Below are 57,671 nucleotides of genomic sequence, written 5' to 3' on the forward strand. Positions count from 1 at the left end.
ATCTGAAGAGGACGCGCCAGCATCTGCCGACCTGTTACAGACCGTGTTTGAAAATGGTGAAGTAACGCTTAGTTACACCTTTGATGAAGTGAAAAAAACCGCAGCACTATAAATTATTCTTATTTCTTCCAACCGTGTTTACCTCAGGAGGGTGTATCAGATCTACGATACACCCTCTGTTATTTTTGCATCATGCGCATACAAAAAATCATCGCATTCCTTAACTTCATGGCATGTATTTACTCATACCCGGCCGGCATCACCTGCTAACAGATTTTCAGTTCAAATACCTGAACCGCCTGATCAAATGTAAACTGGAAGGCGAAAAAGACGTGTATGGCCAACCGTTAGCCACACAGGAAATAGAAGGCGTGATCTTCGCGGTTACCTCCGCCAATCATTTAGGCACCAAACGAAACCCGGTACCCTTCTATCTCCGTGCCATGATCATCCAGGAATTTTCCAACTCCCTGGATGTGCCGGTATATGTATACGGTATCGACGATGTAGGTGTAATCAATGATTTCACAGAATATACGGTAAAAACTATACGTCATTCCAGTGAAGGGATCCATTCCCTCACCCCGGCCAATACCCTCGTTATTTGCTCCACAGCGGTTAAGGATATGTACATTAAACATGGCTTTACCATACTGCCGGCAGAGTGGGACCCGGTAAGCAACCAGTTCACACAACCCATGCCCTGGGACATTGTAAAATTGGTTGCGCAAACCGGCGACTGGCGAAAAAATAAAACCATTCTCGACCAGATGCACCCGGCATCTTTCAAAATATGGTCGCTCTACAACGTAGGGGACAAGGTGCAGCATATCCTGAAAGATCCTATCATTGGCGCAGACGGCGATCTTACTGCCACCCGCGACTACAACGTATACGTGAAACAAATGGACGACATCGCCGCCCAGAAATACCGTGAAACGGCCCCCTACATCCAACCCGGCAACATCGGCGATATCGGCTGTGCCGTTGGTTCGTGGATAAAAATGGCCTGCGAAGACGATCGCCTGCATGAGTGCGACTTCTACGGTATCGAGGTATCCCGTCATTTGTATGATATCTGTCTTCAAAGAAAACATAACGGGGAATTCGCCAACCCCTCCGTATTCTTCTCACAAAAAAATGCGGTAACCAGCCTCGTATTTGAAGCCGGCAGCATGAATACTATTCATACGTCCTCGCTTACCCATGAAATAGAATCGTACGGCAGCCGGGAAGATCTGATCGCGTTTATACGTAACCGTTATAATGAACTGGTTCCCGGCGGTGTATGGATCAACCGGGATGTAGTAGGTCCTGAAAATAAAGAAGAAATCATTTTGCTCTGGCTCAATGACACCGACGGGGAAAATGATACCGCATTACCGGAAAATGCCGGCACGCAGGAACTGGCAACCTGGCTGGGAAAGCTGTCTACCAAAGCGCTGTTCAGTCAGTTCGCCAAAGACTTCCGGCATCATGAAGGGTTTCAGTTACCCTACGAATGGGTAACTATAGAAGGGCAAACCTATGCACAGCTATCGATGCAAAATGCGTGTGAATTCCTGTTCAAAAAAGATTACCACGATAACTGGCTCAGTGAAATGCATGAAACGTTTTGCTTCTGGAACTACGAAGACTGGAAAGCAGCCCTTGAAGAAGCGGGACTGCGGCTGGATAACTTATCTACCACCTGGCGCAACGAGTGGATTGTGAATAACAGGTTGGAAGGTAAGGTACAGTTGATGCGCCCGTGCAAAAATGGTGTACCTCTACCTATCCCTTTCCCTGTTTCGCATATGCTGCTTTTAGCAAGAAAATAATCTGTCACCGGGAAGTGGCTGTAAATCACTTTCCGGTACATCTCATAATCCATAGTCTTTCAGTGGAATTATTTATCCAGCAATGTTTGTTGCCTTTGCCAGGGCATGAATAAAAAAAGTGTCAATAATAATGTTAAGATGGGGACATACCTTCATTAAGAGTATTTGCTGCAAAAATAACCCATGGAGAGATAAACGGGGTTGTGAAAAGGAAAGAATTTATTGTTAATATCAAAGAAATAAGAAAGCCGGAGTATGAGTACTCCGGCTATTACCTAAACCTACAACTGTTACACTGTTAGTAACATATCTTTAATTCGAATGAATTTCATTTAAAGGCACTTCTTCATAAGAGGCCACCATACGCTGCCTGATGTAACGTTTGGTAGATAACCTGCCCATTCCCAGCTTCGCCATACCCATATCTACAATCATATACACCACCGGCACCACGATCAGGGTGAGGAACATGGAGCTCATCAAACCTCCGATGATAGCCCACGCCAAACCATTTTTAATGGAGCCCACACCGCCTGTTGCCAATGCAATAGGCAGCATACCGATTACCATCGCAATGGTGGTCATCAGGATAGGACGCAAACGTGCGTGGTTGGCATGGATCAGCGCCTGGTAAGTGCTTTGGCCCTGCTCTTTCATCTGGTTGGTAAAATCCACCAGGATGATCGCATTCTTCGCCACCAGACCGATCAGCATAATGATACCCATGATGGTAAAGATGTTCAGCGTATTATTGGTGAGTGCCAGTGCCAGTAACGCACCGATGATCGCCAGCGGAATAGAGAACAATACCACAAAAGGATAGATGTAGTTGTCGTACAATGCCACCATGATGAGGTACACCAGTACAATGGAAATCAGCAATGCCGCGCCCATCGTACCAAAGGAGTCGCCCTGGTTTTCCGCATCACCGCCAAAAATATAACTGATGCCGGTTGGCTTGTCCATTTTTGCCAGCTTGTCGGAAAACTCCTGCGTAACGGTACCGGAAGGACGACCCATTACCTGCGCCTGCACAGATACAGAAGTGTTTTTATCCCTTCTTTCCAGGTGGCTTGGTCCGGAGCCTTCTGTTATCACTGCAAACTGCGACAGCTTGATCAGCTGACCTTTATCGTTAATGAACTGTATATTGGATACGTCTTCCAGGTTCTTACGGTTGAAATCATCAAAACGGATGTTGATATCGTACTCATAATCACCCTGACGGAACTTTACTTTAGAGTCATCAGCTGTACCACTGAAAGCGGTTTGCATGGTACCACCCACGGCATCAAGCGTGAGGCCCAGGGCGGCCATCTTATCCCTGTCTACCTGCACATTAATTTCCGGGTTACCATCTTCTACCGACAGCTTCACTTCTGTAGCACCGCTGATAGTTTTGAGTGTATCCATCGCTCTTTTGGCATAATTCATTACGCTGTCGAGCTCTGTACCCATTACCACCAGCTCTACCGGCGCCCGCTCTGCAGTACCCAGGATACTTACGTCCGTGGTTTTTACTTTCACACCAGGTAAGATACCTTTCAGTTCTTTTTTGATCTTGGCGGCGTAGATATCGGAAGCATCCACGCGGTGTTCCGGATCTACCAGCATGACGGTGATCTCTGCTTTATAAGCGGTCGACTGCGCGTTACCAAAACCATCTTCACTGGTTTGACCAACGGTAGTGATCAAACGGGTAACTTCCTGTTTTTTATTGAGATATTTTTCTGCGGTGCGGGTAGCCAGGTTGGTTTGTTCTACAGACGCATCCTTTGGCATTTCCAGCATTACGATGAACTGTCCGCGGTCGCCTTTAGGAATAAACTCTCCACCGATGTAGCCTTTACCTACCAGCATGAAAGAGGCAATCAATAAACCGACAGCAACAGCTATGGTAATCCTTTTATGACCCAGTGCCCATTTCAGGATGCTGGTCATCCAGTTGGTAAACTTCTGCAGCTGCGCTTCAAACCAGAGAATGAATTTCTCAAAAATATTCTTACCGGTAATATGTTCCAGCTTACCAAAGCGGGAGGATAACAGCGGCACAATCATAAAGGACGACAACAAACTAAGCATCGTGGAAATCATTACCACCACGCAAAACTCACGCAGGATCTTTGATACCAGCTCATTCGTTAAAGAGATGGGCAGGAACACCACCACAATTACCAACGTAATGGAGGTAACGGTGAAGCCTATCTCTTTTACACCGTCGAACGCCGCACGGACACGGTTCTTACCCATTTCCATATGCCGGTAAATATTTTCCAGCACCACAATCGCATCATCCACAAGGATACCTACCACCAGCGACAAGCCCAACAGCGACATGAGGTTGAGCGAGAAGCCCATCAATTTCATACCGATGAATGTAGCGATGAGGGAAGCCGGGATGGAGATCATTACAAACAACGCACTGCGGATACTGTGCAGGAACAACAGCATTACAACCGCCACCAGCACTACGGCCAGGATAAGGTCATGTATTACTGAGTCGGCAGATTCCAGCGTAAAGTCGGAGGAATCATTTGCTACCAGCATCTTCAGATCGTTCGCAGCATAATCTTTTTCAATTTTGCTGATCGCCTTCTTCATCTCTTCACTCACAGTTACCGCGTTGGCATCCGTTTGTTTCTGCACCTGCAGGGCAATCGCGCTAACACCGTCTACACGGGCAATACGATCCACATCTTTCTGCGCATCCTGCACATCAGCAACATCTATCAACCGCACCTGTGTACCATCTTCGGTTGTTTTCAGCACCAGGTTACGCAGCTGGTCAACGTTTTTATATTTACCTGCCAAACGGATCAGGATCTGTTCATTGGCCGTTTTTACCTTACCGGTTGGGAAGTCCAGGTTGGCGTTGGTAATCAGCTGGCGCAGTTGCAGAATAGATAAGTTGAAAGCCTGTAATTTCTTTGGATCTACATTTACCTGTATTTCGCGCTCCTGGCCACCAATCAGTGATACCTGGGCCACACCCGGTAACCGGGATAATAAAGGCTGCAGTTTTTTATCTACCAGGTCATAAAACTGTTTGTCGTCCATTTTAGCGGTGGCAGACAATGTCATGATCGGAAGGTCTTCCAGGGAGAATTTGTTGAGAGATGGCGGCTTGGCATCTCCCGGCAGATCTGACAGGATAGCGTTTACTTTGCGCTGTGCATCCTGCAGGGCAATATCCACATCGGCATCGTTGTTCAGCTCAACGGTAATAACAGAAAGACTTTCAGAAGATTTGGAAATAATCTTTTTGATCTTTTCCATAGATGCTACCGCATCTTCTATCTTCTTGGTGATGGTACTTTCCACCTCGTTAGGGGAGGCGCCGGGATACACCGTAGAAATAGTCACGATCGGGGAGCTGAACTTTGGCAGCAGCTCGTAGTTCAGCGATTTATAACTCATCACGCCCAGGAGGGTGAGGATGGTAAACACCACCACTACTATCGTAGGTCGCTTAATTGATACTTCAGTAATCTTCATGTTGCAAAAATTTGGTCAAACACCAGATACATTTTCCTCGCTTACTTTTTGCCGTTCTGAGCCACTACAACAGCGCCTTCAGTCAGGTTGATCTGGCCGCTGGTAATCACGGTATCGCCTTCGTTTAGCCCTTCCCGTATTTCCACCTGGTCGCCAACGATGCGGCCGGCAACTACTTTGCGTTTCCTTGCCACATTACCATCCATTATATAAACAGTGTTGCTGTTTACGCCGCCTACAAATGCGGTGCGTGCAATGAAAATTGTTTTAGCCGCATTGGGGTCCACGAAATGCGCAGTACCATACATTCCTGCTTTCAGGTCCTTTCCGTCGATATTGCGCACTTCCATTTCTACCGGGTAGTTGAGGGAGTTATCGCCTTTTGCAGCTATAAAGGTGATGGTGCCTTCATACTGGGTTTCAGGGAACACGTTGGAAGTAACCTGTACTTTCTGACCGGTTTTAAGTGTTACCACTTGTCCTTCCGGCACAGATACCGCCAGTTTCAGCCTGGATACATCCACGATATCGAACATCTTATTGCCTACAGAGAGGTAAGCGCCCTGTTCTATATATTTTTTATTGATAATTCCGGAGATAGGTGCTTTCACATACGTATCGCTTACACGGCGGCTGGCCGCTTCATAGCGCGTTTTTGCGATGTCGTACTGCAGGCGGGCATCATCCATTTGTTTCTGGGTAACGCCACCTGTCTGGAACGCACTTTCGTATCTTTCCTTATCTACTTTCAGCTGGTTGAGGTTAGCTTTTGCAGATTCGAGGTCGGTGTTTAAAAGCTGACCATCAATGTAAGCAATGGGTTGTCCCTGTCTTACCACGCTGCCTTCATCAACCAGCAGTTTGGTGATACGGCCGGCAGTTTCAGCGAGGTACGACAGTTCGCGTACCGGCTCAAAGTTACCATTGGCCAGGAAGCCCTGGGAGAAATCATTGCGGGATACTTTCTGTACCAGCACCGGGATGTCGCCGATATTGCTTTGTTTTACGAATTCTGTTTTAGCCTCGTTCGCTTTTTTGTTAGCGCCAAGTTTCCACATGATCAGTACTACTGCACCTATTGTCACCAAGCCCCAGATTATAAACTTTTTCATCTGCAAAATAGTTTGTGTGTTCTATCGTTATTTTCGTTTATACGTTTAGTTTAGGAGGTCTTTTAAACTTCCTTTACTTTTTATGATCTCCAGCTCTGCCAGCTTGTATTGCAGCAGGGCTTCGTTATAACTGTTTTGTGCATCTGCCAGGGAGGTTTCTGCGTTCAGCAGATCCGTTAAACCAGCCAGGCCGAGTTTGTAGTTATTCTGTGTGGAATAATACACTTCATTGGCGAGGTCCATGTTTTCCTTTTGCGTGGTGATGGTAGATAAGTTGCTACGCACCATCAGCTTGGCATTTTCGTAATCTGTGTTGAGGGTGAGCTCTGTATCTTCCAGTTGTTTGCCCAGCTGACGCAGGGTTACGTTAGCCTGACTAACTTTGGAGCGGCGGCCGAAACCATCGAAGATGGGCACTTTCAGCGTTAAGCCGATAGCTGCTGCACCAAACCAGCTGGTAGAATTGGAAGGGTCTTTTGAGAAAGCGAATTGCTGGCTCATCCCGTTATAAGAATATCTTCCGAACAACGACAGCGACGGATAATTCTCTGCCTGGTAAGCTTTTTTCTGGAACAACTGCAGCTCTTCCTGTTTCTTCAGTAATTTATATTCCGTTCTGTTGGCAAGATTGATATCATCATATTGTAACACGCCTGCAGCTTTGTTTTCAATGTCTTTCAGGGAAGCCGGCGGCAACAGGAAAGTAGATTGCAGCGGCATACCCATTACCCGTTTCAGGTTGTTGGTTTGCGTTGCATATTGATTCAGCAGCTGGGTGCGTTGCGTCATGTTGTTAATGAGGTTCACTTTGATACGGTCCAGGTCAATTTTCTTTGCCAGGCCGTTATCGAATTGTGATTTAGTGGCGCTTACCAGCTGTGTGAGCTTTTCAATATTACTGTTGATGGTAATAATTTTCTCTTGTGTTACCAGCAACTGGTAATAGAGTTGTGATACATTATAGATCACATTCTCCTCGGATTGTTGGGTTTGCAGCACGTAATACTGTTCGCCGGCCTTGGAGGCTTTCAAACCGGTAAACACTGCCTGATTAAAGATCTGCTGGCTCAGTTCTGCGCCTACAGTAGCATTGTACTTCACCCCAAAAGCCACCAGTATGGAGCTATCCGGTTTACCAAATACAGCACCGGGGATGAGCGATTTCTGCAACATCAGGTTGTCTGTATAAGAGGCGTTACCATTCAGTTGTGGTAAAGCCTGGGAGCGGACTTCCTGGGTTTTGTATTTGCCCATTTCTTCGTCCATTTTGGTTTTGGCCAATTGTTTATTATTGTTCAATGCAAACTTCAGCGCTTCCTGTAAGGTCAGCTGCGTTTGGGCATAGCCGTTATATACCCCTATCCCCATGAGGAGGACAAGCGTTAACTTTAATCGCTTCATAAAATAAATCTTAGCGTAGTAGTTTTATTCTTCTTCTTTTATTTGCAGGTACTGGTTTACCAGTTTATGTCCCCGGATGGTGGCGATTCCCAATATAAAGTGGGCGGTTACCTGTTCCATTACCTCATGCATTTCAAACTGATCTGCGGGGTATTGCTCCGGGTCAAAAGCTGCCTCCAGCTGCAGCTGGCGCATGCGTGCTACAATATCTATATGAAGGTTCTGGCGGTATAGGCCCTCCGCCATTCCTCTTTTTAAATTCTTCTTGATGTTACAGAGCATGCTGTCCGACTTAAAACTCTCGATACTGCGCCAGGTATCCGGATGGTATTTCTGGATTTCATGCAGCATCACCGGGTTCAGGGTTTTAGCCATATTGGTGATGTACTTCATGTTGCGCACCAGTTCTTCGATGGCGTTGTCTGTGGTTTGCAGACATTCACGGAAGTAGTTAATATGGTTCGTCAGCAGTTGCTGCATCCCTTCGTCTATCAGCGCCTGTTTGTCTACGAAATGCTCGTATACTGTTTTTTTGGAGATCCCGCAGTCGCGGGCAATATCAAACATAGTAACCCCTTTCACACCGTACGTTCTGAACATCTTCAGTGCTGTTTCCAGTATCCTTTCTCTCACCACCATGATTTCCGTTTAAGCTTTTATTCCGTTTATGAAAATTTCGAGTAGTTGTTTTTGTTTCTCTATCACCTCGTCCATCATTTCTTCATTCAGATCCATATCTTCCCGGATATGATCCGGTACGGAAAAGCGCAGTCCCATAGTGGCCAGTACCAGCAGTTCTGCGGTTTGTGCAGGATCTTTTACTTTAAATTCTCCTGAAGCAATACCTGCTTTAATGATGGCTGTATGGATATTGAATTCCCGTTGTTTTGCCTTCTTCTTTTCTTCGAGAAAGAGTGCAGAGTTATCTTGTAGTATCTTAAATATTTCCAGCCGGCAAAATTTGCTGATAAAATCTTTCCGGAGATCTATGATATTATATAATGCTTTGGCTGCCGATTTTACGTGTACCGCTTCCTTTTCCATCTGCTGGAAATAGGCTTCCGCAATTCTTTCCAGCACAGCAACGTGCATAGCTTTTTTGTCGGGGTAATAATAATACAGCGATGCTTTAGAGCAGTGAAGATCATCTGCTATTTCGTTCATCGTTGTTTTAGAAGCGCCATAGTGAGTAAAACGCTTCAGAGCCGCCTCCAGGATCTTATCCCTCATTTCATCTTTAGCTTCTGTGTGCATTAACTTTTTGACTTTTTTAGTTTCAAGGTCAAAATTAGGAAGTTTTTCTGAAATAGTAACCGAAGTTGTCCTTTTAACATCCATTTAACTTTTCGAAGAGAAAAGTCAGAAAGTCAGAAACGAGGGTGGTTAGTTGCGGGAAATGCAGTAGGGTGGCTCGTATAGGGATATTGACCACACGAAACTATGCTGGTTTTTTGTGATTTTTTCAGGGAGATGTAAAAGAAAAGGGAGATGATAACGGTTCATCCGTTACCATCTCCCTTCTTATTAAGATAAAGACTATGCTTATTTCAATTTTTCGAGCGCGGCCTGCAGCTTCTCAAACATCGCAGGGATCTCTTCTTTCACGCAGGTACCTACGCTGAGGCGGTACCATGGAGAGTTTTTAGCAGATCCGAAAGCATAGAACGGCACCAGGGCTATTTTAGCTTCATTAAGAATGTAGGAGGTTACAGCAGCCTGATCTGCGAGCGCAGTGCCATCTGCCGTTTGTTTGCCTACCAGGTCAAATTTAACGGTAAGATAGATCGCCGCCTGCGGAGCAATGGCTTCCACTTTATGACCGGCAGTTTTCAGTTTATCGAAGCCTTCGTAGATTTTCACCAGTCTTTCTTCGATTTCACCTTTAAAGTGCTGCAGGTATTTATCCACATTTTCTTTCTGTACCAGGTAGCGGGCAGCAGCTTTCTGTTCTGCCATCGGGCTCCAGGCGCCAACATGGGAAAGAATGGATTTCATTTTACCGATAACATGTGCGGGTCCTAACGCCCAGCCAACTCTAACGCCGGTAGCAGCAAAGGCTTTACTCATACCGTCGATGAAGATGGTATAATCCTTCATTTCCGGACGGAGGGTAACCGGGTTGTGGTGGTGTGTTTCACCAAAGGTGAGCACCCAGTACATCTGGTCAAACATTACATAGAGGGGCTTTTCATCGGCGCCTCTGCTTTTGTTTTCGGCCAGTACCAGGTCGCAGATTTCTTCCAGCTGTTGTTTACCGAAAGCGGTACCGGTTGGGTTCTGCGGGGAGCAGAGGGCCAGGAGGGTAGCGCCTTTCAGGAGCGGCTTCAGTTCTGCAGCCGTAGGCATGAAAAAGTTCTCTGGTTTGGTTTCCAGCACTACGTGTTCCGCTTCCAGGAAGTGGGTATAGTGGTTGTTATTCCATGATGGAGTGGCGTAAACTATTTTTTCGCCACGGTCAACAATGGTTCTGAAAGTAGCATAAATGATAGGACGACCGCCACAGGAAATAACGATTTCCTTTGCAGGATCGTAGGAAAGCCCCTCACGCTCAGCTATAAAACCACCTACTGCCTGTCTTAACTCCGCGATACCATCTGCAGGAGGATAATTGGTCAGGTGCTCCTTATAGGCTGTTATGATTTCCTGTTCAAATTCAACCGGGATAGGAAATACCTTCGGGTCAAAATCGCCAATCGTGAAGTTGTATATCTTCTCACCCTTGGCCTGCTTCTCCTTTATTTCAGCTGCTAACTTAATGATTTCGGATCCAATCAACGTTTCGGCTAAATGAGACAGTTTCATAACCTGCTTTTTTTTGTTGGTTTGTAATAATTTTTCAGCGCGGCAAAAGTAACCGATTTGAAGATAATTTAAAAGAATAGGGAAATTCTTTTCACTTCCGTTAATAAATAGCACTTGTTATTGCATCTCATCTAACCAAGAGGGGCTTTTTTATTCTTTCCGTTTAGTATTATACTAAAAAGAAATATATGAATGACTGCAAATCGTTGTGTAAAACCACGTTATCTTAGTGTATAAGATGTGATGAAATTAGGGAGAACGACAAAACTTTCTATCTTTGTTTACAGTACATTTGACCTTTTATGTGAGGTGCCGGGAGAAAATCAGGGCAGCATGCCCCTAAGGTTACCCTTCAACAAAAAATGATAAGCAAACTTATATAAACCATGAAATTTATTGTTTCTTCCTCTACTTTATTAAAACAATTACAACAGATCAGCGGGGTTATCAATTCAAACACAGTATTGCCGATACTGGAGGATTTTATGTTCCTGATTGACAAAAACGAACTGACTGTAGTTGCAACTGACCTGGAAACTGTTATGCGGGTGAAGCTGGAGGTGGAAGCCAAGGAAAGCGGTCGGATCTGTATCCCGGCGAAGATCCTGATGGATTCCCTCAAAAATCTGCCCGACCAGCCGCTGACTTTCCACATTGACCTGAACTCCTACGCAGTGGAAATCACTTCAGACAATGGTAAATATAAAGTGATGGGGGAAAACCCGGAAAACTTCCCGAAAGAACCGGCTGCAGATGATACCACCTCCTTCACAATGGCTGCTACCGGCCTGGTTACCGCCATCAATAAAACCCTGTTTGCCGTGAGCAACGATGACCTGCGCCCTGCCATGACAGGCGTGTTCTTCGAACTGGCTCCGGACAGCCTTACCTTTGTTGCCACCGATGCACATCGACTGGTGAAATATGTAAGAACAGACGTAAAATGCCCGCAGGCAGACAGCTTCATCGTACCTAAAAAACCGCTGAACCTGCTGAAATCAGCCCTGCCTGATAACGAAACTGAAATTAAAGTAGCTTATAGCCAAAACCACTTCTTCGTGCAGCACGAAGGCGCACAAATGATCTGCCGCCTTATTGATGCCCGTTTCCCTGACTATAAGGTAGTAATACCAAAAGATAATCCTTACCGCCTCACCGTGGTAAAAAGCGATTTCCAGAACGCCTTAAAACGCGTAGGTGTATTCGCCAATAAAAGCACTAACCAGGTAGCTTTAAGCATCACCGGCAGCGAACTCCAGTTATCTGCACAGGATGTGGATTTCTCCTTTGAAGGTAACGAACGCATGAACTGCCAGTATACCGGCGATGATATGCAGATTGCTTTTAATGCGAAATTCCTCATTGAAATGCTGAATGCTGCTGAAGGAGATGAAATTTCCATCGACCTCGCTACTGCCACCAAAGCAGGTATTCTCAGACCTTCTGAAAAAGAAGAAAATGAAGACCTCCTCATGCTGGTAATGCCGCTCATGCTGAACAACTAACCGCAGTTGTTAGCTAAATGCTAAAAAGATAAATACTTATAGCTAAAAACTTATACATAAAGCAATCTCTGACAAAGAGGTTGCTTTTTTCTTTGCCTGTGGCCCAAAAGACACCTTTTTATATTCCCCAAATAGTTGTAATTTTTATCCGGAATCAGTGGTTGGAACACACCCGAAGGTTCAGGACAGTAACGCAAGGGTAATAACAGTAACGCATATATGTTTACTGTGTATTACAGTTAAGATCACATCCCCATATCATATCCACTGCAGAGATTTTGTTGGCCTGGTTAAGGAGAACCACACAGCACAGCATAAGAGACCGTTATATATATTTTACCATCATATGGTAAGTTTTTTTGAAAATATTCCGTCAGTATACCGTACTGCTATCCTGGTCAGCGGACTATTGCTGTTATGGATCATTGAGGGCATGGCGCCCCGGTTCCGTTTTGGCAGCAACCGCTACCGGCATGCCGGTACCAATCTCTTTTTTACATTAACCACGGTGATTGTAAATACAGGGCTGGCATTCCTTATTGTGAAGGCTTCCCGGTGGACCAGCACCCAGCAGTTCGGCATCCTGTACCTGAAGCAGTTGCCGCTGTGGCTCCATACTATACTGGCACTATTACTGCTGGATTTTATAGGGGCCTGGCTCATACATTGGGTACAGCACAAAACCGCCTGGATGTGGCAATTCCATAAAATTCATCACATAGATACACAGATAGACGCCACCACTGCCCTGAGACACCACCCGGTGGAAAGCCTGCTGAGAGTAATAGCCCTCTTTACTGCTATTATGATTCTCGGAGTGCCCTTCTGGATGATCATGTTATACCAGAGCCTATCGGCATTTATGTCGCAGTTCAATCACGCCAACATCCATCTGCCCAAATGGTTGGATAATGCGCTTAGCTGGGTCATTGTATCGCCGGATATGCATAAGGTGCATCATAGTCATTACCAGCCTGAAACAGACGCTAATTATGCCAATATATTTTCTATATGGGATCGCCTCTTCGGCACTTTTGTAAAAGTACCGGATACACTGGCGATCAGATACGGACTGGATGAATACCAGGACGCCCGCTACCAGGAAATAGGATCCCTGTTAAAAGTGCCCTGGGAACACGATAGGGTGATGAAGGAAAAAATCAGTAGTCAACATAAATAAATACCTATTTGCAAATAATTATTCCTTCACCTGTTTTTTAAATTCGAATATATATGCAACACTCAACAGCATTAACAAAAACAGCCTGTATATCAGCGCTCATCATTGGTGTACTGTCGGCAGCTTTCGCTTTCAGTACCCACACACCTTCCTATGCAGTTACCGCCGGCTCAGTAGCCATAGTAATAGGTCTTGTTTCCCTGTATATAGGAAGAAAAAATATTGACGATATGCAGCTCGCTGCTGCCGGCGTATTTATGGCGGTAGTAGCCTGCCTGGTAGGACTCTGGCAGCTATATAATTAATTGCTTCTATGGTATTTTTCCACGTAGCCTTCGGCGGCTTTTACCGGAAACAATACAAGCGAAGTATCTGACAGCTCTTTTATAATTGTTGTATCCACAATAGTGGAGGTATCTTTTACGCCTTCGGAGTGATTCCACAACAGCAAGGTGTCATGTGTCAGTAACCATTTTTCGTATACCAGTGTGTACATGTTAATGGATCTGGCAGTTCCGTTCTTTCTTAGCTGGAAACCCTGTGTTTCCTTGTCCAGGCCCGCTACGGGCTGTATCCACTTTCCTATGAGCTTAGCTGCATCAATATGCAGCGTATCCGCAACAGCAGCAATGCTGTCAGTAATGCCGGCATTACTGCTGTCTGCGATAATACTAACCAGGCTGCTATCATCCTGTAATTCTTCCTTCTCCACCTCCTTCTTACTCTCCTTACAGGCAACCGCCAGTATCAATAAACACATTAAACTGAATCGTACCATAATTTAAAAATACACAATTCATCATTTGTAATGTAATTTTTAAATATTTCCATTACTTTTACATCTACACTTTAGGGGTGTTTATCCAATTAACTTAAAAGGATAAACTGAGATGATACCCTCAGTACCTGAAGCAGTTCATACTGCCGTAGGGAAAAGTAACTGAACCTTTCTCATCTTTCCACATCCTTAAAGTTTATTGTTTCACTTAAATTCCAATTAACATGGAAGTGCATGTAAACAATAAACTTTATGCGGTGCAGCCGGGAACTACCATCGCTGCACTCTTACAGTTTATTCAGATCTCTGCTCAAAAAGGCATTGCAGTGGCCGTCAACAACCAGGTGATACCAAAAAACTCCTGGGAAAACCAACCACTATCTGCAGCCGATAATATTACTATTATCCGGGCTACCCAGGGCGGCTAAACCCTGTATTTCATTTTTCGTATAGTCTTTTCCGTGATCATCATTACGGAACCGGCATTTCTATCTCTAAAAAAACCAGATATCATGCATAATCAGCCCGTGGCACTCAGCCGCACACCCTTTCCTGCCTCAGAGAAAATATATGTGGACGGAACCATCCACCCCGTGAAAGTAGCCATGCGCAAAATAACGCTCACGGATACACGTATTCATGGAAAAAACGGCGATGCCGTTCCCAATGCACCGGTAGTAGTATACGATACCAGCGGCGCCTTTTCAGATCCGAACATTCATATTGATGTAGCTACCGGCATTCCGCGCATCCGTGAAACATGGATCAACGACCGGAAAGACGTGGAACAACTCCCGGAATACACCAGCCCGTTTGTAAGAGAACTGCTGATGAAAGAAGGCGGGAAGATGCCGCTCATGAGCCACACACATAAACCCCTGCGTGCGAAACCCGGGCAAAATGTAACCCAGTTGTACTACGCACAACAGGGCATCATTACACCCGAAATGGAATACATCGCCATCCGGGAAAATCAATGTGCTGATCAGCTGTTTGAACAAAACAACGCCCTCTGGCACCAACATAAAGGTCAGAGCTTTGGCGCCAATACACCCGTGAAATTCATTACACCTGAATTTGTACGCCAGGAAATTGCCGCCGGCAGAGCCATCATCCCCGCAAACATTAATCACCCGGAAAGCGAACCCATGATCATTGGCCGCAACTTCCTCGTGAAAATAAATGCCAACATCGGCAACTCTGCAGTTACCTCCAGTATAGAAGAAGAAGTGGAAAAAGCAGTGTGGTCCTGCCGTTGGGGCGCAGATACCATTATGGACCTGAGCACCGGCAAAAATATCCACGAAACCAGGGAATGGATTATCCGCAATTCGCCGGTGCCCATCGGTACCGTACCCATTTACCAGGCACTGGAAAAAGTAAATGGAAAAGCAGAAGCCCTTACGTGGGAAATTTTCCGTGATACGCTCATAGAACAGGCAGAGCAAGGTGTTGACTACTTCACTATCCACGCAGGCGTACTGTTGAGATATATACCGTTAACGGCTAAACGCGTAACCGGTATCGTTTCCCGCGGAGGCTCCATCATGGCTAAATGGTGCCTGGCACACCACAAGGAAAATTTCCTGTACACGCATTTCGAAGAAATCTGTGAAATCATGAAAGCCTATGATGTTTCCTTTTCCCTGGGAGATGGATTACGCCCAGGCAGTATTGCCGATGCTAACGATGCCGCACAGTTTGCGGAACTCGAAACCCTCGGCGAACTCACCAAAATAGCATGGAAACATTCCGTACAGGTGATGATTGAAGGACCCGGCCACGTACCGATGCACCTCATCAAAACCAATATGGATAAGCAATTGGAACACTGCCATGAAGCGCCCTTCTATACACTGGGACCTTTAACTACCGACATTGCACCAGGCTATGATCATATCACTTCCGGGATAGGCGCCGCTATGATAGGCTGGTTTGGTTGTGCCATGCTGTGTTATGTAACACCTAAAGAACATCTTGGATTACCAAATAAAGAAGATGTACGGCAGGGTGTAATCACCTACAAGATCGCCGCTCATGCCGCCGACCTGGCAAAAGGCCACCCGGGCGCGCAACACAGAGACAATGCACTTAGCAAGGCTCGCTTTGAATTCCGCTGGGAAGATCAGTTCAATCTTGCGCTTGATCCGGAAACCGCCCGTTCTTATCACGACGAAACATTGCCTGCAGACGGCGCCAAAGTAGCGCACTTCTGCTCTATGTGCGGACCCAATTTCTGCTCCATGAAAATCACACAGGAAGTACGTGATTTTGCCGCGCAAAAAGGGTTGGAAGAAGAGGACGCCATGACCGCCGGCATGAGGGAAAAAGCCGCCGCCTTTGCTGAACAGGGAGGAGAAATCTACCTGTAAGTATCGCCGCATTAAAAACTAAATGCTAAAATAGTTGATCTGGATTATCACATCACCTGAACGGATACACGAAGAAGTGGATATCATTGCGGCCTTATTGGCAGCAGGGGTGGAGCGTGTGCTGTTAAGAAAGCCCGGATGGTCAACAGCGCAGTACACTGCGTTGCTGGATAAGCTTCCGCCGGAATGCTACAGCCGTATTCTTATCCGCGATCATGGCGCGCTGGCGGCACGGCATGGCCTTGCAGGCGTGCACTGGAGCGGTGAAGGGATGCACCGGTTATTATCGGGTGCTGTTGCCGGTAACGGAAAAACGGCGCCGGTTACCGGTAAAACGGAACAGCCAACCCGTTATCTATCTCCGGAAAATTTCAAAGAAAACAGCACAGGTATTCATTCAACAGATGGTATAACGTTAACGGACAAACGCTTTCAGGCATTGTTATTAAGCCCGGTCTTTAACAGTATCTCCAAACCTGGCTATCATGGCCGGCTGGAAGGAAGGCTTCCTGATAAAAACAACCGGCAGGTACTCGCTTTGGGTGGTGTAGATCATACCAATATACATTTATTAAGAAACTGGCATTTTGATGGCGCAGCTTTGCTGGGAGCCATCTGGAAAACACCGGCGCAGGCCGTGGAAAATTACTACCGTATACAGCAGCTATGGAACAAGAGCGACCTTACGTGATGAGCTTTGCCGGTCTGGATCCCAGTGGGGGCGCAGGTTTGCTGGCAGATATCAAAACATTTGAACAACACAGGGTAAACGGCATGGGCGTTTGCACGGCGATTACCGTGCAAACACCGGAACAGTTTGTATCAGTGGAGTGGATACCGGTAACGCATATACTGGCGCAAGCGAAGCCATTGCTATGCAATATGCGTTTGCAATATTGTAAAATCGGTATCATGCCGGATATACAATCCTTGCTTGAACTGGTAAGACAGGCAAAACAATTATCGCCCGGTATACGCATTGTCGTGGACCCGGTATTGAAAGCATCGGCAGGCTTTTCTTTTCACGGCAGCATTCACCAGCAGGCGTGGAAGGAGCTGCTGTCGGAGATTTACCTGTTAACGCCCAACTACGATGAGGCATTGCTGTTAACGGGACTTACCGATGGCGAAGCTGCGGCCCGGCAATTATCTGCGGGTTGTGCTGTGCTGTTGAAGGGAGGTCATCATAAAAATAAGCCGGGATATGATATGCTGTATACCGGCGATGTAATCCATACTTTCCCCCCGGTACTGAAAGAAGTATTTCCCAAACACGGTTCGGGCTGTGTGCTGTCCGCCGCCATCACCGCGGGTTTGGCACGGGGTTTTTCACTACAGGAAGCATGCGCTAACGGTAAAGTATATACGGAAAAATTATTAGCCAGTCATTCATCATTAACAGGATACCATCACATATGATCAGCAACTTACATTACATATCGCAATCATCACATACCGATAATATACTCGCCGCCTGCGATGCCGGCTGCAAATGGATCCAGCTTCGTATCAAAAATGAATCACCAGCCACGGTGTTGCCGGTGGCGGAAGCAGTGAAAAAGATCTGCGATCGCTACCAGGCATCTCTTATCATCAACGACTATCCACAGATTGCAGTAGCAGTAGCAGCAGCGGGCGTACACGTAGGCAAACTGGATATGACAGTGGCCGCCGCCCGCTCTATTACCGGCGATAAGATGATTGTTGGCGGCACCGCGAATACGCTTGCAGATATCCTGCAACACGTACAGGATGGCGCCAGTTACGTAGGTGTAGGCCCATACCGGTTTACTACCACCAAGCAAAATCTCAGCCCCATACTGGGGTTGAGTGGCTATCAATCTATCCTGCAATCTTTAAAAGAAAAAAATATAGGCATTCCCGTTATTGCCATTGGCGGTATACTGCCGGAAGATATCCCCGCATTGATGGAAACCGGTATTCACGGTATTGCAGTGAGCGGACTGATTACCCATGCAACAGATAAACAGGCCGTTGTGAGCCAGATTCATCACCAGTTAAAACAATTATCTACATGGAGCCATTAATTATTGCCGGCAGGGAGTTTTACTCCCGCCTGTTTACCGGTACCGGGAAATTTTCTTCTCCCGAAGTGATGGAAAGTGCGCTGCTGGCCTCTGGCAGTGAACTGGTTACCGTAGCGCTGAAACGGGTGGAGATGGATAATAAAGCAGATGATATGCTGCGGCACCTGTCGCATTCAAGAATGCACCTGCTTCCCAATACCTCCGGGGTACGTACCGCCAAAGAAGCCGTATATGCGGCACAGTTAGCCCGCGAAGCACTGGAAACAAACTGGATAAAATTAGAAATCCACCCTGATCCCCGCTACCTGATGCCCGACCCCGTGGAAACATTGCTGGCGGCGGAAGAGCTGGTGAAACTGGGATTCGTGGTACTCCCGTATGTACATGCGGATCCCGTATTATGTAAGCGATTGGAAGACGTGGGCACTGCTGCAGTAATGCCTCTTGGCGCTCCTATTGGCAGCAATAAGGGATTGAAAACCTTCGATTTCCTGGAAATCATCATTGCGCAAAGCAACATACCGGTGATTGTGGATGCAGGTATTGGCAGTCCTTCCCATGCTGCGCAGGCGATGGAAATGGGCGCCAGTGCGGTGCTGGTGAACACGGCGATTGCCGTGGCCCGCAACCCGGTGCAAATGGCCGCCGCCTTCAAAGCAGGCGTGGAGGCCGGGCGCATGGCCTATGAAGCTGGCTTACCTGTCAGCAGTCAGCACGCAGTGGCCTCCAGCCCGTTGATCGCATTTCTCGATGAAGCATAATTATTTTATCATCTTATTAATCCTTCCGTATGTTTAAAAGCATATTTGATCAGTATGAATGGAATGAGGTAAAAGCCGGTATCTATGCTAAAACAGCCAGGGATGTGGAACAGGCCCTGCATAACCAGCGCCGTTCACTGGAAGATTTTGCTGCACTTATTTCTCCGGCAGCAGCGCCCTACCTTGCCGAAATGGCGGCAATGAGCCAGGCGCTTACCCGGCAACGGTTTGGTAACACCATGCAGTTGTATATCCCGATGTATTTATCGAACGAATGCCAGAATATCTGCACCTATTGCGGCTTCAGTCTCGACAATAAGATCAGGCGGAAAACACTGAGCCCGGCGGAAATGCTGCTGGAAACAGCTGCCATCAAGGAAATGGGGTTTGAGCACGTTTTGCTGGTAACGGGAGAAGCAAACCAGCTGGTAAGCACAGACTATTTTAAGAAGACATTACAACTGCTCCGGCCGCACTTCGCCAATATTTCGATGGAAGTACAACCGATGGATGAACAGGATTACCGGGAACTGGCGGAGCTGGGACTACATGCCGTATTGGTATACCAGGAAACTTACCACCAGGACGACTATAAAAAACATCATCCTAAAGGGCGGAAATCCAACTTCGACTACCGGCTGGAAACACCCGACCGGCTGGGACGTGCCGGCATTCATAAAATGGGACTGGGCGTGCTGATAGGACTGGAGGACTGGCGTACCGACAGTTTCTTTACGGCGCTGCACCTCGCCTACCTGGAGAAAAAATACTGGCAAACAAAATACAGTATTTCTTTCCCCCGGCTGCGGCCATTCTCCGGCGGACTAACCCCCAAAGTAGTGATGAACGACCGGGAGCTGGTACAGCTGATCTGCGCCTACCGGCTATTTAACCAGGAAGTGGAACTTAGCATTTCTACCCGGGAAGAGGAGAAATTCAGGAATAACATTGTACATCTGGGTATTACGGCCATGAGTGCCGCCTCGAAAACAAATCCGGGTGGTTATGTGGTAGATCAGCAGTCGCTGGAACAGTTTGAAATATCTGACGACAGGAGCGCTGCCGCTATTGCAGACATGCTGAAAAAACAAGGATTTGAGCCGGTTTGGAAAGATTGGGATCCTGCTTTCTCCGGGGAAATAAAAAAGGTGGTTGGTTAGGCCACCTGATAGTTATTGTTGTTTTTCATGGGGAGGTTAAAAGTAATACAAGAGATACTTCTCTCAGTCCTGCCAAAGATAATGCAGGTCCTTTAATTCTTAAAGCTCCCTGTCAAACTGAACAAAATGAACAAGAATGAGCCTGTTGAACAGGAGCGCTGTTTATTCGTTGTTTTCGGGGTCTGATTTCAGAAAAATCCCTCATATCCACCGTATAAAAAAGGGCTGCTTCAAACGATGAGGAAGCAGCCCTGTACCGAAAATCCCGTAGTTGCCATATTACTTATCAATATAAGTATGATTGGAATTTCATGAATTCAAATGTAATATGGCAATCCTGAACAACCGCTTAATGTGTTGATTTGAACAAAAAGAACAGACAGTATACGTCTGCACAGAATGCTATTGGCTCACTACATTGCGGTAGCTCTTGATCGTATCGTGTGCTTCCTTAAGGTTCGCCTGCTGATTACCAATGATTTCCCTCATGCTGTAGGGCATGGCTACATCCATGCTCAGGGCATCGGCGTAGGCGCGCTGTACAGCATCTTCCCCGTACTCACAGGAGGAGAAAAGAGCATACCGGTCAGTACCCGTAAATGTGGTTTTTATGGCCATCCAGGTCCGGTATAGTTTTCCACTGACAGTGGTATCTGTTTCTGCATCTGCGCCCTGCGCTCTCAATAACAGGTTCAGTTCTCCTACATATTTTAAACTGTCGTTGATCATATGTTGAAACAGCGCTTTCACATCTGCGTCATCACTGGCATCCTGCGCTTGCTTGTATCCTTCTATCCGGTCATTATTGATTTTTACGAGATCGCTTAAAAGTGTGACCAACTTTTCCTCTTGTAACATGATCAAAAATTTATGGTTAAAAAAATAGTCTTATGATATAACTATTTTATTTCCAAAAATGCGTCCATACTGTAAAACCCTTTATCATGAAGTATTTGCGGATGGAGAGGCTGCTATTTTCCGTCCTTTTTTTTCTCGGATGGTGGAGAAGGTTCCACAATAGAGCGGCGTCAGCAATGCAAAATAGCTGTATACAAAGCAATTATCTTATTGGCATAAATTTTCTAGTATAATAAGCGAATCAAATCCTTAAGACATGAACAGCCTTCTTTATGTAATTGCCGTAATTCTCATTATAGGATGGATACTTGGATTCTTTGTTTATTCAGCCGGTGGTTTAATACACGCCTTACTTGTGCTGGCTATTATTACCATCCTTGTGAATATAATCAGGGGCAGGGCCTTATAGGATTACGCTGCACTTTATCCTTCCCTGTTTAATTGGTGATAACCATCAATTAAACAGGGAATTTTTATGTTTTCCAATCCCTACATTAAAATATACTTTACGTTTTTTAAAGCCGCTTTTCGCCGTACCATGCGTGTGCATAACAAATCCTTCATGCAGTGTAGCGATCTGAATGCAGGAGATTTCCTAACTTGCCGCCATGAAAAAATACCTGCTTTTTCTGATCCTCCCCATACTGGCGGGCATCTTCAGTTGCAGCTCCACCCGTAAAACCGGTGCTGCTGCCAGGGGCATAGGCCAGCTAAAATTTATCGGTGAATATATTGTTCCGTATAACCTTCCTTTCAATGGTACGGTAACCGGTGGTTTATCCGGTATTGACTATGACGCGGCTACCGGGCAGTATTATCTTATTTGTGACGACCGTTCCGCGCTGAACCCGGCGCGCTTTTATACCGCGCGGCTTTACTTCTCCGACAAATCATTTGACAGTGTAAAGTTTACCGCCGTTACCACTTTACTACAACCCAACGGGCAGCCCTATCCCGATACCAAAACCAATCCTTCCCTTACGCCCGACCCGGAGGCTATGCGGTACAACGCCAAAAAGCAACGGCTGGTATGGAGCAGCGAAGGAGAACGTATTGTAAACGAAAAAGATACTATTCTTACAAATCCGGGTATTTATGAAATCAGTATGAACGGGCAATACCTGGATTCATTTGCACTACCGTCGCAATTCAGGATGCATGCCACAGAGAACGGGCCTCGACGTAACGGCGTATTTGAGGGCCTGGGATTTACCCCCAATTATAAATACCTGTATGTGAGCCTGGAAGAACCCCGTTATGAAGATGGGCCGAGAGCTGAAGTGGGGCAGGGCGCTTATACCCGTATCCTGAAATTTGACAACAACACCCGTCAGCCGGTGGCCCAATATGCGTATAAACTGGAGCCGGTGGCGCATCCCGCCATTCCTGAAAATGCGTTTAAGGTAAATGGCATTTCCGATATCATGGTGCTGGACAATGATAAAATTTTAACTATTGAAAGATCGTTTTCCAGTGGTGTAAAGGATTGTACCATCAAGGTGTTTATCACCGACCTTAGTCGTGCTACTGGTATCAGTGGTATTAATTCCCTCCGGGAGGATACCCGCTTCAAGCCGGCTGCCAAAACATTGCTGCTGGACTTTGCAAGCCTGGGAAAATATATAGATAACATTGAAGGCGTTACTTTTGGTCCTGTTTTGCCTAACGGGCATCGAAGCCTGGTGTTTGTAGCAGATAATAATTTTTCTGATAAAGAAGAAAACCAGTTTTTCCTGTTCGAAGTTATCCCATAAAAACAATAACGACCATCTGTTGTTATGATCAGAAAAACCTGCAATATGAAACACTTGCCATTATTGTTACTGTTAGTAATCTTTGCTGCGTGTCAGGGTTCCGGTACAAAAACCGGCCAGTCGGATAGTGCAGCGGTAAACTCTCCTTCTGACACTGCGTCAGGGGTTACTTATTCAGGAACGTTGCCTTGTGCTGATTGTGAGGGTATTGTTACAGAGCTGACCCTGCAAAAACAACCGGATGATCATTTCACGCTGAAAGAAACCTACCAGGGGAAGAACCAGACCTTTAACAGTGAAGGCGTTTATACAATTGTGCATGGTACCCCGGCTGATCCGGCAGCTACCGTGATCCACCTGAATCCTAATAAAGACAAAAACCTCCAGCGCTATTACCAGCAGGTAAATGAAAATGAGCTGTTATTATTAGACTCCGATCAGAAAACGATACAAAGCGGGCGTAATTATACCCTGAAAAAGGTGCTTTAATATTCAAGGAATATAAAAGGAACGTGAGGAGCCGGTTTATTTTAAACCGGCTCCTCACGTTATATCAAAAAAGTCGCTTAAATTTAGCGGTGACCTGTGACCTTTTATCATTCTAACTTATTATGAATCGAATTCCGGGCTATCTGATTTTATGTTTATTCTTCTCTATACATGCCTATGGCAAAACACCGGCAGACAGTCTTCTGAAGGAGCTGAACAAGGTGATGGCGAAATCGGCTGTTTATGATTCCCTTAAAATCCGTGGGATTGACAGCATAAAACGCACCCGGCAGGCCGCCGGTAATGATCCGGCGCGCCAGTACCTTATTTGCAGACAGCTATATAATGCTTATAAGGTGTTCAACTTCGATTCCGCATTTACGTATGCCCAGCAGCTGCAGGTATTGGCCGACCAGTTGCATGACCCGGTATTATTAACGGACGCCCGGGTGAAGCTGGGATATGTTTTATTGTCGTCGGGTATGTTTACCGAAACCGCAGCTTTTATTAATACACTTGATCCCACCGGAGCCCCGGACAGTATCCGGGTGGAGTTTTTCCTGATGAAGAGCCGGTTGTATTTCGACCTGGCAGATTATAACCAGGATAAATATTATACCCCTACCTATATTAAAATAGCCAGTACATATGTAGATTCTGCCCTTCACCTGATGACACCCAACTCTGTTGCATATAAATACAACAAGGGGTTGCAGCTATTCAAGCTGGGGAACATTCCGGCAGCGCTGGCCATTTTCCCGGATCTGGACCAGCCAGACATTTCAGGGCGGCAATTGGCTATATTAGCCTGCACACTTGGGTCTATTTATGATGCAGCCGGCAATAAGGATACCGCTATTTGTTTGATGATCAGGTCGGCCATTGCGGATCTGCAGACTTCCACGAAAGAAACGATGGCCGCCTACAGCCTGGCCACCCTGCTTTTTGAAAAGGGCGATGTAAAGAATGCATCCCATTGTATTGAGCGGGCTATTTCGGAAGCCGTATTTTATGGCGCCCGGCAAAGAAAGGTAATGGTAAGTAGTATTTTACCAATTATTGAGCACGAACGGATCAATACCGCGGAAGAAAGAACCAGATCGCTGCTGATTTATGCCGCTATTGTAACCTTATTACTGGTGGCGCTGGTGATACTGGCCATCACCGTATTCCGGCAGGTACAAAAATTAAAAGCCGCGCAGCGCATTATTACCGCAGCCAATCTTAAACAACAGGAAATCAACAACCAGTTACTGGAAGCCAATAAAATTAAAGAGGAGTATGTGGGGTATTGCTTTAATATCAATGCTTCCTATATCGGTAAAATAGAAAAGCTAAAACAGAACCTGGAGCAGAAATTAACTGCCAATAAGCCTGCAGAGCTAAAATTTCTTGTAAATAATATCAATATCAGGCAGGAGAGGGAAGAACTTTTTACCAGCTTCGACCGGGTATTCCTTAAAATATTTCCACACTTTGTGGCCGAGTTCAATGCACTTTTTGATAAAGAGAACCAGGTGATCCTGAAAGAAAATGAACTGCTGAATACAGACATCCGGATTTTCGCCCTGATCCGTATCGGTATCAACGACAACGAAAAAATTGCCCGCATCCTGGAGTACTCCGTGAATACTATCTACGCCTATAAAACCAGGATCAAAAAGCGCGCGCTGATCCCAAGCGAAGAGTTCGAAGCCCATATTATGAACATTAAAGCCCTGTAAAAAGCGGGAAAAACTGTCTCATAACATTAATATATAAAATATTTATATACAATAATAACTGGCTGGTTATCAATATAATCCAAGATATAATTTTGGATTATTCGGCTTTATTTTCTATATTTTAACTGTAAAACTTGTTACCCTGCTGATTGATTTTTTACTTTGAATCAGTAGAATGATAAATACCAAATACCAAATTCTAAATTCTAACTAGAGAACTAAAAACCACTAAAGAAGACGGAACGACCAGGGTCGATTCAAAAAGACAAACATTATCCACGTTGACAAATTGCGGGACATTCCCGCAGACAACGCCTTATTTCCATTATTAAAATTTCACTGAAAAACATTTAATCCACGGAAGCAGTATTACGTGACTGCTTAAAAAATCCACTTTATGTTTAAAACAAGATCCATCAAGAATCTTTTTTTGTGCACATTGCTTTTGGCAATACAAGGTATTGTAGCTGCACAAAACAAGACCATTACCGGCAAGATCACTGACAGGAACGGCGTTGCTATCCCAGGCGCTACTGTTCAGGTAAAGGGTACTAAAAGCGGAACTTCCGCTGATGCCGATGGGGTTTTTAAAGTAACAGTACCTCCTGAAGCTTCCGCACTGATCATCACTTTTATAGGATATACCTCCCAGGAAGTGAGCATTGCGGGCAAAACAGCCGTAAACGTACAGCTGGCACAGGAAAATACGACCCTCACGGATGTGGTGGTAGTAGGTTATGGTACCACCCGTAAAAAGGACATTACCGGCGCTATTGCCCAGGTGAAAGCCGCCGATTTTAATAAGGGTATCACTTCCGCCCCTGATCAGCTGATCCAGGGTAAAGTATCCGGATTGATGATACTGAATAACAACGGTGCTCCCGGCGCCTCCGCCACGGTAAGGATCAGGGGTGTGTCTTCTGTCCGTACCGGCAACCAACCCCTTTATGTGGTAGATGGAGTTCCCCTGGATGGCCGTGTGGCGCGTCCTTCCCTGAGCCTCACGGGATTGGGACAAACACCGGACGCCAACCCGCTCAACTTTATCAACAGCAATGATATTGCTACTATGGAAGTACTGAAAGATGCTTCTGCCACCGCTATCTATGGTTCCCGTGGTTCAAACGGTGTAATCATCATCAATACCAAAAAAGGAGTAGCCGGTCCTACCGTAGTAGACGTAAACTACTCCGTAGGTATGAGCAACATCATGAGAAAGCTTGATGTACTCAATGCCGATGAATACCGTGCTGCTTTAAAGGAATACAATCTTTCCGGTGACGGCGGCGGCAGCGCCGACGGACTTGGCTCTATCCTCAGAACCGGTGTTACCCAAAATGTACAGGTGGCAATGAGTGGTGGAAGTGAAACCGGCCGCTACAGGGCATCCTTTGGTTTACAGGACCAACAGGGTATTGTGAAGAAAACAGGCATGAAGAAATACACCGCCACCCTCAGTGGCCAGAACAAATTCCTGGAAAGCAAACAACTGGGAATCGATTATGGCATCATGGCGGCACAAACCAGCGAACAGTTGGCGCCTATTTCCAACAATGCCGGTTTCACCGGAAGTTTGATTGGTCAGGCACTGCAGTGGAATCCAACCTTACCCTTGACCAAACCGGACGGATCACTGAACATCCTCGCTAAAAACCAGGCGATCAACCCCATGAACATGTCGCAGGGTTATAACGATAAAGCTAACATCAGCTATATACTGGCAAGCATTTCCCCGTATTTCAAATTCAATGACAACTGGGAATACCGCATGATGTACAGCGTAAATCACCAGGTAGGACAAAGAAGGGCTTCTCTCGATTCTTCCATTAACATCGACCAGATATTGGGTCAAGGTATTGCCGCATATAATACGGCAGAACTGACTACTCAATTATTCAATAATACCCTGAGCTATACCAAAGAGTTCTCCACTGGCTGGAACCTGGGCGCAATGGTAGGGTATGAATACCAGAAATTTGCCTACTCCGGTGTGGGCCTCGGCGCCAGAGGGTTTCCTACCAATGCGGTAGATTACACAGACATCCTCCAGACACCTGACCAGGTGAATACCAATATGAACTCTTTCCGTAATCCAAGCTCTGAGCTGCAATCTTTCTTTGGCAGGGTAACGATAAATGCAAAAGAAAAATATATCCTCACCGCTACGATGAGGGCTGATGGTTCCAGTAAATTCGGCGCCAACAACCGTTATGGTTACTTCCCTTCCTTTGCCGCCAAATGGAATATTTCCAACGAAGGATTCATGAAGGATAACACCTTCTTCAGCAACCTCGGATTAAGGGCCGGTTATGGTATTACCGGTAACCAGGAATTTCCTGCCGGTGCAGCACAAGCCCAGTACGGTTTAACTACCGGCGGTAAAGCCAGCCTGATCAACGTACCAAATCCGGACCTGAAATGGGAAGAATCCAAACAACTGAACGTTGGTGTGGATTTCGGATTCCTCAAAGGCAGGATCAGCGGTACCGTGGATTACTTCCTGAAAAACACCACCAACCTGTTGTTCAGCTTCCCGGCTATTCAACCGGCTCCGGCCTCCAGCTACTGGATCAATTTACCGGGTAAAGTAATGAATACCGGTGTGGAACTGTCTCTTAAAGGAAATATCATTCAGTCTAAAAGCTGGTTATGGAACCTGGGCGTAAATGCTACCTGGCTGAAAAACGAAATGTCGGGTTATTCCGGTCCAACTGTTAATACCGGTTCCATCGACGGACAGGGCGTATCCGGCGTAACCTCACAGCGCCTGGCTAACGGTTATCCGTTAAATACTTTCTATCTCCGCAGATTTGAAGGCTTCGATGATAAAGGCGTGAGCATTTACTCCGATAACGGTAACACCCTTTATTACATGACTAATCCGAATCCAAAAGTGTTACTGGGTATCAATACAGAAGTAGCCTATAAAAAATGGAGCCTGTCTGCCAGCTCACACGGCGCCTTTGGTTTCCAGGTGTATAACAACACCGCCAACACCGTATTACCAATCGGCAACCTGGGCTCCAGGAACATTGCGAAAGCACTGGTAGGTAACGGAGAAGCACAAACTAACTCTCCGGCCGCTTCTTCCCGCTACCTGGAAAACGGCAACTTCCTGAAACTGGATAACCTCACCATCTCCTACAACTTAGGCCCGGTAGGTAAAGTATTCAGAGCTGCTGCCGTATCCGTAACCGGTCAGAACCTGTTCGTAATTACAAAGTATACTGGATTTGATCCGGAAGTAAATACTGATAAAAACATAAACGGTGTAAGCTCCTTTGGTATCGAGTATTCTCCATACCCAACTGCAAGAACCTTTATGCTTGGTGTACAGTTTACCTTATAATCTACTTCTAAAAAAAGACCACAATGACGACTCAACATATAATTAAAACAGCATTGGTAATTGCCTGCAGCGTTGGCTTTACAGCCTGCAGTCTGAATGAAGACCTGGGAAGTAACCTGAATCAGCAACAAGCCGATTCACTGATCAAAGCCTCCCAGTTGCTGGGATCCGCTTATGATAACCTGCAGAATGCCTACCAGGATTTTTCGCAGACCTGGGGCATGTGTGAAATCAGTACCGACGAAGCGCTCGGACCCACACGTGGCGGCGACTGGGATGATAATGGTGTATGGCGCGCCCTTCACCAACACCAGTGGACACCAGACCATTCACATATTCAGAATACCTTCAGCGCCCTCTTGCTCGAACAGTTCAGCGCTACCAACGTATTAAATTTCCGCCCTACGCCAAGACAAGAGGCGGAAGCGCGTTTTCTGCGTGCCTTCTCTATGTTTGCGGTGATTGACCTTTATGGCCAGGTACCGTTCCGTAGCCCGGGCGAAAACCTGCTGGAAGCACCAAAGGTGTACAAGGCAGCAGAAGGTTTGGACTTCATTATTTCTGAACTGAATGCCATCCTGCCTAACCTGCCGGATAGAGTTACCGCCAAGGATGCTTATGTAGCGAACCAGGATGCGGCCCGCTTCCTGCTGATGAAAATATATCTGAATAAAGGCGCTTTCCTGAACAGAAAAGCACCCACTTTCGATGCCGCTGACATGCAGAAAGTGATTGCCCTGGCAGATCAGATAACAGCCAGTGGCTATAGCCTTCAGCCGAAATATTTCGACACTTTCGCAAGGGATAACGATGCGAAGTCCACCGAAAATATCTTTACCCAACTGAACGGCCCCGGTGTCAGTAACAACCGTAACGGCAACAACGTATACTGCCGTTGGATGTGTACCCTGCACTATAGCCAAAACCCCAGCGGATGGAATGGCTTCACCACTTTGTCTGATTTCTATGATTCATTTGAAGCAACAGATACCCGCAGAGGCGGCGACTATCCAGGTGTTACCAATGTTTCCGGTTTGAAAGTAGGTTTCCTTTTGGGCCAGCAGTACGATCAGAATGGTAATAAGATCCTGGACAGAAGCAACCGTCCGCTTATCTTCACCCGCGAAGTAGAACTGAGAGCCACCGGTACGCAAGTGGAAATGTCTGGTATCAGGGTAGTGAAATACCCTCCTGACATGGGTTCCAGCGGCAGCAATGCTACCAACGACTTCGTATTTTTCCGTTATGCAGATGCAGTGCTGATGAAAGCAGAAGCGTTGCTCAGAACGGGCAATGCGGCAGCGGCACTCGTAATCGTAAACGACCTGCGTTTGAAACGCGGCGCTACTCCATTCACCAGCCTTGACCTCACCAAAATGCTTGCTGAAAGAGGCCGTGAATTATATTGGGAAGGCTGGAGAAGAATGGATCTGATCCGCTTTGGTAAATACCTGGACGCATGGCAGCTGAAAACTGCAAGCGATCCAAAATACCTGCTGTTCCCGATTCCAACCAGTGATCTCGCTGTAAATAAAAACCTTGTACAAAACCCGGGTTACTAATAATTATTCTTTTGTTGCGGGCAGGGCCGGATAAGCCCTGCCCCGCAGCAAAACCTTCTCCCAAACTATATTTCATATCTGTTACGCATTACACAGCTAATGCGACAGGGGAGTTTTTTGCGTAGCAATTCAATCATTCTTATGTATACAAAAGCTCTGCTAAGGCGTTCAGGATGGATTTTACTACTTTCCTGCCTGTCAGCCCAGGCACAAAACCAGGTAAAAAAGATCGGTAAAATAAATACGGTCAGCATCTCAGGGCAACAGATAAAAATCAGTGCAGAAAATGCATTCGCGGAAATCACCGTGTACAGCCCATCCGTGATCCGTGTAAGAATGGATCAGCATCCGCTCGCCGCAGATTTTTCTTATGCCGTGATTGCCCAGCCCGCCACCACCCGGTTACAGACTACCCAAAATAACAATGAAATCAATGTAACTACAGATTCCCTGCAACTGCGTATTTCCAAAAATCCGTTTGCCATCCGTTTTCTTACCCCTTCGGGAGAAGTGATCAATGAGGATGAGGATGGATTAACCACTTCCTGGATCGGCGATGAAGTAACAACCTACAAGAAAATGCAGGAAGGAGAGCGGTTTATTGGCCTGGGTGAAAAAACAGGTAACCTCGACCGTAAAGGTGAAGGCTATACGAACTGGAACTCCGACAAGTTTGGCTATGCTACCAACCAGGACCCTATATATGCTACCATACCATTTTACGTAGGCATACATCATCATATTAACTACGGTATCTTCTTCGATAATACCTTCCAGAGCGATTTTAACTTCGGCGCCAGCAATAACCGTTTTTCTTCTTTTGGCGCAAGAGGAGGAGAGATGAATTATTATTTCATCTATCACCCTCAGATGGCAGATATCATTACCTCTTACACCAACCTCACCGGCCGCATGCCTATGCCGCCACTGTGGAGCCTCGGATACCAGCAAAACCGCTACAGCTATTACCCCGACACAGAAGTATTACGCATAGCGCAAACCCTGCGGGAGAAAAAGATTCCTGCAGACGGTATTACACTCGACATCCATTACATGGACGCCTATAAACTGTTTACCTGGAACAAAGACCGTTTCCCCAATCCCCAACAACTCAGTAAACAACTGAATGATATGGGATTCAAAATTACAGTGATCGTAGACCCCGGCATAAAAGTAGAAGAGGGCTATGCCGCTTACGAAAGTGGAAAAAAAGAAAACATCTTTATCAAATATAGCGACGGACAAAACTATACCGGCCAGGTATGGCCCGGCTGGTGCCACTTCCCGGACTTTACCAGCGTAAAAGGCCGCAACTGGTGGAAAGGACAGGTAAAATCGTATATGCGTGACGGTGTGCGCGGTATATGGAACGATATGAATGAAATTGCCACCTGGGGGCAGAAGATGCCTAACAACGTGATCTTTGATTACGAAGGTAACCCGGTAACCCATCAGCAGGCGCACAATGTATACGGCCTTGAAATGGTGCGGGCCAGCTATGAAGGCTCCAGGGAGGAATTAAAGAAACGTCCGTTCCTGCTAACCAGGGCCGCTTATGCCGGCTCGCAACGCTATAGTGCCATCTGGACCGGCGACAACCGGGCGGAGGAAGATCATATGCTGCTGGGCGTTCGCCTGATGAACAGTTTGGGTGTTAGCGGTATGCCTTTCTCCGGTATGGACATCGGCGGTTTTACCGGGAATCCTACCGTGAGTTTGTATGCCCGCTGGATGCAGATCGGCGCATTCATTCCTTATTATCGCAATCACACAGGCGTAAATACCAAGTCGTCTGAGCCGTGGGCATATGGAGAAGAGGTGCTGGAAATTTCCCGCAACTATGTAAACCTCCGTTACCGTTTGCTTCCTTATCTCTACAGCTCCATGTATGAAGCTACACGTACAGGCTTGCCCGTTATGCGTACCCTGGCGCTCACCAATACCTTTGACGCCAATGTGTACGATACCCGCTTCCAGAACCAGTATGGTTATGGCAATGCTTTTATGATAGCGCCTTTCGAGAGTACTAAGGAATTCGGTTCCATCTATTTCCCTGAAGGAAAATGGTATAATCTTTATAATGATACCATCACTGCCGGTAAGCAGGAAGTAATTACACCGCTGAATATAAAAACACTGCCGGTATATGTAAAAGAAAGCAGTATCATCCCTATGCAATCGTTGATACAAAACACTACCGAAAAGCCATCAGATACGCTTTTCCTGCACATCTACAAAGGTGATAAACAAAATACGTTTGTTTATTATGAAGATGACGGAGAAACTTTTGATAACGAGAAAGGAGTGTATTATCAACGGACTATCGCTTATCATCCTGCTGATAAAAAAATAACACTGGAAAAAGCAAGTGGTAGTTATGCATCCAAATTTCATCACATTAAATTATTACTCCACGGATTTGGGGACCAAAAAAGTGTAACCGTTAATGGTAGTCCGCTATCGTTAGTGTCAACTGGTTATTCTTTCCTTTCACCTATATCACGCTTTGATCCGCAAGGATCCTCGATTCCCGCAGAGCGTTGCACTGTACAGCAGGCAACCTTTGATAATGGTAATCAGCTAATTAACGTGGATTTGTAATAATAAGAACGGCCTCCTGGATTTTCCGGGGGGTCTTCTTTATATTTGGGCATGAAATATCTGCCTTTTCTGCTGTTGCTTTTCCTTTCTGCCTGCATAGGTATTACCCGCCAACAAAATATAACGGTTACTGCCGTACGTGATACTATCTCCCCTGATATAAGTTCCCTGATTAATCTTTATCAAACATTCGAACAGGACACCCTGGAAATTTTACCCGGCGCTTACGGAGATCCCGGCAGCTGGCATTTTAGAGGTACCGCCATCGACAGCCAGCTACAGCCATTATTGAGCGACCGCATGTATAATAAAGATTATCTTTTTTATGCCTGCTATAAATTCAACCTGGATCCCAATACAATTGGTCTGGTTACCAGAGCGCCTTCTGAATACGAATCTTCTTCCGTTAAATTATTCGCTTACCATAAGCAAACAAATACCATCACATTTGAAACTGAGCTGGCAGAAGAATTTGGTGACGCCGGTGATGTGCTGATTAAAAACTCCTGGCTGTATCATTCTCCCGACAGCAGCTGGCGGGTGATCCTGGAAAATTTCAGTTCCAGTCAGTATGGAACTCCGGAAGATACCGTTGCCACCGAGTCTTATGACTACTACCACTTAAGCTGGAATGGCAACAAAATAGATACGGTGAGTACCGATAGTTCTGCTTTGGTGCGGGTATATAAAACGATGACCCCGGTGAGGAAAAAGTAGTGTTTGTTTGCTACAACTTTTAACCATTATCTTTGGGATGTCCTGATCCCTGTCTTCACTATCAACTTAAAGCCGTTGTTATGAACTTTAGTATCATCACTCCCGCAGATGCAGCATATGATGAGTGGAACAACCGTGGCGTTAACCAGAGATGGAAGGGACATCCCTCCGGGATTATTTCCATAACTACTGCCGATGAATTGAAAGATGCGCTGCAATATGCAGTAGATAACAACAAACGTGTAGCGGTACGCGGTGGAGGCCACTGCCTTGAGAACTTTGTAGGTGATCCGGCAGTAGAAATCGTAATCGATATTTCCCGGATGAAGGGTATCCGTTATGATGAGGAAATGAACGCGATTGAAGTGGCGGCAGGCGCAACTTTGGGAGAAGTAATTGAAACGCTGGATCACCGGTGGGGCGTTTTACTCCCGGCAGGACAGCACCCGGCCATTGGGATAGGCGGACATATATCCGGGGGAGCTTTTGGCTTTCTTCATCGCCATCATGGACTGGCGGTTGATTATTTATATGCGGTAGAAGTACTCTGCGTAAATAATGAGCGGCAGGTGGAAAAGGTAATAGCCACAAGGGAAGAGACAGATAGCAACCGGGAACTCTGGTGGGCGCATACCGGAGGCGGTACCGGAAATTTTGGAATCGTTACCCGTTATTGGTTTCGTGCGGCCGGCGTGAATGAGCGCGATCCTTTCCTGTTATTACCCAAATCGCCGGAAGTATTGGAAACAATGGAGATGGAGTGGGATTGGGAACAGGTAGACGAACATGTATTTAAACAACTGACAGAGAATTTCGGGGAATGGGCGAAGATGCACAGCAGTGCAGACACGGAGGCCGGAAGCTTGTTTGCCACCCTTTTCCTGTCGAATAAAGTAACCGGAAAAATTATGTTGAAAGCGGTGTTATCAGATTGTCCGGAAGAAATAGCAGAAGAATTTGCCGCCGCAATTTCTGCCGGGCTCGGTATAACGGGAAGAGCTATACGAAAACCGATGCGCTGGGTGGAATTTGCATTGCAGCCGTTTCCGGATATTTTCGTAGAACAGCGGGTTGCCTTCAAAGTAAAGGATGCCCTGTTACGCGCACCCTATACACCTGCACAGATAGGGGTAATATACCGGTATCTGACAGAGCATAGTGATGTGCCTGGAGGTTCTGTTGGGTTAGCATTTTTTGGTGGCAAAATGAATGCTGTTGCTGCAGATGCTACCGCATTCCCTCAGCGGGACTCAATTTTAGCGACTGCCTGTACATCCGGGTGGTTAGATGCGGCAGACGAAGAGAAGTCTGTTGCATGGACACGTAATATTTACCAGGAGCTATTTGCGCAAACAGGCGGAGTACCTGTGCCTGGTGAACAGGCAGGCGGATGTTTGATTGCGCACCCGGATGCAGATATGGCGGATGAACAATTTAATAAATCGGGCCTGCCGTGGCATGTGTTTTACTACCAGGATAATTATGAGCGGCTGCAACGTGTAAAAGGAAAGTGGGATCCGTGCGGGATATTCCGGCACCGGTTGGGAGTAGAAGCGTAGACGGGGAGGGGTTAGCACATCCCTACCAGGAGGATGTATAAACATCTATTTAAAATTCCTTGCTTCAGCAAACAACGTTGCTGATATCTCCTCTTTTTTTGACGGCGGCTGCATTAGTTGATTTTCTGTTTTTGAAGGAAGTAATTGCCGTAAGAATTTAGACAGGTCGTAGCAACGTTTCACAATAATGTGTACCACTTCACCTTCGCGTTGCAGGGTTCCTTCCACCATCAGCAGCCTTGCTTGCAGAATTTCCTTGCGGTACTTGTCAAACTGTTGTTGAAAAACCACCAGGTTACTGCATCCTGTTTCATCTTCGATAGTGATAAAGCAAACGCCTTTGGCGGTGCCTGGTCTTTGACGCACCAGTACAAGACCTGCTACTTTCACTGCTGCACCATTCATGGCCCCATCCAGTTCTTTTGCAGAGAGAATATGCAGCAGCTGTAATTTTTCCCGTACAAAGCTTACCGGATGTGCTTTTAAAGACAGTGTAGTGGCACTGTAATCGTGTACCACATGTTCCGAGATAGTCATTTCCGGTAGCTGTACCTGGGATTCAACAGCACTTTCAGATGGCTGGCCTGTGAAGATACCAATGGGGCGGTCGTGAAGCGCGGATACCTCCCAAAGCGCCTGACGGCGATCGAGCCCCATCGACCGGAAGGCATCTGCATCGGCCAGTTTTTCCAGCGTGATCAGGGTAACGCCTGCATCCCGGAGAGCATGAATCGTTGTATAGCCTGTAGTCCGGCATGCAACTAACGCCTGTACATCATCCTGGCTGATACCTTTTATTTGGCGAAATCCAAGTCGTAGTGCACACAACCTCTCTGTTTTTTCTTCCAGTATATTATCCCAGAGAGAAAGATTTACATCTGCCTGCCGTACTTCCACACCGTGTTTACGCGCATCAATAACAATTTGTGCCGGCTGGTAAAAGCCCATTGGCAAACTGTTTAACAAGGCGCATGCAAAAACATCCGGGTAATGACATTTGAGCCAGCTGGAAACATATACCAGCAGGGCAAAGCTTGCGGCATGACTTTCAGGAAAACCATAACTACCAAAGCCTTCCAGCTGCTTAAAAACCCGCAGGGCAAATTCTTCTTCGTATCCTTTTGCGACCATGCCTTTTACCAGCTTTTCCCTGAACCGGGTTACCTGTCCGGGTGCTTTGAAAGTGGCCATGCTCCTGCGGAGTTCATCTGCTTCCGATGCAGTGAAGCCGGCGGCTACGATAGCAATTTTCATCGCCTGTTCCTGGAACAGCGGAACACCTAACGTTTTGCCCAGGATTTCTTTCAGTTCAGTAGAAGGATAGGTAACCTTTTCTTCTCCATTACGCCGGCGCAGATAGGGGTGCACCATGTCGCCCTGGATAGGTCCGGGTCTTACAATAGCTACTTCAATCACCAGGTCATAGAAGCAGGTGGGCTTTAACCGTGGCAGCATGGATTGTTGTGCACGGCTTTCAATCTGGAATACGCCGATAGTATCTGCATGGCCTATCATTTCATACACATCCGGATCATCCTGCGGAACACTCGCCAGGGTAAGAGGGCGATCGTGATGTACTTTTGCCAGATCGAAGGCTTTGCGGATACAGGTAAGCATACCGAGGGCCAGCACATCTATCTTAAGAAATCCAAGTACATCAATATCATCTTTATTCCATTCAATACAGGTTCTGTTTTCCATGCGGGCATTCAAAATAGGACACAGATCGGAAAGGGCGCCCTGCGTGATAACAAAGCCACCGGTATGTTGCCCGAGCTGACGCGGAAAACCGATGAACTGCCGCGTAAGCTCCAGCATTTTCCGCAGATGCGGATCACGCGGATCAAATCCCTGTTCTGCAAGTCCTTCCCCTTCCAGCCATTCGGAAGTAAATTCCCAGACGGAAGCAGAAAGCCGATTGATGGTATCAACAGATAAGCCCATTGCCTTTCCCACATCGCGGATAGCGCCTTTTTGCCGTTGCTGTGTAACGGTAGCTACAATGGCAGCACGGTTCCGGCCATACTTTTCATAAATGTATTGAATCACTTCTTCCCTGCGTTCATGTTCAAAATCCACATCAATATCAGGAGGCTCATTACGGGCGGAGGAAATAAACCGTTCAAACAGCAGGTCGATTTTTGTAGGATCAACAGCAGTGATTCCCATGCAATAACAAACCGTGGAATTTGCTGCTGAACCGCGGCCCTGGCAAAGGATTCCTTGCTGCCTCGCAAAACGGACAATGTCATATACGGTCAGGAAGTAAGATGCATAATTCATTTCTTTTATGAAAGAGAGTTCATAGTGAATGGCAGTAGTAATTTTTTCCGGGATATCATCCCCGAAATGCTCCCTGGCGCCCTGCCATGCTAAATGTGTAAGTTCTTCCTGGGGCGTGCGGCCGTTGCTGGTAATTTCTTCCGGGTAGATGTATTTAAGTGAGTCGAGAGAAAACCGGCAGCTCTCTGCAATCTCTTTTGTACGAAGGATGGCATCGGGATATTGCCGGAAGAGGCGTAACATTTCCTGTTGAGGCTTTAAGTATCTTTCTGCATTTTCGTGCAAACGATAACCCGCCGTGTAAATGGTACATTTTTCCCTGATACAGGTTACAATATCCTGTAGCTGCCGGCGCTCGGGGATATGATAATGTACGTCGCCGGTAGCTACCAAAGGGATATTATATGCAGACGATAACTGTGAAAGACGATGTAATTTTTTAAAATCATCTCCCTGATAAGAACGGGTGGCAGAAAGATACAGGTTTGTTCCCAGTGCCTCCCGGTACTCATTCATGGCCACGCTGAAGGTGGGATCAAATTCAAACCTTTCATTCAAAGATGCGGGCGGTAATGCAATAAATTTCATTCCTGCTGCATGTTCAAATACATCATTTTTGTATAAATGACATTGCCCCTTCTCGGCTCTCAGATTGCCTTTGGTGAGCAACGCTGAAAGGCGCCCATATGCCTTTGTATCGGTAGGATAAGCAAGTAATGATGGGCCATCCAGCAGATCGATCCGGCAGGCGGGTATAATGCGTATGCCACTGGTTTTTGCAGCGGCATGGCCGCGAACAATGCCTGCAAGACTATTCCGGTCCGTAATCGCCATTTCTTTGTAACCCAGTGCAGCAGCCTGTTCTACCAGTTCATCCGGATGTGATGCTCCCCTTAAAAAGCTAAAGTTGGTAGTTACCTGCAATTCTGTGTAGCTCATATCTCCTCCATTTTCTCATGCAAAAAAACCATGAATAAACCAGGCGTGAGGTTTATCACCGGTGTAGTGCCCCAGCCTGAACAGCCAGTAGCGGCTACCGGTATCATCTTCCACTACATAATAATCCCGGTGTTGTCCTTGTTGCAGCCACCATTCACTTTCAATCCGCTCAGGGCCATCGGCTTTCTTCACTTTATGCACTTTCCCTTTATACCGGAAATGCATCGGAGGATAATCGGGTATAGGCGCCGCTACTTCTATCGGTTCTGGCCTGGAGAGCAGTTGAATGGGACGGCGTCTGTCTGTTCGCCATGAAGTATCTGTTTTTTCATGGAGGCTGGCAATCGGTTTAACAGACCACTCCGGCCAGTGATGTTCAGCAGGCAGGTAACGGTGAACGGTTCCTTTGCCGGCCTTGCCTTCCAGCCGGTCGATCAGTTCGGCGATACTCACATCTTCCAGTCCACCTGCTGCATTCCAGAATGTTTCCTGCAACGGGCGTACGTCTTCCACTTTAGGAGCCTCCAGTACAAATAGTTCGATACCCAGGTCTGGTTTGATCGTTGGTATTTTCGATTCAAACAGTTTGAACAGGTGGTTGGTGTTATGTGATGGATGTCCTGTGCCTATCTCCAGTTGTTCAATTGCACCATCTACCTTATAACATTTCAGAACAGCGCTCCGCAATCCTTTCTCTTCCTGGGAAAGGCGCTGGCAAAGGGTTTCCAGCAATCGCCTGAGCGCAATTTCGATACCTGTACCTGTTACAATAGGCTCCAGGCATGGCAGCCGTTCCTGGTAAGGTTCAACCGGCAGCAGGGGTTGAATTACCTCATCTTCCAGTCCTGTGAACTGATCAAGCCTCTGTAACATCTCCCTGCCAAAGCGCCGGCGGAGCACTGTGCGGGGCATTCCAATAAAGCTTCCGGCCTGGTGCAGACCTAATTTCATTAACCGTTCACAGATAGCAGATTCCAGTCGCAGTGCGGCCGGAGGCATATCCATTAATGCAGCCATCTGTTCACCGGCAGGGATCACTGCCGGTGTTTGTCCAAACCTGGGGATGGCCCATGCAGCACCAATCGTATCAGCCATTCCTGCACGCACCTGGTATCCAATCTGCGTAAGTCTGGTCACTATCTCTTCCAGGTATACTTCTTCACCGCCCCAAAGGTGGGCGCAGCCGGTAACTTCCAGCAGCAGGCCATCGGGAGGATCTGTTGCCGTTACAGGTGTAAAGCGGATGGCCCATTCCCCGAGTGCGTTTAGTATGCGGTTCGATTGCCCGGGCTTATCATCAATCACCTGCAGTGTGCCGATGAGCGCCCGTGCATCTGCTACGGCCATTCCCTTTGTGATGCCCTGCAACTGCGCCGTTCTACTGGCGGCTGTTACAATCATCCGTCCGTGATCCGGGATGGCCAGTACAAATGCTTCCTGTCGTAAAGCAGGGCGGCAACGGATTAGCCAGTCGGTCATCAGATGAGGAAACCATATAGAAACGAAACGCCTGGCCATACTACCCGATTTTGCGAATCAGCTCCGGCGGTGCGGAAGACGATGGCTCATCCATCAACCTGAACCTGCCGGTGGACCATTCTATCTGCCAAATGCCGGGCTTCCCATTCCGGATCTTCAGTAGTTCAACATTCCAGCGGGGATAACCAACACCAGGCAATCCATCTTCCGGTTCGCTGGCTAATGATGTAATGCGCCAGCGGGAAACGCAGGCAGTGGTATTAAAAACAGTGGATTCCCGGCGAATAATAAACCCTGTTACCCTGCTTTGTTCTACCGCCAGCTGCAGGCGCCGGGAGGCCGTAAAACTGACATCCTTTACTTCCCCGATCACTGCGGCGAGCCCTTCACATTTTAATGCTTCTTCCATTGCCCAGAGTACATCCTTCTCCCGTTTCAGATCTACAAAAATGAGCCGTTCCGGCTCGATACCAAAGGTTTTCAATGCAGGCGGAAAAAGCGTTCTACAGGTGCTGATCCATATACAGGCGCCACCACCTTGCATCAACGCGTTCAATAAACCACCGATAAATCCGGCGGTGGCGGCAGTGTGTTCTGCTGCTGCACTCACAAACTCATGTATTGCCCCGGTTGGAAATGTTGCATTCGGAAAAGCAGCTGTAACCCGCCCAAGTCCCATATCCACGCTCGTATTACCGGCTTGTTTAAAGCCCTGCAAAAGGAGGATTTCCCTTTGCAAACCGGCAATGATAGCTGCTTTTTCTGCGGGCATAGTTGACAGCTGATTTAAATATTTCTAACTAATTTATTTAGCAATAATACTAAATTAATTAGTAATTTAGCAATATTATTTACGGATATATATAACTTGATCTGCTGATTTATTGCGCGGCTCTCCGTTAAGCTGTAATTTTAAATACCATTCAAATAAAACGCATCGTCATGCTACAGAACAGGGTTAATCCATTTGGTAATATTATCCGGACAGAAGCGAGAGGACTTTTTATGGGGAACCGGGGAGTAATACACAACCACGATCAGGAAATTATCCGTCCATACAAGATCAAGACCTGGATTACCTGTGTACTGGCGTTTAAAAACAGGAGAAGACCGGTAATGGCTCCCGACCGGTATACAGAACTCTTCTTTATGGATGAAGCCACCTCCTTTGCTGCCGGCCACCGGCCCTGCTTTGAATGCCGTAAAGCAGAAGCTCATCAATTTAAATCGCTTTGGCTGAAAGGTAATCCGGATAAAAAGTTTAACGAAAAAACGCTTATTAAAGAGATCGATAACATTCTTCATGCAGAACGGATAGATAAGCATCATTTAAAAGTTACATTCGAAGAAAGCCCGGATGCCTTGCCTGACGGCACTTTTGTGAGTATCGGGGAGGAGCCCTATCTTCTTAATAAGGGATTGTTGTATTTATGGTCGCCCGCAGGTTATTCTACAGGCATCCCTTTGCCGGGGAGCGGCAAATTACCTGTTTTAACACCAGCCTCTGTTGTGAACGCTTTCAGGGCGGGCTATGTTCCTCAAATGGCTGTTTAATATCGTTAAGGGCAAGAAACGGGTTCTTTTACATGTATGACGATGGTAAATTTGTACCATCATAAAAAAATAAAAAGATGACCTACTATCATAAAACAATGGACTCTCCCGTAGGACAACTGACGCTGATAGCGAGCGATAAAGGTTTGGCGGCAGTGCTGTGGGAAAATGAACTTCCTGACCGCGTAAACATAAACGCCGGCACAATTGATATACATCATCCTATCCTCTGCCAGGCAGAAGAACAACTCAATGAATACTTCGCCAAAAAGCGAACTTCTTTTTCCGTGGAACTGGATTTTGTGGGAACAGCATTTCAAAAGAAAATATGGAAAGCTCTGCTGACGATTCCTTTCGGAGAAACGAGGACCTACGGTCAGATCGCCAAACAAATTGGTGATCCGAAAGCAGTACGTGCTGTTGGCGGTGCAGCCAATAAAAACCCTATTTCTATCATTGCTCCTTGTCACCGGGTAATAGGCGCTTCCGGAAAATTAGTTGGCTTTGCAGGTGGTATAGCCACCAAGAACCGCTTACTTCAGCTAGAAAATAAAGTTAGTCCAACGCTATTTTAGATACTTGTTGAGGTGGGTAGTTTATACTATCTTTCCGCAAACTCGAAGTAAGTGTTGCATACCTTTTCAACGGAAAACTTTCACTCCATTTGTGATCAACTATGTACCCATGATCCGGAGTTAGCCTTTATTGTAAAAACATATGGTTATCCACCGATGTGGACACGACCCAATACATTTGAAAGCCTGATACATATTATACTGGAGCAGCAGGTATCACTGGCATCCGCCTTAGCGGCGCTCAATAAATTACGGGAAAGGCTCACAAAAATAACTCCAGCCAAATTACTGGAATTAACGGACGAAGAATTAAAAGCCTGTTATTTCAGCCGGCAAAAGACATCGTATGCCCGGTTTTTGGCACAGGCGATTCAAAGCAAAGCATTCAATCCTAAAGCAATGGAAAAGCTACCGGATGAAGATGTCCGGAAAGCACTGGTAGCGCTGAAAGGAATCGGCAACTGGACCGCAGACGTCTACCTGATGTTTGTGCTGCAACGGGCGGATATTTTCCCTATCGGCGACCTTGCTGCAGTGAATGCACTCAAGCAGGTGAAAAAACTGCCCAAAGACACTGCTCCTGAGAAACTGCTGAAAATATCAGCAGCATGGCAGCCCTACCGGACCGTTGCCACTATGATATTGTGGCATTATTACCTCTCGCTGCGGGTGAAAGATACTTCTGCAGAAACGGAGAAAATAAAGAAGGCGGTGACGCTTTAGGTGTGAATCGTACAAGGACTTGAATTGTTTTGTGCAAAATAACCGGCGACTGCGTGAAGAATTGTTCCACACCATTATGCCTGTTTGCCGGGCCATTGAGGGTTAACGTTTGTTTGAAATCACAAAAAAAGACCGGGAGAAGAATGGAAATATATCTCCTGTATTCAGCAACCGGAAAGTAAGTGTGATACCCGCGGAAACGCGCCCTAGTCATTTCATCAGTATTTTTAATACTTCTTCTTTGCGTTGGCGGGAAACAGGTACCTGGCTGCCATCTTCCATAGAAATGGCACCACCTTCTGTTTTTATCCAGGCTGTAATTTTGTGGCTGTTGACCAGGTGGGACTGATGCGTGCGTATGAAATGCTTGTCCGCCAGCAGATCGTTGTATTCTTTAAGGGTTTTACAAACAATCAGTTTTTTTTGACCGGAGATATATACATGCGTGTAGTTACCTGCTGCTTCGAGGCGAATAATATCTTCCGGCAGGGCAAAAATAATTTTATCCGCCAGTGGAAATGCGATACGGTTTTCTGCCATAGGCTTGCCCATATTGGCTACCAGTTCCCGCAAACGGCTGTTTTCCTGCTGGGGTACAATCTGCGCAATCGCTTTTTCTACAGCGCCGGAAAGTTCCAGTACATCTATGGGCTTCAGCACATAGTCGATGGCGCAGGCTTTTACTGCCGCAATACCATAGTGGTCGTAAGCTGTTACAAAAATAACCTCAAAGCGCCTGTTGGCAGGAAGTGATTGTAATAGCTGGAACCCTGAGCCACCGGGCATTTCAATATCCAGGAAAAGAAGGTCCGGTTCCAGTTGTTTGATGAGTCTGAGCGCAGTGGCTGCAGAATCGGCTTCTCCAACTATGTCAACCGCCTGGCAGTATTCACCCAGGAGTACACGCAGATTATCCCTGCTTTTTGCCTCATCGTCTACAAGAATACTTTTTATCTTCATACGCTTTCAATTGGAATAGTGAGTAATGCCGTTGTGCCGTTCCCGTTACTAATATGCAAACTGGCTGTTTGCCCGGCGATACTAAAGAGCTGCAGTCTTTCCCGTACCAGTTTTAGCCCTACACTTTTGTGCGAACCGTTACCAGCTTCCGGATGATATCCCGGGCCATTGTCGTACACTGCAATCAGTAACGCTGCATGTTGTTTCCCGATGGTAATACGGAGCAGGCCTGCTTTTCCTTTGGAAGAAATACCATGCAGGATAGCATTTTCTACCAGTGGCTGTAAAATCATACCGGGTATATCTACCAGGTCTGTCGCCAGTTCTTCCGGTGTATCCATTTCAAAGGAGAAATTAAAACGCAATTGTTCAAGCTCACAGTAAAGGCGTATGGTAGCCAGTTCATCTGCCAGTGTAATCATATTTTTTTCGGCATTATGCAATACACTTCTCAACAACAACGAAAATTTTACAAGATAGGTATTGGCGGCTTTATATTGACTGGTGTTGATCAGCGATTGAATGGAGTTGAGTGCATTAAAAATAAAATGGGGATTCATCTGTGAACGGATGGCTTTAATTTCCAGTTCCCGGATCGCGGTTTTCATGGCTTCCGCCCGTTTAATACGCTGAATGCGTACCCGGTAAATCCAGATACCCACCAGCACGGTAAAGAGGATGGAGCCAAGGCTCCATCCAATAATATTCATCACGCCGGCTTTTTGCAGGGCCGAAAAGCGGGGCGCTTTTGCTGCATCATCTATGGCTGTATTCAGATCATCCCATATGTTATCGTCAGAATAGATGTGATCTGATATTATTTTTCCCCATTCATCCAGTACTACAACATTTTTCTTGCCCATTTCGGCTATCCCATATACTTCATAGTTTTTATCTCCCTGGTTTTTTATTTCAATACTGCTAAAGTTGGGCAACGTACCGAGTTCCGGATCGTGTTGGCGGTTAAAGCCGGGCTCATTTATCCATGCGAACACAAAGGTTACTTCCGGATGCTTTTTAACCATTTTAACCAACGCACTGTCCTGAAAGTAGCTGGCATGGTCAAATATGAGGCAGGTGGTTTTACCACGCTGTGTTTTTAAATCGTACGTTTTGCCATTGGCGAGCGATAGGATTGGGAAGGGCATTGTATTACCCGGCGCCCAGTGTTCCATGAGCTTCCAGTCCTTGATGATAGGCTTAATGATACTGCTGTCGTCGCAGTTACGAATAAAATCTTCGAAATAAGGTTTCAGCCGCTGATTTTTTACAAAGCTATTTGCTTTCATGCTTTCACTGATCCCTTTTGATAATTTATAGTACAGCGGGTATCCTTTCAACATAGAAAGCAGGACAAAGTAATTGCTGTAAAAGGAAGATTCTTCTGAACTGCCGCCAGCAGAGAGACTGATGCGTGACTGTTGATAAATCAGGAGCCAATCCAGGTATTGATGATAGAAAGAGAAGTTGGTGTCATGATAAGAATTCATTGCCACCGGCATGGTATCAATACCAGTGGTGATCATTTCCGGTATGCCCTGGAATGGCCGTTTTTCCGGAGCTACCTGATAGCCATGAGTATACAGAAAAACCAGCCAGTCATCCGCAATGCGGTATTGCCAATTGGTTTTAAAGTAGTCGATACTTTTGGGAGACGCCTTTCCCTCATAGGTTTGCAACACTGCCTGGAATCTGGCATTTGCGCTTTCCTGTGCGTTAAGCACTTCCTGTAGGGTTTTATTTCTGTACATGGTATTCATACCCTCGTCACCGTAAAAGATGTTATTCACCTCCTCTGCCAGCATAGAACTCCATTTAGCACCGCCCGATAGCTTTCTGGGTTGCCATCCACGGGAAGTATCGGCATCCGCTTCAATGATCAGCGTATCACCCGGAGCTAAGAAAACATACCCTCCGTTATTTTCCATGGTAATATACCAGCGTTCCGGTTTTGTTAACAGTAACGGACAATAAAATTCACCCCGGCTATTAATGGGAAAACTGAACGTGCTGCCTCCCAATTCAATCTCCACCTGCTTTTTGTGGGCATGTGCCAATGTGCCTTTTATTAATGTATTGCCTGCAACCGGAAAAGATGCGCCGGTAAGCAACTGGGCGTATTCATACTCAGTTTTGGCGGGAATGAGACCAGGTATGCCGTTATTGATGCTACGTAATTTCAGCATCGCTTCTATCGCGGGGTGCAACTCCTCCGGCGGCATAGGCGAGTAAGTTGAACGGATGGATATGCCGACCTGCTTTTGAGGACTATAACTCGTCATCATCACCGGCAAAGGTGGTTGATCTTTGTCGGCGGTTAGTGATACGATTTCTCCGTTGGCTGTAATTTCCAACCGGAACATCCCTTTAGGTGGCTTTTTATCTAACCCTTGCTTATAGGGAGGATAATAACTGTCGTACCCCATCCAGCCAAATTTCTGACTATACGGAGTATACGCTACAACTCTTTCAAGAGTGATACTGTATTGCTGGTTGCCATTCGGCAACTGGTTCCGTAACTGATACCTCAGCACATACTGGCGTTGAAACTGTAATAACGGCTCCATCACGGGATAGTAATCATTATCCTTGTGCTTCGTAATCTGCATATCAAACCAGTCGCCCGGTTTCAGGGCAAAGTAGCCGGGCTTGCCCTGTGCCGGTAGCAGGTAAGGCAAACAAAGCAGCAACCATAGATAAACTGTTCTTTTCATGATACAATAATTTTATTGTACCAAAGCTATCTTTATCAGACGCCCGGTTTACATCCACTTAGCAAACGGTAAAGCTGACTGAATATCCGGTGAATATATAACCGAAACGGGTATTTTTTACAACTCTTTTAAAGCGGTAATTCCGGTGAAGTATATATTTCAGGGGCATGAGCCAGCAACTAGTCCATTCTGTGAAATGGCTGGTCTGTCTTTTGGAGGGAGGGATTGCTTTTACCGGGACGAATCTGTGTTGGCTATGCCAGGGCGTCGACCAACAATGGATTGACGCTTCATTGTTTGCTGATACCTGGATATAAGGACCATTGTTAAGTGTTCCCATTTGCCTCCTGTTTAAAGGGGAAAGCTGCAAGGGGTGTGAAAGTCCGGTAATAGTCAGAACTTTTCCCTATAAATGAAAAGCACTTGGTTTAGCGCTTCCTGATACGAAAGACTGATAATAGTAGATATCCTTTTCAATACTTTTTTATGGCTATAATAATTTGCGAGTACTGTTCTGCAATGTCCCCACGGATAGTCAGGCTAAGGTTGTTGGATAACCTTAGCCTGAGAGTAGTCCTATTCTAATTAGATCATATTTACAACTTTAGCTGTTACCCAAAAACCGGTAGAGATATTCCTGGCAAGCTGGATATTCCCATCAGATGTTACACTATAGGTATTCACGACACTTGCATAGCTATTATTATCGCTGAGTAATGATTTTATTTTCACGATTCCGCTGGTCCGTGACCGGGATATTACCAGGTAGTCGATAAAGTAAGAACTGCCATCTATCTGGGAGAATCCTCTTACAGCAATCATACAGGAAGCGCGTGTAGTTGGTATGGTTAAAATTGTAACCGGAGCGGTACCTGTAACAGCAGTAACCAAGCCATTTACTTCCATAGCGTCGAAACGGATGCTGTTATAATTCCTGTTCAACAGATGAACCTGGGAGGGTTGTATTGAATTGGATAAATTAATCTGGGATCTTTTATTTGTAACATCATCACCATCCAGCAGGTTGCTGAGTGTAATAATGTAAACGGGGGTATTGTCTGCAGAACCAATGTGATTGTCGTTATAGGTTCCGAAGTTAAAAACGCCGCCGCCAAAGAAAAGAAACCAGGCACCGGCAGCTGTCGGGCCTCCACAGTTCATAAAGGAATCCAGTATTACAACATTTTTGACATCGAGAAATCCGGTACTGTTGATCCGGAATGGGGCCTGTGTAATATTGGCGTTTAAAGTGTTGGTTAATGCTTCGCAGTGAAATCCATCGATATGAATATTCTTTGAGAAAATATCCATGATCTGGCCATTTTGATTCAGCTGGATAGTGTCACCCAGATAACCATCATAGGAAGAATCAACAATATAGACATCTGTAGAATAGTAAATTCTGAATCCCCTGTATCCAACACCTTTGGGATAAATTGGTTCGCCACTGCTGTTCAATCTGTTCACTATGAAGCTTTGAACACAACATTTTGAAATCCTTATAGTAGTGCTGCCTCCCTGGTTAAAACCACTGGCAATATCAAACCCTATTGCCTGTATTGAGGATTCTCCTTCATAGATATCGAAGTAAATAGATTTAAAATCCAATTGCCATATCAAGCCGGTATTTGGGGTTGATTTGATACCGGTATGAGCACCAATAATAGAGAAACACTCAAAAGTAGTGTTGTTCACCTGGTCATTTACTGTACTACCACCTTTATGGAGCCAGATAGCAACGCAATTCTCGTTGATCTTAACACCGGGATCTAAGGTCTCGTAGCTAATATTTAATCCAGTATAGGTGGATCGGCTGGCCTTTATATTGATAGCTGTAATGGCACTGGTTGGGGCTATGGTGGCTCCTTCTCCAATAATTTGCCAGAAGATGGCATTGGTCATATTCAGGGTACTGGAAATGGGATAACGGCCACGGGGAAACACCAATTTGCCTCCATTGGTAAATACCTGTCTGGCGTAGTCAAGGCATTTATTGATTGCCGGAGCATCATCAATAGCATCAGGGGTACCTTTTGCGCCAAACCATTTTACATTTAATTCGCCGTCATATAATCTTTTCCAACGTCCTGTTGAGGCAATAAAAATCGTTCCTCCATTTTCCGGAGAAGTGGTGTCGCTGCTGTCCCAGTAGAATTCTCCGCCGCCACCATCGTTGGCGGCGTAATAACCTAAAACGTGGTAAATAGTGTTGGCCTGGGGAGTACTCAGACTTTTAAGGGCATTAATGGATGTAACTGTCATAAATAAGGTTTCTTGGTTAACAAAAAAGATTTACTTAAATATAAGTGGGGGGTATGTACTCTATTTGCGTAATAAAAAACTTATTGAGAGATGTTGTAGAACTGTGATCCTTTGCTTCAATATTGGGGAGGAGCTAATAAATTATGGCCGTTGTACAGGTTTACTTTAAAAATGTCAATTAAGGCTCTAAAATCTACAACCTGTATCAAAACATGTATCAAATGAAAAAAGGCTTCCCGCGTCTTACCCGCCGAAAGCCTTTTCTATCGTGTGGTCCCACCAGGGCATGATCCTGGCCCCCCCTGATTATGAGTCTCTAAAAAGCACGTTTTCAGTTACTTTCAGTTGTTGCTAATTACGTCCAAAACCCACGTCCCTGCTCATTTTTCAGAATTTAATACTTAAATTTATTCTCAGTCAATTCGGCTTGTTTTTCGAAAACATGTATCAAATTATGTATCAAATTTTTTAAGCCAAAATTATCATGAAGAAAGATAGGGTTAATGTGAAAGTGGTCCCAGATGAACGGCGGTCTAAAAATGATGATCGATTTCCCCTTAAACTACGGATTACATATAAAGGAGTTCGGAAGTATTACGCCACTGGCTACGACTCAACAGAAGAGGAGTGGGGTGTAATCAATAGTGCCGATGCCAAAGCATCTTTAAGAAAGATTAAACAAGAGATAGGCATTGTTGAGAAAGACGCCCAGCAATGCTGTGACGATATTAAACCTTTCTCTTTTCTTCAGTTTGAAAAAGCATTCTTTGATGAAAAGATACAGTTTGAGAATGTAGAATCAGCCTATAATAGTTATATAGCCCAGCTAAGGGCCAATGAGCAGTTTGGAACGGCCGATTCCTATACCACCTCGCTCAATTCTCTGAAACGGTTTAAAAGTAAGCTGCATTTCGAACAGATAACTAAAGAGTTTCTTCAAAGCTTTGAAACCTGGATGCTGGCCGCTGGTAAGTCCATTACAACCGTGGGTATATACTTACGCCCGCTCCGGACTATTATGAACATTGCCAAGGAAAACGGCATTATCAAACCGGAAGCCTATCCATTCGGGAAGCGGAAATACATCATCCCGACCGGCAGGAACATCAAAAAGTCCTTAACCAAGGCGCAGATTAAACAAATCTTTGAGTACGAAACAGAGCCAAGCTCCGGGATGGAGAAGGCTAAAGACTTCTGGATCTTCAGTTATCTCTGCAATGGTATTAACATGATGGACATTGCCATTTTGAAACAGAAAGATATTTTTACGTCCTATATCACCTTCATCAGGGAGAAGACCAAAAGAACTACCAAAGGGAATCCTATTACTATAACGGCTACCCGAAACATCTATATAAATAGAATCTTGGCTAAATGGGGGCGTGGGCCATCCAATGGAGATGATTTCGTTTTTGACATTGCGGAAAAAGGGGATTCTCTGGCGCTGATACGAACTAAAGTGAAGCAGTTTACCAAAGTGACTAATAAATGGATGAAGCGGATAGGGGAGGCCCTGGAGTTTGAAATGCCGGTGACGACTTATGTAGCTAGGCATTCGTATGCGACTATTCTTGTCCAGAGCGGGGCACCGCTGAAGCTGGCTAGCGCAAATTTAGGGCATCAGAGCTTGATTACGACTGAGCGGTATTTTGCAGGGTTTGAGCTATCGGCGCAAGCGCAGTATGCGAAGGCATTGATTGATTTTTGATAATTATTTCTTGCCTTACCATATATATTAGTGAATATCACATAAATTAGATTATCATTTTTAACTGATATATAGTTTATAGTCGTCTTTTACTTAGTCCAATCAATTATTATAATGAAACCAAAAATATTTGTCGGATCCTCAGTTGAAGCTTTAGACGTTGCATATGCGATTCAAGAAAATTTAGAATTTGATGCAACTGTCACGGTTTGGAATCAGGGCATTTTTGAACTATCGAGCAATGCTCTTGATGATTTAATAAATGCTTTAGGAAACTTTGATTTTGGCATATTTGTGTTCAAGCCGGATGATATCACCTTTATGAGAAGCGACAAAAAGAATACTGTTCGTGACAATGTGATTTTCGAGCTAGGCCTTTTTATTGGTAGATTAGGTAAAGAAAAAGTGTTTTATGTTACTCCCAGAAATTCTTCCTCCTTTCATCTTCCAACCGATTTATTAGGAGTAAATGCAGGCCAATATGAAATGAACAGGGACGATGGAAATCTAAAGGCTGCGTTAGGAACATTTTGTAGTCAGGTTCGACAAAAATTAAAAAATTTTGTTTATACTAATCTTAATGATCTACAAAATGAAAGTAAAGAAGCAAAAAAAATTGCAATTGAAAAACCATATGGTTGGGAATTTCTTTTGGCAGCAGAACTACTTTCCTCTAAGTTAGTAGACATTAATCAGAGCTATTCTGAATTAGAAAAAGGATTGGTATTTAGCAGAACAAAGCGCTATGCTATAGAGGCATATCATGAATGGTTCAAGGAAAGCTTAAATGATATTAAGAAACTTATCCTGATATTCCCTAATATTCTCAAAGAACTAAATTCGTCCTTTGGCCCTCCTGGAGTACCTGGTAATATACTAGATATAAAAAGGGCAGTAGATCGAATTATTTCATTTGAGAAAGAGTTATTAGCATGGGAGTATCGTGTAAATGAAACAGATCCACCAGCTGAACTAGAAGAAATTAAAGTAATTATGAGTGGATGGTCGAAAGTAATTATCGATACAATTAACACTATGCCAAATGAAATTAGGAGAATTATTGAATCTTCAAAAATTAATGGAAGTACCAACGAGGGCATAAACTTTGTGTTTGAAGCTCCGAAAGACTCAAATAAGGTAGTAGAGATATTTAAGAAGTATTACGAGAAACAATAAAATTTCAGGTAATCAAGGGAGGACAAGGCCATATTGATCATTATTGATCATCGCAAGCTATCTTTTTTAAAAGAATCGATTTTAGTCTTAGGAGATGAAACGACTATTTCCTGTTTTTGTAATGAATCTTTGGATACAGTGCCCTGATGCATTTTCTCATCAGGATCATTTGTTCTGTAAATCAAAAGATACCAAGAAACAAGTGTGGCTACCGCGATAAATATTAATAAAAGTTTATGTCGTCTCAAGTTCTCCACTCCTTTGTAAATCACTAATAATAATAATGTAAAAAAGGCAAATGCGGTTGACAAACTTAGAACATAAAGACCGGCTTGGTAAGCGGTTTTAATAAACTGAAACCCCGGCACTGTGCTAGCAACAAAGGTAACAATAGCAGCAAAAATGCCAATCACTTCTATGTACTTAATTTCTTTATCCCGTAGGGATTGTTCTTTTTCTTGAAATTTACTTTCAATCTTGGTATTTATAGCGCCATAATCTTCTTTAAGTCGCGCAATGCCCTGCAGCTCTTTATCAACATTTTCGATTAACTCCACCGAAGTCTCGAAATTCAAAACTTTCTTTTTCAGTTCATCATACTCCTTAATATAATTTCCTTTTATCAGAGGAAGGATAAATGAAGAAGCGATAAATATTTTTTCAGGCACATTAGTACCTACGTCTACCAAGCATTCATTAAAGGGTAATTGGTATACATAATTATAGTTCTTCCTTGACCATTCTATATTTTCCTCGTATTTCTCAAAGACCTTTTTGCATTTATTGATCAATTCTCTCAGTTGGGCAATATTCGATACTGCCTTTCTTTGACTATACTTCTCGTCTAGTTTTGTTACTAAAAATTGCAGATATTTATATTGCGGAAAAAAATTCTTAACCCCTGTCTCGGCCTGAATTGTCAATATCTTAGAATAACAATCTTCAGCCTTACCTTCCAATAGCGAGGCGTCTTCAAGTAAGAGTGAGAATTCATTATTTATGGCATAGTTAAGAGATATAGACGAAGCGTAGCGGTCAAACATAAGCCCACTTCTTTTTAGGGCTTTATAGCGGTTATTTATCTCCTCTTTATATGTGGATAACAGCTGAAGATTCTTATTTACATCCTTATAATATTTTATTAAACAATGAATATCTGATATTGAGAGGGTCGTTATCTCTTTATCTTTGATGGCATCAAAATATTGTTCAACCAAGCTTTTCCATTCATTAGAATTAAACTCATAATGTGACTCAATATATTTTACCCACTTATTATAAGGACTTCCTTCAGTTGCTATTACAAACTCTTCCTCTTGAAAATTCTTTATTATATATACGGGCCTTTTATGAAAATGCCTTTTTCGCAAAATCCATTTGCTAAGTAAATAATTACACTTGCCTAGTAAAAGAATCGAATGTTTTCTTCCTCCAAGTTTATCCGGTTGTGTTAATTCCTGCGAGAACCCGAATAAAGTATTGAAATCGTCTGTTGTCGGGTTCAGGAAATGGTCGAGACGAGCTATAAGAAGATTCGCAGAAATAAAATTTATATGACGCAATGAGTCGTCATGAAAGTTCTTTCTATTCCTAACTTTCTCATTCAATTCATGATTAAATTGCAACAAAAAATACTTAGAACTAAAACTGATTCTAATCTTTACTAAAGTGTAAAAATTTCTATATAGGGCCAACCCAACATTTACACAATCAACGAAATTCTTATTGAGTTCTTTTTCTAATATTTCTTGTATATCTGGAATTGGGATTGGTTGCGGAAATGTACCTAATAGTTCGGTTAAATCCGAGATATGGTTCTCAATGTTGTCATCTTGTACGTATTCGCCAGCTAATATTGAGGCATTAAGGCTCTCAAAAATACCATCCTTTGCTTGGACAAGCTTGTCTTTAAATGCTGCTAATTTAATTTGGAAGTCTGTAATAGATTGTATTGAATCCTTTTCAAATTCAAACTCTTTCCACCAATCGTCAGGGAAAGTAACAGAAATAAGCTGCCTTACCTCTTCAAGAAACTTTGTCAAAGGGATATAGGATTTAAAGTATTAGAATAGTTCCAAGGAAAATAGCTTATTCTCAGTTTTTATGGCTTCTGAAGGAATCTTGATACTTTTAGTTCCCGATTTTTGGGCCTCTTCATAGTAGTATTGCCATGAGTACCAAGCATGGCTTAAGTTAACCAAATCAAATGGAGACATTAATATTAATGACGGATTAACCTTCTTTAAGTAATCGATAGACTGATCAATTTCATTGACTATCGCTTGATTGTCAAGTTTTCCCATCAGTGTTTCAACATGTGCGTCAGGAATTCTAGTTGTCCTTTTATTATCAACTATATAATATGTCAATACGCCACCCTGTTGTCTAATATAATCATAAATTTCGCTTTCTACATGACCGTAAGGCATTGCAAAAAAACCGTCAAACACCTCTTCTAATAATCGACTATGACTATTTGTAGTAGCTTTGGCAGCAGAAACGAAGAATAACAATTTTAACGTCTTAAGAATACTTAAGTCATTATCATAGCTTCTTCCTTTTATCTGATCGTACCAAGTCAGAAGACCTTTTAGTACATATTCGAAGTACAAGATTTTCATGGCTTTGTCCATACAACTTCAGTTAGAGGTTAAAAATGGATAATCCTTAATATACAAAATTAATGTAAATATCCACTATTTATTCTTAACAAGAACTAAATCATTCATTTGGCGCTAAAACCCTGTATTGAAGAACTCATCCATAGTCATTCCAAATGCGTTGATTACCTTGACCAAACTACTAAATCTCAAATCCTTCCCCTGCTCATACCTCCCGAACTGCGCTCGCGGAATATTATGCTCATACGCAAAATACTCATAGCTGGTATACCCGGCCTTAATACGCAAATCCTTAATCCTCGCACCCAATTTTGCAAGCTGGTCATCTGGATCAAGTTGCACTTTTTCAGTGTTTTTCCTTTTACTATCCATATACTAAAATAAATGAATAGTTTACACATAAGTAACCATTTATATGTTACTACTAATAAGAAACTACTAATAAATAACTACAAATAAGTAGCTAAATTCATTCCTTTTTATTAATTTGCTTTAAAACGGAACAATATGATCAAGCTATCAGGTTAAAAAAAAATCAAAGTACTATTTTAGCGATCTAAAGATATTTCAAGCTTCTTGCTTTAGATCTCGTCCTGGTAAAACTGGTAATTTGAAAGGCGACGAGGAGAAAAGTGGGTAGCCCATGCTATGACGCATGGGCTCACTTAATCGTCGCCAGGTATACCAGTACCTCCAGGGCGTTAAGTTGGGTCCTGCGTCTTTTTCATTTTGGCCCCTTCTCAAAATTCACAATTAAGCGTTTCAGTTTGGAGTTAAACGACCTTCTCAGGCCGTATAGGAATGGTTTTGTCCCAAAAAACATTAATAATTAAACCTTACTCTTATGCGAAAAAAAAATCACGTTTCACCAAAGAAGGTGTGGTTAGAAAAACCATTTAGACTAACTGTTGGTGAAATGAAGAATCCTCTGTCAGTTTTAAAAGGATTTTTTAATATCTATGATCTCGTTAATGTCAATGACCACATAGGCAAACTACTCAATAGCTTTCCCGATGCAGATCCCGAACTTTTAGACACTATCGAATTTACTCAAGATCTTGAAAAGCTAATTGAAGCCAATCATTTCCTATTGAAAAAGAGCACTAAGAAAACCAGAACCTCTCAATAAATTCAATTACTGTGGGTTAAAATATTGGTTCCATTAATAATACAAATCATCTCCTAACTACACAAAAACACTATATGGATATGTCAATAAATGTTTTATTACAGATACATACCCTATTCTCTAAACTCCCAGTTAACTTCAGAGAAAGGGTTTGTGAGGAATGTAATTGGAGTTTACCAACATTTTATAGAAAAATGAGGACACGGGATTCAGAACGTGACGGTAAAATCGTTCCTGCCTTAAGTAATGCTGAAAAAAAGACCATTGTGCAACTTATGAGCGAAGTTTATTCTCAAGCTAATATTGAGATAAAAGAACTCCTACCAGAATAATACAACATCTAAATGCTGTCAGTTTCATGGCCATATGATAGCCATAAAATTGACAGCATTTACGTTTTCGGATCAGTTGCTAACAATCAATTTCATGCAACATTACCGCCAATTTCTAAAAACATAGGGTATAATTGCCGGAATTACTACCATTGAAAGCGCAAGAAAACATGCCATCGCCATTATAATTATGGACTTCCAAGTGGGGTTAGTAAAATTAAATTTGACTCCAAATACCTTAATTTCAATAATTACTTTCATATAATATTTTTATTTCAACGAAGGTATCTGGAGGGGCAAATTTAAAAAAGGACAGGGCGAGCACTTTTCTATCTATTTAACAATCAATAGTTTATGATAATATTAAGTTTTTCAATATTTTTTGATTTCAAATTAATAGGGCCAAAACCAAGTCAATACACAAGATAGAGCCGCGAGGCCATGAGCAATAAAAAATTTCCGTGACGATCTTTATATTCCCTTACGTCGCCTCTTTTTCTTCTTTTTTAACCTATTCAATACCGCCAGATCTTCAACATAATTAACGTAAACAGGGCTGAGCAAATCCCTAATAATACCGCTAATAAAATCTCCCGCTTCCTTTGCTGTCTGTACTTCGTTAAAGCTTGACCACGCAAACCTTTCATTAAATATTCCAGGCTTTCCAACTGAAGGCGAATATCCTTCGAGCGCTGAAATATATTTTGATACTCCTTGTTTAATTGGGCTAGGTGCTTTTGTTGTTCGTCCTTGTATTGGACGTGACAGGCTTGGTACCAGGTTTGAATTTCTTTGGTTAGTGAGAGTATCTTCTCCCAATCCATTAGTTGAATTACTGGATTTTGTTCTAATGTTTGCCTGGTATATTGCTGAATAATCTCTTTCTTGTTCATAGCCAATTATACTTTTTATGTTGGACCATTTATAAGCATTACCCAACGTAGCTCCTTTAAAAATCATCCCCTCGTAGCCATAGCTAATACCACTAACAAACCCTGTTTTAGCCTGATTAAATAAGATGTTAACACCTCTATTTTGCAACGATTCAATAAATTTCGCGGTTGTCAAATGCTGCGATAATGTATTTTTAATGATCGCCTGGAGCTTCATTTTTGTAGATATCTCATCAGTACGCTTCATCATTTCCAGCTCATTTTTGGTCATTGCCCGCTCTTTTGCCTGGCTACTGGATTGCACTTTTGCCAAATTATACTTGATTTCAAGCTCCCGAATAACCTTCTCACTGCGGGCATAATCCCGGCTGTCTGATAGTACTTTTCCGTCGAAACCGATGCGATTTACAAGAATATGAAGGTGCGGATGATCGGCATCACGGTGGCGGAAAATTATAAACTGATGCTCCGTGAAGCCGTTTTGTTCCAGATAATCCTTTGCAATTGTTAACATTTTCTCATTGGACATATCCTCTTCAGGAGGGAAATTTAAAGAAGTATGATAAAAATACTTCTGCAAATTGGGGCGAAGCGACTTTATGATTGCGACCTCTTTCATTATATTCTTCTCAGACAATTCAGCAAAATTGCTGTCTAAGAACTCTGCAACTCCCTTTTCTACCTTCTCAAGATTATAGCGTAATGCGCCCCGGAAGCCTTTACCTTTCACCTGATCTGCCGTCATTGATTAGAATTTTTATTGTCTTTTTTACCAAAAATGAAAGCTGTGTCAAGATTGAAAGATAATCTGCTGGCATCTCTTTTCTGTGAATCCTATGGGTAGCCTGGTTCAAATTGATACCAATTTTATGCAGCTCCCGGTATAAATCTGCTTCTATCGGAGACTGCTTTGATTCGGGAAATCTGCCAGAAAAAACCTTATATCTGATCAAATTTGCAGGGCTTAAACATGCTGCTTTTGCAAATATGCAGACCTTTTCATACTCAATTTTTGTAAGCCGGATGTTAACTTGCACCATCCTTTTCTCTTCCTCTTTTTTCTTAGGTCTTGCCATAATCATCAAAATTTTGAACGAAGTGAAAATATTATTTTGGTCACCAAACTGTGGGCAAGCCGTTGTAGCGTAGCGAAAACATGGCTTGCTCCTCACATTTTATCAAGGCCCCTTTGCTCGCAGCCCTTTTCTAACCTTGTTTTGATCATGGATAAGCCAATCGTTTAAATCCTTGCTACCCTTGTAGAAATCACTGCTGT

At 44.6% G+C, this 57,671-nt stretch carries 48 protein-coding genes and 1 riboswitch (2 of these 49 only partly in view); of the genes, 28 read left to right on the forward strand and 20 right to left on the reverse strand.

Annotated features, from left to right (window positions below; genetic code table 11):
* Together V7S65_RS21125 and V7S65_RS21130 are read left to right on the forward strand one after the other, a co-directional pair.
* On the forward strand, positions 1-112 hold the final stretch of the coding sequence (locus tag V7S65_RS21125; protein ID WP_336387719.1) for a nicotinate phosphoribosyltransferase. It extends 1,304 nt beyond the left edge of the window; 112 of the gene's 1,416 nt are visible here — the last part of the coding sequence; its start codon lies off the left edge, out of view; it ends in the stop codon at positions 110-112.
* A gap of 121 nt (positions 113-233) precedes the next feature.
* Positions 234-1,820, forward strand: coding sequence for a transferase (locus V7S65_RS21130; protein ID WP_336387718.1), 1,587 nt, complete (start codon positions 234-236; stop codon positions 1,818-1,820).
* A 312-nt stretch (positions 1,821-2,132) separates the two neighbouring features.
* On the opposite strand, the gene V7S65_RS21135 is transcribed toward V7S65_RS21130, so the two are convergent.
* The 6 genes from V7S65_RS21135 to V7S65_RS21160 all read right to left on the reverse strand — a co-directional run bounded on the left by V7S65_RS21135 (position 2,133) and on the right by V7S65_RS21160 (position 10,630).
* Positions 2,133-5,315: an efflux RND transporter permease subunit gene (locus V7S65_RS21135; protein WP_336387717.1), complete on the reverse strand. Its 3,183-nt coding sequence runs from the start codon at positions 5,313-5,315 to the stop codon at positions 2,133-2,135.
* Positions 5,316-5,356: 41 nt separating this feature from the next.
* Positions 5,357-6,427 (reverse strand): efflux RND transporter periplasmic adaptor subunit, encoded by a 1,071-nt coding sequence (locus V7S65_RS21140; RefSeq protein ID WP_336387716.1) that lies wholly within the window; start codon positions 6,425-6,427, stop codon positions 5,357-5,359.
* Between the two features lie 45 nt (positions 6,428-6,472).
* Entirely contained in the window at positions 6,473-7,828 is a 1,356-nt protein-coding gene (locus V7S65_RS21145; protein ID WP_079471625.1) for a TolC family protein, read from the reverse strand.
* A 24-nt stretch (positions 7,829-7,852) separates the two neighbouring features.
* Positions 7,853-8,467 (reverse strand): TetR/AcrR family transcriptional regulator, encoded by a 615-nt coding sequence (locus V7S65_RS21150; protein WP_336387715.1) that lies wholly within the window; start codon positions 8,465-8,467, stop codon positions 7,853-7,855.
* 9 nt (positions 8,468-8,476) lie between these two features.
* The gene (locus V7S65_RS21155) at positions 8,477-9,082 is read right to left on the reverse strand and encodes a TetR/AcrR family transcriptional regulator (protein ID WP_159454387.1); all 606 of its coding nucleotides are present in this window, start codon (positions 9,080-9,082) and stop codon (positions 8,477-8,479) included.
* Between the two features lie 288 nt (positions 9,083-9,370).
* A complete protein-coding gene (locus V7S65_RS21160; RefSeq protein WP_079471793.1) occupies positions 9,371-10,630 on the reverse strand; it encodes a pyridoxal phosphate-dependent aminotransferase in 1,260 nt (419 codons plus the stop codon).
* Positions 10,631-11,016: 386 nt separating this feature from the next.
* On the opposite strand from V7S65_RS21160, the gene dnaN reads away from it, so the two are divergent.
* The 3 genes from dnaN (at position 11,017) to V7S65_RS21175 (ending at position 13,620) form a co-directional block, all read left to right on the forward strand.
* Positions 11,017-12,135, forward strand: coding sequence for a DNA polymerase III subunit beta (dnaN, locus tag V7S65_RS21165; protein ID WP_079471622.1), 1,119 nt, complete (start codon positions 11,017-11,019; stop codon positions 12,133-12,135).
* Between the two features lie 346 nt (positions 12,136-12,481).
* Entirely contained in the window at positions 12,482-13,315 is an 834-nt protein-coding gene (locus tag V7S65_RS21170) for a sterol desaturase family protein (RefSeq protein ID WP_079471621.1), read from the forward strand.
* A gap of 53 nt (positions 13,316-13,368) precedes the next feature.
* Positions 13,369-13,620, forward strand: coding sequence for a hypothetical protein (locus V7S65_RS21175; protein ID WP_079471620.1), 252 nt, complete (start codon positions 13,369-13,371; stop codon positions 13,618-13,620).
* Here the strand turns inward: V7S65_RS21175 and V7S65_RS21180 are convergent.
* Complete coding sequence (locus tag V7S65_RS21180; protein ID WP_079471619.1) at positions 13,617-14,093, reverse strand: lipocalin family protein; 477 nt, start codon at positions 14,091-14,093, stop codon at positions 13,617-13,619. The genes V7S65_RS21175 and V7S65_RS21180 overlap by 4 nt on opposite strands.
* A 63-nt stretch (positions 14,094-14,156) precedes the next feature.
* Positions 14,157-14,265: riboswitch (TPP riboswitch) on the forward strand.
* 52 nt (positions 14,266-14,317) lie between these two features.
* On the opposite strand from V7S65_RS21180, the gene thiS reads away from it, so the two are divergent.
* From thiS to thiH, 7 genes are all read left to right on the forward strand, one after another.
* A complete protein-coding gene (gene thiS / locus V7S65_RS21185; RefSeq protein WP_336387714.1) occupies positions 14,318-14,521 on the forward strand; it encodes a sulfur carrier protein ThiS in 204 nt (67 codons plus the stop codon).
* 84 nt (positions 14,522-14,605) lie between these two features.
* Positions 14,606-16,465, forward strand: a complete 1,860-nt coding sequence (gene thiC, locus V7S65_RS21190) for a phosphomethylpyrimidine synthase ThiC (protein WP_111577147.1) — start codon at positions 14,606-14,608, stop codon at positions 16,463-16,465.
* A gap of 34 nt (positions 16,466-16,499) precedes the next feature.
* Complete coding sequence (locus V7S65_RS21195; RefSeq protein WP_336387713.1) at positions 16,500-17,156, forward strand: thiamine phosphate synthase; 657 nt, start codon at positions 16,500-16,502, stop codon at positions 17,154-17,156.
* Positions 17,132-17,884 carry a hydroxymethylpyrimidine/phosphomethylpyrimidine kinase gene (locus V7S65_RS21200; RefSeq protein WP_336387712.1) on the forward strand — a complete coding sequence of 251 codons (753 nt, stop codon included), beginning with the start codon at positions 17,132-17,134 and terminating at the stop codon, positions 17,882-17,884. Before V7S65_RS21195 ends, V7S65_RS21200 begins: the two co-directional genes overlap by 25 nt.
* Positions 17,881-18,513, forward strand: coding sequence for a thiamine phosphate synthase (locus V7S65_RS21205; protein ID WP_336387711.1), 633 nt, complete (start codon positions 17,881-17,883; stop codon positions 18,511-18,513). The genes V7S65_RS21200 and V7S65_RS21205 overlap by 4 nt, the downstream gene beginning before the upstream one ends.
* Complete coding sequence (locus V7S65_RS21210; RefSeq protein WP_079471613.1) at positions 18,501-19,274, forward strand: thiazole synthase; 774 nt, start codon at positions 18,501-18,503, stop codon at positions 19,272-19,274. Before V7S65_RS21205 ends, V7S65_RS21210 begins: the two co-directional genes overlap by 13 nt.
* A 29-nt stretch (positions 19,275-19,303) precedes the next feature.
* The gene (thiH, locus tag V7S65_RS21215) at positions 19,304-20,434 is read left to right on the forward strand and encodes a 2-iminoacetate synthase ThiH (RefSeq protein ID WP_111577152.1); all 1,131 of its coding nucleotides are present in this window, start codon (positions 19,304-19,306) and stop codon (positions 20,432-20,434) included.
* Positions 20,435-20,836: 402 nt separating this feature from the next.
* On the opposite strand, the gene V7S65_RS21220 is transcribed toward thiH, so the two are convergent.
* Complete coding sequence (locus V7S65_RS21220) at positions 20,837-21,292, reverse strand: ferritin-like domain-containing protein (RefSeq protein WP_079471611.1); 456 nt, start codon at positions 21,290-21,292, stop codon at positions 20,837-20,839.
* A gap of 256 nt (positions 21,293-21,548) precedes the next feature.
* On the opposite strand from V7S65_RS21220, the gene V7S65_RS21225 reads away from it, so the two are divergent.
* From V7S65_RS21225 to V7S65_RS21265, 9 genes are all read left to right on the forward strand, one after another.
* On the forward strand, positions 21,549-21,701 hold the full coding sequence (locus V7S65_RS21225) for a lmo0937 family membrane protein (RefSeq protein WP_336387710.1): 153 nt from the start codon (positions 21,549-21,551) through the stop codon (positions 21,699-21,701).
* A gap of 199 nt (positions 21,702-21,900) precedes the next feature.
* The gene (locus tag V7S65_RS21230) at positions 21,901-23,046 is read left to right on the forward strand and encodes an esterase-like activity of phytase family protein (RefSeq protein ID WP_336387709.1); all 1,146 of its coding nucleotides are present in this window, start codon (positions 21,901-21,903) and stop codon (positions 23,044-23,046) included.
* A 45-nt stretch (positions 23,047-23,091) separates the two neighbouring features.
* Complete coding sequence (locus V7S65_RS21235; protein ID WP_336387708.1) at positions 23,092-23,535, forward strand: copper resistance protein NlpE; 444 nt, start codon at positions 23,092-23,094, stop codon at positions 23,533-23,535.
* Between the two features lie 122 nt (positions 23,536-23,657).
* The gene (locus V7S65_RS21240) at positions 23,658-25,259 is read left to right on the forward strand and encodes a DUF6377 domain-containing protein (protein WP_336387707.1); all 1,602 of its coding nucleotides are present in this window, start codon (positions 23,658-23,660) and stop codon (positions 25,257-25,259) included.
* A gap of 397 nt (positions 25,260-25,656) precedes the next feature.
* On the forward strand, positions 25,657-28,608 hold the full coding sequence (locus V7S65_RS21245; RefSeq protein WP_079471607.1) for a SusC/RagA family TonB-linked outer membrane protein: 2,952 nt from the start codon (positions 25,657-25,659) through the stop codon (positions 28,606-28,608).
* 23 nt (positions 28,609-28,631) lie between these two features.
* Complete coding sequence (locus V7S65_RS21250) at positions 28,632-30,170, forward strand: RagB/SusD family nutrient uptake outer membrane protein (protein ID WP_079471606.1); 1,539 nt, start codon at positions 28,632-28,634, stop codon at positions 30,168-30,170.
* 141 nt (positions 30,171-30,311) lie between these two features.
* Positions 30,312-32,771, forward strand: a complete 2,460-nt coding sequence (locus V7S65_RS21255) for a glycoside hydrolase family 31 protein (protein WP_336387706.1) — start codon at positions 30,312-30,314, stop codon at positions 32,769-32,771.
* A 51-nt stretch (positions 32,772-32,822) separates the two neighbouring features.
* A complete protein-coding gene (locus V7S65_RS21260) occupies positions 32,823-33,488 on the forward strand; it encodes a hypothetical protein (protein WP_336387705.1) in 666 nt (221 codons plus the stop codon).
* An 80-nt stretch (positions 33,489-33,568) separates the two neighbouring features.
* Positions 33,569-35,047 (forward strand): FAD-dependent oxidoreductase, encoded by a 1,479-nt coding sequence (locus V7S65_RS21265; RefSeq protein ID WP_336387704.1) that lies wholly within the window; start codon positions 33,569-33,571, stop codon positions 35,045-35,047.
* Positions 35,048-35,092: 45 nt separating this feature from the next.
* Here the strand turns inward: V7S65_RS21265 and V7S65_RS21270 are convergent, their stop codons facing one another.
* The 3 genes from V7S65_RS21270 to V7S65_RS21280 are packed head-to-tail and all read right to left on the reverse strand — an operon-like array spanning position 35,093 to position 40,520.
* Positions 35,093-38,269, reverse strand: coding sequence for an error-prone DNA polymerase (locus tag V7S65_RS21270; protein ID WP_336387703.1), 3,177 nt, complete (start codon positions 38,267-38,269; stop codon positions 35,093-35,095).
* A gap of 15 nt (positions 38,270-38,284) precedes the next feature.
* Positions 38,285-39,787, reverse strand: a complete 1,503-nt coding sequence (locus tag V7S65_RS21275; protein ID WP_336387702.1) for a Y-family DNA polymerase — start codon at positions 39,785-39,787, stop codon at positions 38,285-38,287.
* Position 39,788: 1 nt separating this feature from the next.
* Positions 39,789-40,520, reverse strand: coding sequence for an ImuA family protein (locus tag V7S65_RS21280; protein ID WP_079471600.1), 732 nt, complete (start codon positions 40,518-40,520; stop codon positions 39,789-39,791).
* A 170-nt stretch (positions 40,521-40,690) separates the two neighbouring features.
* On the opposite strand from V7S65_RS21280, the gene V7S65_RS21285 reads away from it, so the two are divergent.
* The 3 genes from V7S65_RS21285 (at position 40,691) to V7S65_RS21295 (ending at position 42,600) form a co-directional block, all read left to right on the forward strand.
* Positions 40,691-41,302 (forward strand): hypothetical protein, encoded by a 612-nt coding sequence (locus tag V7S65_RS21285; protein ID WP_336387701.1) that lies wholly within the window; start codon positions 40,691-40,693, stop codon positions 41,300-41,302.
* Positions 41,303-41,379: 77 nt separating this feature from the next.
* The gene (locus V7S65_RS21290; protein WP_111577163.1) at positions 41,380-41,877 is read left to right on the forward strand and encodes a methylated-DNA--[protein]-cysteine S-methyltransferase; all 498 of its coding nucleotides are present in this window, start codon (positions 41,380-41,382) and stop codon (positions 41,875-41,877) included.
* Between the two features lie 51 nt (positions 41,878-41,928).
* A complete protein-coding gene (locus tag V7S65_RS21295; protein WP_339546337.1) occupies positions 41,929-42,600 on the forward strand; it encodes a DNA-3-methyladenine glycosylase family protein in 672 nt (223 codons plus the stop codon).
* Positions 42,601-42,810: 210 nt separating this feature from the next.
* Here the strand turns inward: V7S65_RS21295 and V7S65_RS21300 are convergent, their stop codons facing one another.
* From V7S65_RS21300 to V7S65_RS21310, 3 genes are all read right to left on the reverse strand, one after another.
* Positions 42,811-43,560 carry a LytR/AlgR family response regulator transcription factor gene (locus V7S65_RS21300; RefSeq protein ID WP_111577165.1) on the reverse strand — a complete coding sequence of 250 codons (750 nt, stop codon included), beginning with the start codon at positions 43,558-43,560 and terminating at the stop codon, positions 42,811-42,813.
* The gene (locus V7S65_RS21305; protein WP_336387699.1) at positions 43,557-46,274 is read right to left on the reverse strand and encodes a sensor histidine kinase; all 2,718 of its coding nucleotides are present in this window, start codon (positions 46,272-46,274) and stop codon (positions 43,557-43,559) included. Before V7S65_RS21305 ends, V7S65_RS21300 begins: the two co-directional genes overlap by 4 nt.
* 585 nt (positions 46,275-46,859) lie before the next feature.
* Positions 46,860-48,536, reverse strand: coding sequence for a hypothetical protein (locus V7S65_RS21310; RefSeq protein ID WP_336387698.1), 1,677 nt, complete (start codon positions 48,534-48,536; stop codon positions 46,860-46,862).
* Between the two features lie 484 nt (positions 48,537-49,020).
* Here V7S65_RS21310 and V7S65_RS21315 point away from each other — a divergent pair, with 484 nt between their 5' ends.
* Both V7S65_RS21315 and V7S65_RS21320 read left to right on the forward strand, forming a co-directional pair.
* On the forward strand, positions 49,021-50,244 hold the full coding sequence (locus tag V7S65_RS21315; protein WP_336387697.1) for a tyrosine-type recombinase/integrase: 1,224 nt from the start codon (positions 49,021-49,023) through the stop codon (positions 50,242-50,244).
* A 114-nt stretch (positions 50,245-50,358) separates the two neighbouring features.
* On the forward strand, positions 50,359-51,420 hold the full coding sequence (locus V7S65_RS21320) for a nucleotide-binding protein (protein ID WP_336387696.1): 1,062 nt from the start codon (positions 50,359-50,361) through the stop codon (positions 51,418-51,420).
* A gap of 47 nt (positions 51,421-51,467) precedes the next feature.
* Here the strand turns inward: V7S65_RS21320 and V7S65_RS21325 are convergent, their stop codons facing one another.
* The 3 genes from V7S65_RS21325 to V7S65_RS21335 all read right to left on the reverse strand — a co-directional run bounded on the left by V7S65_RS21325 (position 51,468) and on the right by V7S65_RS21335 (position 54,413).
* Positions 51,468-53,462, reverse strand: a complete 1,995-nt coding sequence (locus V7S65_RS21325) for a hypothetical protein (protein ID WP_336387695.1) — start codon at positions 53,460-53,462, stop codon at positions 51,468-51,470.
* 21 nt (positions 53,463-53,483) lie between these two features.
* Entirely contained in the window at positions 53,484-54,053 is a 570-nt protein-coding gene (locus V7S65_RS21330; protein ID WP_336387694.1) for a hypothetical protein, read from the reverse strand.
* Positions 54,054-54,155: 102 nt separating this feature from the next.
* Complete coding sequence (locus V7S65_RS21335) at positions 54,156-54,413, reverse strand: helix-turn-helix domain-containing protein (protein WP_336387693.1); 258 nt, start codon at positions 54,411-54,413, stop codon at positions 54,156-54,158.
* Between the two features lie 472 nt (positions 54,414-54,885).
* On the opposite strand from V7S65_RS21335, the gene V7S65_RS21340 reads away from it, so the two are divergent.
* Both V7S65_RS21340 and V7S65_RS21345 read left to right on the forward strand, forming a co-directional pair.
* Positions 54,886-55,170 (forward strand): hypothetical protein, encoded by a 285-nt coding sequence (locus tag V7S65_RS21340; RefSeq protein WP_336387692.1) that lies wholly within the window; start codon positions 54,886-54,888, stop codon positions 55,168-55,170.
* A 74-nt stretch (positions 55,171-55,244) separates the two neighbouring features.
* On the forward strand, positions 55,245-55,502 hold the full coding sequence (locus V7S65_RS21345; RefSeq protein ID WP_336387691.1) for a hypothetical protein: 258 nt from the start codon (positions 55,245-55,247) through the stop codon (positions 55,500-55,502).
* 471 nt (positions 55,503-55,973) lie between these two features.
* Here the strand turns inward: V7S65_RS21345 and V7S65_RS21350 are convergent, their stop codons facing one another.
* The 3 genes from V7S65_RS21350 to V7S65_RS21360 all read right to left on the reverse strand — a co-directional run.
* Entirely contained in the window at positions 55,974-57,140 is a 1,167-nt protein-coding gene (locus tag V7S65_RS21350; protein WP_336387690.1) for a relaxase/mobilization nuclease domain-containing protein, read from the reverse strand.
* Entirely contained in the window at positions 57,115-57,471 is a 357-nt protein-coding gene (locus tag V7S65_RS21355) for a plasmid mobilization protein (RefSeq protein WP_336387689.1), read from the reverse strand. Before V7S65_RS21355 ends, V7S65_RS21350 begins: the two co-directional genes overlap by 26 nt.
* Before the next feature lie 102 nt (positions 57,472-57,573).
* Positions 57,574-57,671, reverse strand: partial view of a toprim domain-containing protein gene (locus V7S65_RS21360; RefSeq protein WP_336387688.1) — the end only. The gene runs 814 nt beyond the window's last position; only the last 98 of its 912 coding nucleotides appear in the window; its start codon lies beyond the right edge, outside the window — the gene reads right to left on this strand; it ends in the stop codon at positions 57,574-57,576.

Source organism: Chitinophaga sp. CCNWYY40 (assembly GCF_037483205.1).
GTDB classification, from domain to species: domain Bacteria; phylum Bacteroidota; class Bacteroidia; order Chitinophagales; family Chitinophagaceae; genus Chitinophaga; species Chitinophaga ginsengisegetis.

Coding starts and splice junctions, on each gene's coding strand:
- V7S65_RS21140 (WP_336387716.1), bottom strand. CDS start 6,427: ATGAAAAAGTTTATAATCTGGGGCTTGGTGACAATAGGTGCAGTAGTA.
- V7S65_RS21225 (WP_336387710.1), top strand. CDS start 21,549: ATGAACAGCCTTCTTTATGTAATTGCCGTAATTCTCATTATAGGATGG.
- V7S65_RS21145 (WP_079471625.1), bottom strand. CDS start 7,828: ATGAAGCGATTAAAGTTAACGCTTGTCCTCCTCATGGGGATAGGGGTA.
- V7S65_RS21210 (WP_079471613.1), top strand. CDS start 18,501: ATGGAGCCATTAATTATTGCCGGCAGGGAGTTTTACTCCCGCCTGTTT.
- V7S65_RS21200 (WP_336387712.1), top strand. CDS start 17,132: ATGGAACAAGAGCGACCTTACGTGATGAGCTTTGCCGGTCTGGATCCC.
- V7S65_RS21270 (WP_336387703.1), bottom strand. CDS start 38,269: ATGAGCTACACAGAATTGCAGGTAACTACCAACTTTAGCTTTTTAAGG.
- V7S65_RS21150 (WP_336387715.1), bottom strand. CDS start 8,467: ATGGTGGTGAGAGAAAGGATACTGGAAACAGCACTGAAGATGTTCAGA.
- V7S65_RS21315 (WP_336387697.1), top strand. CDS start 49,021: ATGAAGAAAGATAGGGTTAATGTGAAAGTGGTCCCAGATGAACGGCGG.
- V7S65_RS21260 (WP_336387705.1), top strand. CDS start 32,823: ATGAAATATCTGCCTTTTCTGCTGTTGCTTTTCCTTTCTGCCTGCATA.
- V7S65_RS21330 (WP_336387694.1), bottom strand. CDS start 54,053: ATGGACAAAGCCATGAAAATCTTGTACTTCGAATATGTACTAAAAGGT.
- V7S65_RS21220 (WP_079471611.1), bottom strand. CDS start 21,292: ATGTTACAAGAGGAAAAGTTGGTCACACTTTTAAGCGATCTCGTAAAA.
- V7S65_RS21340 (WP_336387692.1), top strand. CDS start 54,886: ATGCGAAAAAAAAATCACGTTTCACCAAAGAAGGTGTGGTTAGAAAAA.
- V7S65_RS21310 (WP_336387698.1), bottom strand. CDS start 48,536: ATGACAGTTACATCCATTAATGCCCTTAAAAGTCTGAGTACTCCCCAG.
- V7S65_RS21265 (WP_336387704.1), top strand. CDS start 33,569: ATGAACTTTAGTATCATCACTCCCGCAGATGCAGCATATGATGAGTGG.
- V7S65_RS21255 (WP_336387706.1), top strand. CDS start 30,312: ATGTATACAAAAGCTCTGCTAAGGCGTTCAGGATGGATTTTACTACTT.
- thiH (WP_111577152.1), top strand. CDS start 19,304: ATGTTTAAAAGCATATTTGATCAGTATGAATGGAATGAGGTAAAAGCC.
- V7S65_RS21180 (WP_079471619.1), bottom strand. CDS start 14,093: ATGGTACGATTCAGTTTAATGTGTTTATTGATACTGGCGGTTGCCTGT.
- V7S65_RS21345 (WP_336387691.1), top strand. CDS start 55,245: ATGGATATGTCAATAAATGTTTTATTACAGATACATACCCTATTCTCT.
- V7S65_RS21235 (WP_336387708.1), top strand. CDS start 23,092: ATGAAACACTTGCCATTATTGTTACTGTTAGTAATCTTTGCTGCGTGT.
- V7S65_RS21280 (WP_079471600.1), bottom strand. CDS start 40,520: ATGCCCGCAGAAAAAGCAGCTATCATTGCCGGTTTGCAAAGGGAAATC.
- dnaN (WP_079471622.1), top strand. CDS start 11,017: ATGAAATTTATTGTTTCTTCCTCTACTTTATTAAAACAATTACAACAG.
- V7S65_RS21245 (WP_079471607.1), top strand. CDS start 25,657: ATGTTTAAAACAAGATCCATCAAGAATCTTTTTTTGTGCACATTGCTT.
- V7S65_RS21290 (WP_111577163.1), top strand. CDS start 41,380: ATGACCTACTATCATAAAACAATGGACTCTCCCGTAGGACAACTGACG.
- V7S65_RS21350 (WP_336387690.1), bottom strand. CDS start 57,140: ATGACGGCAGATCAGGTGAAAGGTAAAGGCTTCCGGGGCGCATTACGC.
- V7S65_RS21205 (WP_336387711.1), top strand. CDS start 17,881: ATGATCAGCAACTTACATTACATATCGCAATCATCACATACCGATAAT.
- V7S65_RS21175 (WP_079471620.1), top strand. CDS start 13,369: ATGCAACACTCAACAGCATTAACAAAAACAGCCTGTATATCAGCGCTC.
- V7S65_RS21135 (WP_336387717.1), bottom strand. CDS start 5,315: ATGAAGATTACTGAAGTATCAATTAAGCGACCTACGATAGTAGTGGTG.
- V7S65_RS21285 (WP_336387701.1), top strand. CDS start 40,691: ATGCTACAGAACAGGGTTAATCCATTTGGTAATATTATCCGGACAGAA.
- V7S65_RS21155 (WP_159454387.1), bottom strand. CDS start 9,082: ATGCACACAGAAGCTAAAGATGAAATGAGGGATAAGATCCTGGAGGCG.
- V7S65_RS21130 (WP_336387718.1), top strand. CDS start 234: ATGTATTTACTCATACCCGGCCGGCATCACCTGCTAACAGATTTTCAG.
- V7S65_RS21275 (WP_336387702.1), bottom strand. CDS start 39,787: ATGGCCAGGCGTTTCGTTTCTATATGGTTTCCTCATCTGATGACCGAC.
- thiC (WP_111577147.1), top strand. CDS start 14,606: ATGCATAATCAGCCCGTGGCACTCAGCCGCACACCCTTTCCTGCCTCA.
- V7S65_RS21335 (WP_336387693.1), bottom strand. CDS start 54,413: ATGGATAGTAAAAGGAAAAACACTGAAAAAGTGCAACTTGATCCAGAT.
- V7S65_RS21240 (WP_336387707.1), top strand. CDS start 23,658: ATGAATCGAATTCCGGGCTATCTGATTTTATGTTTATTCTTCTCTATA.
- V7S65_RS21300 (WP_111577165.1), bottom strand. CDS start 43,560: ATGAAGATAAAAAGTATTCTTGTAGACGATGAGGCAAAAAGCAGGGAT.
- V7S65_RS21355 (WP_336387689.1), bottom strand. CDS start 57,471: ATGGCAAGACCTAAGAAAAAAGAGGAAGAGAAAAGGATGGTGCAAGTT.
- V7S65_RS21170 (WP_079471621.1), top strand. CDS start 12,482: ATGGTAAGTTTTTTTGAAAATATTCCGTCAGTATACCGTACTGCTATC.
- thiS (WP_336387714.1), top strand. CDS start 14,318: ATGGAAGTGCATGTAAACAATAAACTTTATGCGGTGCAGCCGGGAACT.
- V7S65_RS21320 (WP_336387696.1), top strand. CDS start 50,359: ATGAAACCAAAAATATTTGTCGGATCCTCAGTTGAAGCTTTAGACGTT.
- V7S65_RS21250 (WP_079471606.1), top strand. CDS start 28,632: ATGACGACTCAACATATAATTAAAACAGCATTGGTAATTGCCTGCAGC.
- V7S65_RS21230 (WP_336387709.1), top strand. CDS start 21,901: ATGAAAAAATACCTGCTTTTTCTGATCCTCCCCATACTGGCGGGCATC.
- V7S65_RS21160 (WP_079471793.1), bottom strand. CDS start 10,630: ATGAAACTGTCTCATTTAGCCGAAACGTTGATTGGATCCGAAATCATT.
- V7S65_RS21305 (WP_336387699.1), bottom strand. CDS start 46,274: ATGAAAAGAACAGTTTATCTATGGTTGCTGCTTTGTTTGCCTTACCTG.